This is a genomic window from Streptomyces sp. NPDC018833, from assembly GCF_044390825.1.
Lineage (GTDB): Bacteria > Actinomycetota > Actinomycetes > Streptomycetales > Streptomycetaceae > Streptomyces.
Genome location: NZ_JBIRZM010000028.1, coordinates 1 through 42,448 on the forward strand (window position 1 = coordinate 1; position 42,448 = coordinate 42,448).

Sequence of the window (42,448 nt, forward strand, 5' to 3'; positions counted from 1 at the left end):
ACCCGCGAACCCACGGCCAGAGAGCCTCCGAATCCCCCAGCAGCGCCTACAGTTCAGATTTCGATACCTTCAGAAATCGTGAACTCGCGGGGATTGCACCGGGGCCGGATCGACACGCTCGGTCTGGACGAGAACAACATGCCGGCGCTGATCGAGTACAAGAAGGGTTCCGACAGCGGGGTCCTGTCTCAGGCCGTCTCCTACCTGTCGTGGTTGGAGTCGGCGCATCACGAGTTCGAGGCCCTGGTCAAGGTGAAGTTGGGTGCTAAGGCAGCCGAGTCGATCGACTGGCGAAACCCGCGGATGGTCTGTATCGCGGCCAACTTCTCCCACCATGACCGGGTCGCGGTGCAGCGACTTCGCGAGCGGATCGATCTGGTGCGCTACCGCATCTTCGATGGCGGGCTGCTGAGCCTGTTGCTGATCGAGTCCGCGCCCAGCTCACCGGGTCAGGCTCCGGCTCGGCGGCAGCATCGGGAGCGGGACATTGCAGCTGGTGCCGCCGGCGGGGACGGGCAGCCGTCAGTCCAGGCGATCCTGGGCGCACCCCCGGCTTGCCTGCGAGACCTGTACGCCGAGCTGGACGAGGCCCTCACCGCCTGGGGCGAGGTCGAGGTGGCTCAGCTTCGGCACTGCATCGCCTACCGGCGCATGGTGAACCTCGCCTCGGTAGTCTTCCGCCCGAAGCACGAGGTGATCCTGGTCTACCTCAGAGTCGACCCGGACACGGTCGAGCTGGAGGAGGGCTTCTCCCGCGACATGCGCGGCATCGGCCACCTCGGGACGGGCGACCTGGAGCTGCGGATCGCCTCGGCAGCCGACCTGGAGAAGGCGGGATCGCTGATACGACGGGCGTTCGAGGCGGCCTGACGCAAGAGGAAGACGGCTGCAGTCCGTCAGCCCTGGTCTGTTCGCTTCACGCTCATGCCGCTGGTCCTGCCCAGGACAAAGGTCGTCCAGGGTGAGCTCACTCGACGTCTTCGCTCAACTGGTGCAGTCCAATCGAGAACCCCGACAAGGAGCTCAACCAGCACTCGGGCATCGGCGGCCACGCCTGCGGCCTCGTTCACATCCTTCGCCAACGCCACCCTACGAGGCCCCCAGACGCACCCACCTGCTGCTGACAGAGCATCAGGAGGAGGCGTTCAGCCCGGTGCGCACAAGTCCGTCTCTTCCGCAGCAGGCCGCCGGACACAGGAGCCCCGCAAAGGACCGGAGTGATGAGGAATATGGAGGACTTGTGGCTGTTGTCAGTGCTGACGGTTACTCTGCCGGGGTGTACGAGGAGTTCGAGCTTGAGGACCCCGCGGCGCGCAGGCGCGCCGCAATCGCTGCGGAAAAGGATCGTCTGGCGCGCGACCGTGAGCGGCGCGAGTCCCGAGGCCTCACGGCTGTCAGTGGCTTCCTCCGCCGGAAGTGGGGCTGGCTGGGAGTGGACGGCGACGACGCCGTTACCGCCGTCCACGGCATCCTCGACGAACTCTCCCGCGCCGACGGTCTCGCCGAGGAGCCGCGGGCCGTTCTACGGGCGGCCGCGGCCGGCACCCCCGATCGCGAGGCGCTGCTGCCAGCTGTGCGGGCCGTTCTGGAGAGCGTGACTCCCGAGGAGGTTCTCGCGCATATACGGAGCCTGTGGAAGGCCGAGATTCCCTGGCTGACGGCCGCTGGCGCGGAGCGCTGCCGGGTGATCTGTTCCAGCGCACCAAGTCTCCTGCTCGTCAGCGGCAGGTCGCGGGGCGTGTCTGGTGGCCCCGCCTTCTCGCTCTTCGCTGCTGCAGCTACGCAAGGCGCCGTGCCTGTGCCCACACGCCACCTGCCTGACATCCTGCGCTGGGCACCGATGCCTGCCCTCGACGATCTCGTCGACCACGGTGGCCTATTGCCCGAGGACACCCCTTGGGAACGGCGGGACAAGGACGAGGCCCTGTATCTGCGCGCACGCCTCGTGCCGGAAACAATCTCGTCCGAGGAAGCGGCCACGTTGGAGTGGGCCGACTACCTTCGACGCGAGGCTTTCCTGAACGGCGCGCGTCTCGAACGGCTGGAGCCCGTAGATGTGTGGGACCTGTTGTATGACGTCGTCGCGGACGGGGACGTTACGCGCATCAACGAGTTGGACACTCTCCTACCCCGCACTCAGCAGATCCAGCTCCGGGACATCAGGTCCGGCGCTGTCAACGGCGAGTGGCCTCGTGAAACCGTCGTGGACAGCGGACTGTGGCTGCTGATGGCCAGCCTCTGGCAGCCACAGCAGAGCGTGAATCCACAGCTCAGCTCCTTTCACGCGCTGGTGGCGCTCAACCGGGCGTACGACCTGCTCAAGGCGGGCCGACTGGAGCAAGCGGCCAAGCAGGCGGAGCGGTTCGAGAAGGGCGCGACCGGCAGGCGGGCCGACGCGGGAATCCGCCAGGAAGCGCTCACCATACGGGCCTACGTCGCCGCGGTAGAGGGCAACCTCGACACCGCGGAGACCCACGCACGAACTGCCGTCGGATTCGGAGAGCAGGCCGCCCCCAACGTCGCGCTGGTGCGATCCTGGAAGGCCACGCCGAAGAACCGGCGCGACCGGGCCACTAATCCGTTCATCGAACTCGGCCTGGACCATGGCTCGTTCCGCTGGGAGAAGCACTGCAGAGAACTATTCCGCCAGGCAGAGGGCGATCACGCACTGCAGGCCTGGATCAACGAAGCTGAGGAGCGAATCCGCGCGGCGCAGGGCGGTGACACGGGCTTCTCGGTGTTCTTCCGCATCCCTCTGGAGCCGGAGCGGTATCTGATGCCGGACACGGTTCCCACGACGCTCGTGCCGCCCGTCAAAGGACTGGCTCGCCGCACTCCCTCGCTCAGCGGCGAGCAGTTGGAGCAGATCCGGGCGCGCGCCGCCGTCGAACTTCTCGACGACCTGCGGACCACTCCCCCACGCCTCGACCGCCACGGCCAACGGGCCTGACGCCTCCGTCCTGTCCCTCCTTCTCCCCATAGGTAACCGTCTGCCATGTCTCCCAGAATGCAGCCCGCGCGATCATCCAGCTCCGAAGGCTGGTCGCCTGGCAAGAGGACGTCGTCGAAGAAAGCCGACGCCAGGAAAAAGGTGGCGAAAGCAGATCGTCCCGGCCGAATCTGCCCGGCATGCGGTGGTGTCCAGCCCGGGGCGCAGAAGCGCGCCAAGACACACAGGCCCACCGGCCTGCGTACACGTCAAGGGGCAACACGCGCAGCCGCCGCTCGTGCTGCGGACGGCGAGGAACGCTCAGCAACAGCCGATGCCACGTCGGCACTTGCGCGAGAGCCAGTGGATGCCCCAACCCTGATCAAGGGAATCGTGGAGCGCCTCCCCGCCTCACTCGGTGAGCCCCGCGACGACAGCCCGGCTTCGCCCGCCCAGTTCACCGCCGCCGTGCGGAAGGCGGTGCTGGAGGAGTTCCGGACTCGCGCCGCTTTCGCCGGCCGACTCGCCGAGATCGATGCCTTGCTGTGGACACAGAAGGACCGCGGTGGGCCAGCCGTACACACCGCCATGGCGGACCATCTGAGCGCACTTGGCATCCGCCGCCTCGAAACGCCCGCGAACGCCGATGCGTTCGTCGTCACCGAAGGCGTCGGCGAGGCGTTCGAACTGCTCAGCCCCGCCTACGTCGACGACCTCACGGGCAAGGTCATCCTGGCCGGGCAGCTCCGCCGGATCGTCGCCGATGCCGCACAGAACCACACGGGAGAAGAAGCATGACGGCCACCGGGATCGACTTCGGAACCACGAACTCGGTCGCCGCACAGTGGAATGGCGGCGAGTTCGCCGAGGTCCTCGAGATCGGCAGCCAGGGCCTGGACGCCAACTGGAGACGCCCGGGCTTCGAGCGCCTATACCCATCGGTGGTGGGAACCAGCTCCCTGCGCGCCGGCACGTTGTTCGGCTGGGAGGCCAAGCTCCGCTCCGAGCGCGCCGTCGAGGCGTGCAAGCGCATGCTGCGCGAGGAACCCCTCGTCACCATCGGAGGCGAACGCTTCGCCGCCACCACGGCAGCGGCGGCTGTCTTCCGGTCGATGGCTCTCGCCGCACAGGACGAAGCGGCCACGGACATCGACGAAGCCGTCATCACCGTACCCGCCAACGCTACCGGCGCAGCCCGGTTCCGCACACGGGAAGCGGCGCGTGCCGCCGGAATCACCGTGCGTACTCTGCTCAACGAGCCCACCTCAGCGGCCATCGCCTACGCTCATTACTTGGAAAAAGAGGGTGAGTTCCTGGTCTTCGACTGGGGCGGCGGCACCATGGACGCCACCCTCCTCCTCCACGACGACGGCTTCTTCGACGAGAAGGCCAGCCGCGGCGTCAACCGGCTCGGCGGCCTGGAGATCGACGAACGGCTGCGGCGCATGGTCCTGGACCGGGCACCCGCCCAGCGGCCCTGGACCGATTCGGAGAAACGTCAGTTCCGGCTCGACATCGAGCGCGGCAAGATCCTGCTCTCCCAGCAGGAGTCCGTCAACGTGATCACTCCGGACGGCGTACCGGTCGAGATCGGCCAGCACGAATTCTCGTACGAGATCCAGGACCTGATCACTCGCGCACTGGAGCCCGTGGAAGAGTGCCTGGCGCAGGCGCGCATCGAACCGGACGACCTGTCCGCCGTCCTGATGATCGGAGGCAGCAGCCAGATTCCGGCCGTCCGTGCCGCCGTCGCCGAGGCCCTCGACCGCGAGCTGGTTTCCGTCGACGCGTTCGACCCGATGACCGTCGTCGCCGAGGGCGCGGCCATCTGCGCGGCCGCCATGGCGGGCGAACTGAACAGCATCATCCGCGTCGTCAACACGCACGCGCTCGGAACGGTCACCACAGAGCCGGACGGTAAGAGGCAGTTCAGCACCCTGATCCCGCGCAATCTCCGGCTCCCACAGCAGCGCGTGAAGTCCTACGAGCCGAACAGGGACAACGTTTCCAAACTGACGGTGGAGGTATGGGAAGGAGCCCCCGATCGGCCGGTCGACCACCCGGACAACGTCAAACTGACCGAACTCGAACTGCGCTACACCGAACCCTGCAAGGACAGGAATGAGGGCGTCTTCGACCTCGAGTTCACCTACAGCAAGGAAGGACTGCTGTCGGTCAAGGCAACCTTGCAGCGAACCGGCGAGCCCGTCCTCAACGGCGAGGTCAAGGTGTTCGGTGACGGAGCCGTGGAGCCGGAGGTCAGGAAGGAACTCGAGCGACTCCTCGCCCTCGCCCCTGCAACACGCCCTACGCCGAAACCGACACACCCTCAGCAGCCGTCCTCCCGCCCCGCTCGGTCGGACGGTCCCACCGAACCGCTCGTCGTGGACGGATCCAACCTGGCATGGAACGGAAGGCCACCACGGCACAAGGGCGGACAGCCGAGCTTCGCGGCACTCCAGGCTGCCGTTACCGCACTGCGCTTCAAGCATCCACAGCGCGATATCCACGTCGTCGTGGATGCCTCCCTGAGACACCAAGTCAGCGCGGAGGAACGCCCCCTCGTGGAACAGGCCATCGCGGACGGCCACGTCGTACAGCCTCCGGCCGGCACAGAAGGACGAGGAGACGCACTCGTCATCAGCATCGCCGAGGAAGTGGGTGGAGTCATCGTCTCCAACGACAACTTCGCACCGTTCCAGAAGGACAATCCGTGGCTACTGACCAAGGGGCGGGTAATGGGGGCAACGCAATCGCACGGCATCTGGGTGTTCACCGCGCGCACGCCCAACCCAGCCCCTGGAGCGGTACGCCGCTGACGCAAGAGAGATGTGCCTCGTGGGCGCCGCCACGGGATGATCTTGGCGAAACAGCAGTGCAGCTCGTCCGCGTTGTTCCGGCAGCCGGTCGGCGTCCGGACACCCGACGGACGCAGCGGCGACAACCTTGCGCGGAGTGCCCGCATCCGCAGAATCAAATTGGTGCTGCATCCGGATTTCTGTCGATCAACCGCCAACAGACCGGCGCCGGCTCCCCTTGCCCACGGACCAGGCTTAACGCACTCGGGACCAGTCCGCTCGCCGGTCGCATTCAGTTCAGCGAGCAGGATCTGGCCCAACCAGTCGAAGACCCGGCCCCGTCACCGCTACAGCGATCTCGGGCCGGGGCGGCCCCACAGCGGCTCGAGCGGGTTCCACCGAACATTGCTCAACACATTCGAAGCATGAGCAACGAATATCCCACGAAGAAGCCAAGATGGGGAGAAAGGGTGTCCCGACGAACTGACGTCAAGTTCAGAAGGTGCTTTCTGGAGCAGGCGCGAAGAAGGGCTCTGGCACCAGGGCGGCAATCGAGAAGGGCTCAAACTGCGGATCAGCCACCACGCGGTAGATGAACTCGGGTGTGGACATGTCGACCTGACGCCACTCCCGGTAGCCTCGCCCTCGCGTCACGATGGGCCACTCGTCCGCCTTCCCATTGGCCAGCCAGTAGTACTCGCCTTCGGTCTGGCTGAATCCCCATGGGATGAGCCCACTCTGACCAGGCTGGTAGATCCGGTACGGCGCGTACAGCGAGTCCTCCCCCTCGGTCGGGGCGTCGGCACTGAGACTCTGCCAGGTAGTGGAGAGATCAAAGGCCCCTCCAGGTGCGACAGAAAGAATCTGGAGGAAGTCCGAGAAGAGCCCCTTACCGAAGGTCGCGGCGAGGCGCTTGTAATCCTCGGGCAGGGCCAAACCAAGACGCTCCTCAGTCTCACCCCAGGGCATATCCGCGTGGAGGGGCTCCCAATGGGTGACTTCCACCAGTCGATTGATCCACATACCGAACCTCGCTGAATGACATATACAGAGAAGGAACCAGACGGGGCGGAGTCAGAACGCTACTCCGCCCCGTCCAGTCACACCACTAAGGCGTGTTTGCTATGGGGAAAGTACCCCCGGCGCCCGTATCAGCGCTGTACCACGTAATCGTCAGACTGTCCGGAATGTACGTATTTCCATCCGGGTAGTGCGCCATCGCACTATAGTACACCGTCTCCCCCTTCTCGAGGTGGCTGGCGATTTGATTTTCCACTCGCTTCATTCTCGAGAGGTTTGTTGCCGGGTACAACGGAACAAGGTTCCGAATATCCCTTCCAGTCCCGCCGAAACGATTCGGAAGAAGGTGCCCGCGGTGGAGACCCTGCCCATACAGGCTTTCCCCCTGACGCATCCCCTTAGGAATGAAGAGCGGATTCTGCGTGGGCCACACCGTGTCACTTCCCACGAGTCCAGGACCGCCCTCCCCGATTTCTCCGGTCTCCTTGTCGAAATTGTCGATATTGGCCTGGTTGAGGCACGCCATGACCCCTTGCGCGCGACCCGCGCTGTCCAGCGGCATGTAGAACGCCGCCGTGTTACCGCTGTTCTTGCAGCCGTTCTTGGTCACCGCGCTCGGGTACGAGTCGTAGAAGCTGTACTCGTGGATTCCCTCGGGTTCGGCGAACAATCCATTCTTGTAGCCCGGCTTGCTCTCGTCGTACTCGGTCTTCTTCGGCCCGTTGTCCGAATTCCAGCCGATGACGTTTCCGAAGACCTCAAGTGCGGTCAGCCAACCGCCGGGGCCGACCGTCTTCGTGGCCACCTTGCCGCCACCCGAGAAGACGCTCTTGACGGTGTCCCACCAGTCGTGGCCGTCCAGCTCGACCCTGCTCGTGGGGTTGCCGCCGGTGAAGGCGTAGCGGTTGCCCGTGTACGGGTCCGCGCCGAGGCCCATGTCGGCCAGGGCGCCGTTGTACATGTCCCGGCTGGTGAAGCGGTTCAGGCCCGGGTTGTAGTCACGGAAGCCCATGTCGTACGTGCCGGCCTGGGCGTCCCACCGCTTGGCGTTGAACCGGTAGGGGTTGTACGCCTCCTTGGTCGGGTCGGCCGCGTCGGGCTTGTCGATGCCCGTGAACTCGGTCTTGTCGTCCGAGCCGTAGGCGGTGTAGCCGTAGGTGGCCTTGGTGTCCCCATCCTTGGTGGTCAGGGATTCGACGTCGGTGTGGCTGTTGTAGCCGTAGTAGCCGTCCTCGGTCGTCCCGTCGGTGTTGTGCTTGACCTGGGAGAGGCGCTCGCCCCACGGGCTGTACTGGTACGACGCGGTCAGGACGCCGGCGACCTCCTCGTTCAGGATCTCGCCGGACAGGCCGAGATAGGTGAAGTCGGTGGTCTTGCCGTCGGCGGTCTTGGTGGACGTACGGTCGAGCGGGTCGAAGGTGTACTTCGTGGTCTTCATGGACCCGCCGTCGAGCTTGCCGCTCTCGATGACGTGGTCGAAGCCGTCGTACACGCTCCGCTCGACGACCTGTCCGCCGCTGGTGACGGACTCCTGGCGGCCGAAGGGGTCGTAGTTGTAGCTCGCGGAGACCCCGGACGTCGTCGCGGTCAGCAGCCGGTTCCGGTCGTAGGTGTACGTCGAGGACGTGCCCTTGACCGTCTGGCTGATGACGTTGGCGTTGTCATCGTGGATGTAGGTCTCCGTGCCCGCGCCGTTGCCGGTCTTGACCGACTTGGCGAGCCGGTTGGCCGGGTCGTAGGTGTAGTCCGTGGTGGAGTCGAGGTACGCCGCGTGGTTGTCGGCGTTCATCTTCTTCGCCACGTCCTGCGCCTTGTTGCCGTTGGCGTCGTAGGCGTAGGTGTGCGAGGAGACCAGGGTCCCGTTGGGCTTCTTCTCGGTCTGCGTCTTGAGCGCCGCGTCGAGGTAGTACGCGTAGTCGACCGTGTTGCCGTTGGCCTTGGTCTCCCGCAGCTTCAGACGACGGTCGGTGTACGTGTAGCTGGTGACCTTCGGGTCGGTGTCGGTCGCTGTCTTGCCGACGGAGACCGTCTTGGCCAGTCCGCGCGGGTCGTACGTGTACGCGGCGTACTGGTCGGGGTGGGTGACCGTCTCGGGCTGGCCGTTGGCGTCGTAGGTGAAGGAGGTGGACTTCTTCTCCTGGCCGGCGAGCGCCTCGGTCACCTTCTGGACCTGGTTCAGTCCGGTGTAGGCGATCGTGTAGGCGTCGGTGTTGGCACCGGATGAGGTGTCGTCGACCGACGTCAGATTGCCGTTGACGTCGTAGGCGTAGGTGAAGGTCTTCTTCTCGTTGTCGGTGTCACCCGCGTTGTCACGGACGAGCTTGACTCCGTCAGCGACGACCGGGCCCGCGCTGTTCTGGAACAGCTGGAGCTTGGCGGCGTTGCCCTGGGTGAAGGCGAACGAGCCGAGGCTGACCCAGGTGCCGGCGCCGGTGTTCTGGTTCCTGGTGACGTCGGTGGTGCCGGTGGAGTGCGTGACCGTGTACTTCGCGGTCGTGGCGGCCCCCGTGACCTGCGGGTACTTGACGTAGGCGGTGTAGGTGCCGTCCTTGGGGATGTTCAGGGTCCAGGTGAAGGCGTCCGTACCGGTGCCGGCGGCGTGGACCTGGTGGTCGTATCCCTGCTGTCCGGTCAGGGTGCCCTTGGTCCACGTGCCCGTGGAGGTGGTGTTCTGGACGTCGGAGTTGTCGGCCAGTACGACCGCGCTGCCGACCGGCACGCCGTCGTCCGACTTGGACTTGAGCTTTCCGTCCGGGAAGAAAGACCAGCTCATGGTGCGGTTCGAGGATCCGCCCGCCGACGTCAGCGTCCGGGCCGTCTGCTTGCCGAGCTCGTCGTAGCCGTAGGTGGTGACGATGTCCCACGGGTCGGTGGACGACCGCACCCAGCCGTTGTCGAAGTAGCTGAAGACGGTGTCGTTGCGGACCGTCTGGCCCTCCGACGGAGGCAGAGAGGTCTTGGAGACCCGGCCCACCTCGTCGTAGACCGTCTGGGTGTAGACGTTCGGGTTGTTGTAGCGCGTGTCCGCCGGGTCATAGGGCAGGAACTTCTTGACCGGGCGGTTCAGCGCGTCGTACTCGGTGCGGGCGGTGAAGTCGTCCGCGGCGGCCGTGTCCACACCGCGCGGGGTGATCACCTTGGTGGTGTTGCCGACCTGGTCGTACTCGTACTTGGTCGTCCGGTACGTGATGCCGGGGCTGGTGCCCGTGTACGGGGCCTTGACCTGGGTCTGCTTGCCCCGCTCGTCGTAGGTGACCTCGGTGGTGTTGCCCTCGGCGTCCGTGGAGGAGACGACAAGGGAGTCCTTGTCGTAGGACCGGCTGGTGGTCTTGCCCGCGGCGTCGGTGACCGTCGTGACCCGGTGGTTGAGGTCGTAGGCGGTCTTCGACGTGTAGTCCGTGGTGTCGGCGGTCGCGTTCTTCTTCGGGTCGACGACCGTGGTGATGTTGCCGACGTTGTCGTACTCGTAGGAGACCTTGTCACCGGCGGCGTTGACCGCCGACGTGAGCTGGTAGATCTCGTCGTGGCTGTTCGTGGTGCGGTAGTCGTTCGGGTCCGCCGTGGTCGCGGTGCCCTTCGGCTCGGTGGTCGTCCTGAGGTGGCCGGCCTTGTCGTAGGTGTAGACGGTCTTGCGCTCCGGACCCGTGGGGGTGTCCTTCGGCGCGGTCGCCTCGACGATCTGGTCCGCCGCGTCGTACACCGCCGTGGAGACCGCGCCGTTCGGGGCGGTGGACACGGTGACGTTGTCGTTGGCGTCGTACACCGGCGCCGACGTCGTGATCAGCACGCCCGCGCTCTGGTCCTTGGGCACCGTGTTGACCAGCGGACGGCCGAACGTGTCGTACGTCTGCGTGGTCTTCTTCCCCAGCGCGTCGGCGGTCTCGGTGACCTGGCCCCGCTCGTCGTAGACGAACGTCGTCGCCTTGCCCAGCGCGTCGGTGATGGTCGCCGGGTAGCCCGTCGGGCCGAATCCGCTGTTGGTGGTCGGGTTGCCGTTGGCATCCGTCGCCTTGGTCAGCTCGCCGTAGGCGTCGTACTCGTAAGTGGTGGTGTAGTCGTCCGGAACGGACGTGGTCGCGACGCCCTTCGGGTCCGTCACCTTCTTCAGGTTGCCGAAAGCGTCGTAGCCGAACTGCGAGGTACGACCCTCGGGGGACGTCTTCCTGAACAGGTCGGCGGAGTAGCCGTCCAGACGGGTCTGGTACTCGTACTTCGACGCGTTGGCAGGGTAGACGCCGGGAGCGCAGTCGGAGGACGGCGGCACACCGGCCTTGTTGTTCTCCGCGTCACGCTTCCAGAGCGGGTAGCCCGTCTTCTGGTCGTAGCAGTACGCGGTCTTGGCTCCGTTAGCTTCTTCCAGGTACGTGACGTTGTTGTCCGCGTCCCAGCTCATCTTGCTGGTCTGGGACTTGGCGTTGGTGGTCTGCACCGGGCGGCCGAAGTCGTCCGTCACGTAGTCCGTCGCGTGGTTCTCCGCGTCGGTGGCCTTGGTGTCGGTGAACTTGTCGTTCGTCGCGTTCGGCTTGTAGGCGAAGCCGGTGTTGTTCCGCAGACGGTCGGTGATGGTCTTGGTCCACCAGTGGTACTTCGGGTCGTCCCCGGCCTGCGGCGCGTAGTAGGCCAGATCCGTGGTGTTGCCACGCGGGTCGGTCGCCTTGACCAGCTTGACGTTCTTGTTCCCCTGCGTGGCATCGTAGGTGAACTTGAAGTCCTTCGGCTGTGCCGAGCCCGCACCGTCGGTGAACTGCCCGAGCAGACCCTTGTCGGTGTAGTAGAAGGCGATCCTGCGGCCGGAGATGTCCGTCATGGACTTCACGTGGTCGTAGATCTTGGAGTTGGTCAGGTTGGTACCGCTGACCTTGACGCCCGAGTCGTTGATGTACTCGTAGGTGGCGTCACCCTTCTTGTAGTACTCGACCGTGAGGCTCTGGCGGCCCGCCGGGTCGGTGATGTAGGTGAGGAACTTGGTCGGCTTGTTGTTGGACTTGCGCTCCTCGTACGTGTAGGTCTGCGTGTTGCCGTTCTTGTCGACAGCGGACGTCATGTAGCCGTCGCAGCCGAACAGGAACCGGGTGCCGTCGGGGCGCGTGAGCGTCCACGCGTCGGGGACGGGATCCTTCGTGGGCTTGCAGTCCAGACCGGCCTTCATCGTCACCTTGTAGTGGACACCGGCCGGTGCCTTCCACACGCTGTTGGTGGCGTCCCAGCGGAAGACGTGCGTGGTGCCGTCACCGTCCGGGAGACGGATCTCCGTCGGGTTCGGCTTCGGGTGGAACTCCAGCGGCGCGCCCAGTCGGATGGGACCTGCCGCCTGTCCCGACCAGCCGTGGCCCAGCACGGTGTCCGAGGTGTCGAGCGAGTTGTACGCGAACCGGGCGAACGTGGTCAGCCCTCGGCCCGGGTTGGTGAAGGCGTTGTACTGCCAGACGCTGTTGCCGGAGGCCAGGTTGTTCATGACCGTGGAGCCGGCGCCGGTGTTCTTGCCCGTGTAGGAGTAGAACTTCTCCAGGCCCAGGGTGTTGGAGGTCGGGTCCTCGACCGTCACGTTCTGCTTCAGCGCCGGGATGGCGCCGGTGCCGGCGGACAGCCAGGTACCGTCGGCGACCTTCTTGATGTCCCAGCCGAGCACGTAGTCCAGGCGCTTGTTGCCCTCATCGGAGTTGATGGGGGTCTTGACCTGCGCTTGGATGGTGGCCGACTTGCCCGGGAGCAGTGCCGGGATCGCGGTGGACAGCTGGTTGCCGCCCGTCGTCACGTCCGTGCCGTCCGGGAGCTTCCAGGTGTAGGACAGCTCCCGCTCACCCGCGGCCCATGCCGTCGCCGTCGTGTTGGTGACGGTGAACTCGACCGTGTACTGCGAGTTCGGCGTCATACGGGCCGGAGTCGTCGGGGCGTAGTACGTGTCCTCGGTCGTCGAGTCGACGTAGATGACCTGCATGTACGGGCGCAGCTGCGGGTCGGAGGCCTCGGACGACAGGAACAGGGTGCGTTCCTGCGGGCCGGTGGTGGTCTCGTCCTTCAGCTTGACCAGGACGCCCTTGTTGTTGGCGGGGGTGCGCACCCAGGACTGCATGAGTCCGGTGGCGTCCCACCAGTGGCGGCCGACCTCGTCGGTAATCTGCGGGACGGTGTCGGACACCGTGGCGGAGAAGTCACCGCCCGCGGTGGTCCACGGGGTCGTCGAGTTGGCGTTGTTCCACGTCGCCTGGGTCTCGGTGAAGTCCCGGGTCAGGGAGTGGAGTTCGTAGATCGCACCGTTGGTCGTGCTGGTGGTCTCCGCGCCCCACATGTACATCTTGTTCTCCAGCACCGTGGCGGTGGTGGGGATGGATGTGGTGGGGAACTTCAGCACCGAGCGGGTCTTGCCGTACGTGCCGGAGTTGTTGCCGACGCTCAGCCAGGTCTGCGCCTTGCCGGAGACCAGGCCGTCGTGGTTGACGGTCGGCTGCTGCGAGGAGAGCGTGGTGTCGGTCTGGCCCGCCTGAATGATCTCCATCGTCCGGCCGGCCTTGGGGATGCCCACGATGCGGGTCGGCGACCCGAGGAGCTGCCCGCTCTGGGTCTTGACCGCGAGCTGGTAGTAGTACGACTTCCCGATCTCGCTGGAGCTGGAGTCCGGGGTCGGCACCGCCGTGGTGTCCGTGTACGTCGTCGCGCTCGACGCGATCGGTGCGATCAGCGTCGCGGCGGACGGGGTGAAGACCTGCTGCGTGGAGCGGTGCAGCTGGTACTCCACGATGTCCAGGCCGGTGTCACCACTGCCGTTGGCGTACGCCGGCCACGAGAGCTCCGGGCCGGTGGAGTGGACCACGGTCGGCGAGTTCAGCGACGTGCCGACCGCCCCGTAGGTCACCGTCAGGCGCGGGTACGTGGACGTCTCGCCGCCGTACGTGTTGCCGTCGGCCGCCTCGTAGCGCGGGCCGCCGGTCGGCGCGGTGCCCGACTCGTCCTTGGCCTTGAGCACGAAGCCGTAGTTGGTCGCCGTGCCGGAGACCCACTTCTGGACCGTGTCGGCGACGGGGAAGTCGTGCCACTTGTTGTAGTCCCAGGCGGCCTTGGTGATCTCGGCCGGGTTCACCAGCCGCACCGAGTCGGCCAGCGTACGGGTCGTGGACGAGCCCGTGTCGCCGAGGACGATCTTGCCGGCGTTGCCCTTGGCGAAGCTCAGCTCGGTCGCGTCGAGGGTCTTCCAGACGCCGCCGGTGCCGGTCTGGTTGACCGTGTAGTTCTTGGTGCCGCCGTTGTGGGTGACCGTGTACGGGGCGGCCGTGGCCGCGTCCGCCGCGGCCGGGTAGTGCGCGTCCACCCGGTAGGTGTCGGTCTCCGGGACCCGTGGCTGCCAGGTGTACGACTCGCCCGTGAGTGCGTTCTTGTTGTAGGCGTAGTCGTCGTTGGTCGCGGCCCCGCCGGTCGTGGTGCCGCGCGGCCACTCGCCGACCGCCGCCGTACCGGCATCGCCGTCGTCCAGCTGCACGGTGGTGCCGGACAGTTCGCCCACCAGCGCGCTGGTGTTGGACCAGGTCGCGGGCGTCGCGCCCGACTCGCTCCACGCCCCGGTCGCCCGGTGCGCCTCGAGGGCGACGGTGTTGCCGTTGGTGGTGTGCGCCTGGTCGTAGTACATGCTCAGCCGGGCCGCGTCGACCTTCACACCCGCCGGGATCTCGTTCAGCGGGAACTTGATCAGCGAGCGGGCGATGCCGGTGTCGGTCTTGCCGACCGACAGCTTCCAGGTGTTGTTGAAGTTCACCGACGGCTGGTCCGACAGGACCATCGTGTCCTCGGAGACCGAGGCGATCGGTGTGATGGTGATCGTCGGGTCGATGACGACCGGGTACTGCCGCTCCTTCGCCGCGAGCCACTTGGCATCCGGCGTGACGGTCAGCTTCCAGCCCTTGGCGTCGGTGTCCCGGACCAGCTTCTGGGTGACCTTGGTGCTGTACGTGCCGCCGGTGACCGACTGCGGGTCCTTCTTGGCGTCCGTCATGTACGGAGCCGGGATCACCATCACCGGGGTGCCCGGAGCCTCGCCGAAGAAGGCGATCGAGCCGTCCTTGCGGGTCTTCGGCGTCAGGCCGCCCTCGGTGTCCAGGGTGAAGGTGAACGACACCGGCCGGGCCGGGCGTTCGGCGAGGACGATGTCCTCCTTCACCTGACCGTTGCCGACCCGGTACGACAGGTCCGCGCCGGCGACGGCGTCCTTGTAGACGACCCGGTCGCCCTTCGCCTCCGGCTTGAGCGCCCCGGCGCCGGACAGGCCGAACGTGACCGCCCCGCCGCTCTCCGCCTCGAAACGCAGGAACCTGCCGGCGTCGGAGCCGAACCAGCTCTTGCCGGTGTTCGCGGTGTTGGCGAAGTCGAAGCCCTTGTCCTGCGTGGCGCGCACCGTTGTCTCGACCGGCTTCCAGGACTTCCCGGACCGGTACGACGTCGGAACCGCCGTCAGCTCGGCCTCGATGCGGCCGTCCGACAGCTGCCAGAAACGCGCCTGCGACGTGCGCCGGTCGGTCAGCTCCTTGACCCGCTTCGCCTTCGGAAGCTTCTTGCCCTTCGGCAGCTTCTCCCGGCTCGGTATCTCCAGCTTCCCGCCGACGGGGGGCTTCGTCTCGCCCTCGTCGTCCGAGAACCAGCCCGCGATCGTGTCGAAGACGCCCTTGTCGTCGTCCTTCGACGGCGACGCGGGCGCCGCATACGCCATCTGCGGCAATAGCGAGCCCGCTACCGCCGACACGACGAGACAGGAGATATATCTCCTGTACGGAACTTTCACCTCAATGCCTTTCGGTATCGACGCACCCGCATCGCTGCGCGCGAAATGGGCACGCCGAACGAGCTGGTGCGGAGGTTTCCGCCCAGCTTGGAGCAATGCGCAGTGATCGCACGCAAGAGACGAACCACGAGGTCACGGGCACTGCAGCGGGCTTTCTAGTCACTTTTGTAAGGCCCAGTCAACCCTGAAGACATAAAGGACAATTGATGAGCCGAAGGGGGTGTAGTTCGCCCCATTCTTCCGCTCGCTCGCGCTCGGCCGGTGGCGTGGTGTATAACCACCCGGTTCATCTGCCAGCCAACCGAAAGCCAGGCTCTTTCATGTCGTCCAATGAACTCGCGGAAAACACAGTGCGGGAGGAGAACGAACACGAGAGCACAGGGGGATCGCCCGACCGGCGGGGGCTACTGATCGCCGGCATCGCCCTGCTCGCCTGCCTCGGGCTCGTCGGCTACGGCATCCTCAACACCGACGAGCAGCCGAAGCCGCGCGCCGCGCCGACAGCCGAGGTGACCTACGAGGTCACGGGGACGGGGACCGTCGAGATCTCGTATCTCGCCCGCAGCGAGGCCGGGACGGCCACGGTCGAGAAGGACGTCACGCTTCCGTGGAAGAAGTCGGTTCAGGTGCCCCTCGGCAAGGCCCCCACCGTCGCCATCGTCCTCGACGGGAAGGGCGGGCAGGCGTCCTGCACGCTGGCAATCGGCGGCAAGCACGTCCAGCGCGCCACGGCCATGGGCGAGTTCGGGCGTGCCACGTGCACCGGTGAGCTGCCCGAGGGCGATGGGTAACGCTCGCCGCCTCCGACACCAGTGTGTGGACCAAGGGCCAGGCCGCCACTCTGAACACCAACGGCCGGACCCTTCCCACAGGGTCCGGCCGCCTGGCGTCACGGGGCACGATGTCAGCTGTTGCGAGTGAACTTCCTGGAGCGAGCGACCCGCCCTGTGCCGTGCAGTGCGAGACGGCTCAGCCGATCGCGATCCGCGGGTTCGCCGACGGCTTGACCCAGCCCATGACCCGGTCCATCGTGGCCCGCGGCACAGACACGCAGCCGGCCGTCGCACCGTTGCCGTTGACGTGCAGGAAGATCCCGGCACCGCGGCCGGGTACGGCGGGCCACCGGTTGAAGTTGATGACGAGCGCCTTGGCGTACTGCGTCGGATAGTTGATCAGGTGCTCGCTGCCGCGGTCGCCGGACTCGGTGAGCGGGAAGTCCGCGCCCTCCGCCGTGTGCATCTGGTTGTAGAACTTCGACTCCGGGTCCTCCACCCACCAGTGGCGGTCGTCGACCTTGGTGTACGGCATGGCTGTCCCACTGGACTCGACGCCGAAGCCCTCGGTGATCGTGTACGTACCCGAAGGCGTGGTGTACGTGCTCTGCCTGCGGGTCGCGCCGTCCACGACACCGTTGGAGCCCACGCGTCCGGCGCTCGTGGAGAACTGCGCCTTCCAGCCGGAGGTGCCCTTCTGCCATGCGGTGACGGTGGCGTACGAGCCGCTGGCCTTGACCGTGATGACCTGCGTGGCATTGCCGATGTTCACGGGCACAGGAAAGTCTGGTGCCGCGGCGGGCTGGGACGTCTGCTCTCCGGACCCGCTGCCCATCCCGCCGTCGGCCGTGCCGCCCGCGGGCTTCGTCTTCGGGGTCGCGCTTCCGGACGGCTTGGCGGAGGCGGACGGAGACTTGGACGCGGACGCCGAGACGGAGGGGGAGGCGGAGACAGCGGCAGACGGGCTCGCCGACGCGGAGCTGCCCTTGGCCTTGTGGTCGCCCAGGTCGGCGCGGGGCGCGACGGAAGCCGCGGAGCCGGCGGGTTCCTTCTGGCCGCCGCAGGCCGACACGAGGGTCATCGTCCCGATGACGGCCAGAACGGACACGTACCTACAGGAAGAGCGCAGCACGAAGTGATTCCTCGGTTCGTCGGAACAGCGCGGCACGCACCACCGCGCATCAAGGCGGCCGGTTATACAGGCTCCGCAGCCACCAACACCAGGCGGCGGACATTTCGGACACGGTCGCCGGCCCCTGCCGACCTCGTGCTCCCTGCGGCTGGCTGGGCAGCCTTCGTCACCACCGCCAAGGCGCGTTAGCCGCGGAACGAGTGATCTACCGGAAGACGGGTCTACGAACAGCTCCGACCGCAGCGGTAGGCCCACGCGTGGGGCGACGGCAAGCGCGCAGAATTCGGCACAGTGTGCGGCGTGTCACACGCAGGAGCCGTGGGATCGCCGTGGGATCATCGACGTGGCTCCACAACCACGCTCCACCCAAAACCCCAGGTCAAGGGGGGTACGGGCCCGGCGAGGCGGGCCAGGGGCGCCCGTTTCGCCGCACCAATGAGAGGCGATCGCCACACGCGGAAACACCCCTCCAGGGGCGTTTCCGCAGGTCAGAACGTTTTTCTTGGTGGGGCGGGTGGGACTCGAACCCACGGCCGACGGATTATGAGTGCACCGTGCCCGAACCTATGCCACAGACCACGTCCTGCCTCACGGCAGTTGCAGAGCCGCGGGCGTGGAGCACCAGCGCTATGTCCCATCGATCCGAACCAGCCGGGAGGCGTTGCTCGCCCCCTACTCCTGGGACTTTTCAGGGACTTTCAGCGCTGCCTGAGGGACTTCCGAGGGACTTTTCGCTGCCTAACTCGGCAAGCCCCCGAAAGATCGGAAAGGGCCTCCGACGCAGGTCAGAGGCCCTTTCCGAGGCAAAGCCGCAGGTGGCGGCAGACGAGTCGGGCTGTACGCCGGGTTCTGTGCCCCGGGACCTCGCGGTCGTCGGGGCGACGGCCATCCATCTAGGACCGGCGTTGCCGCCGGCCTCGTGCGGTCTACCCGCGGACTCGGGCGGGCAGCCCTGATGCGTCCGCGCAGGGCCACCGAAGTGGCCCCTCTTGACCTTGCTCCAGGTGGGGTTTACCTAGCCGCCTGAGTCACCTCAGGCGCTGGTGGTCTCTTACACCACCGTTTCACCCTTACCGAGGACCGAGGTCCCCGGCGGTCTGCTTTCTGTGGCACTGTCCCGCGGGTCACCCCGGGTGGGCGTTACCCACCACCCTGCCCTGTGGAGCCCGGACGTTCCTCGGGGAGATCCACAAGAACCTCCACGCGGCCGTCCGCCCGGCTCGTCTGCCGTGTCGACCATGCTACCCGGCGTTTCAGAGGAAGTCGGCGGTCTCCAGGTCGAAGCCGAAGGGGTCGGGGAGGCGAAGGGTCTTGCCGAACGGCGCCAGGGCCCGGCGAACGTACTCGCCGTCCTCCGGTTCGCTGAAGAGCGTCACAGTGGACGTGTCGCGGTCCACGAGCAGGTAGAGCGGGATGCTGCCGCGGGCGTAGCAGCGGCGTTTGATCTCTCGGTCGACGTTCGGGCGGCGTGAGGTGACTTCAAGCACCATCGCGACGCCGTCGCAGGGCATCCAGGAGTCAGCGCCCCGGTACAGGCGCAGCGCCTCCGGTGCAAAGGTCCCATCCGGGATGACGTGGTCTCTCGGGGCACCGGGCACCTTCTTCAGGGTCAGGCCCTTGTTGCCGGAGAACTGCATGTCGGTCCGTGATCGCCGGTAGACCTGCCCGACGATCAATCCGATGTAGTCCTCGTGGTCCCCGTCCGGCGGCGGTGTCACGATGATCTCCCCCTCGATCAGCTCCGCGCGGAAGCCCTCCGGCGTGTCCAGCGCCAGGAAGCCGTCCAGCAGGAACTCCGCCTGCGTGAGTGGTTCGTGCGGCATGGCAGTCATGTCGTCAGACTCGGACATCGAGGCACCCGCCGTCCGTGTGATCGGGGTCGTTCCTCGATCGTGGCACACGATCGCGCTCCTGCGGGCGGACGGCGCTTGACCTTGCCGCGGCGTCAGCCTTTCTACTGACGGCATGCGTATCGGAGAGATCGCCGCACTCGTCGGGGTGACCCCGCGGGCCGTGCGGCACTACCACCACCTCGGACTGCTGCCCGAGCCCGTCCGCCGGGCCAACGGCTACCGGGACTACACCGTCCGCGACGCCGTCCTCCTCGCCCGCATCCGGCGGCTGACCGAGTTGGGGCTCGGGCTCCCCGAGGTGCGCGACGTGCTCGCCGACGACGCCGGGCGGGATCTCGTCGAGGTGCTGGAAGAGCTCGACGATGACCTCGGGCGCAGGAAGCGATCGTGCGTGAGCGGCGCGCGCGGCTGGCCGAACTCCTCGAACAGGCACGGGAGGGGCGGCTGACCGCCGAGGGGCCGGTGTCGCCGCGGCTGGCGGAGCTGTTCGGGGACATGGCGCGCGCGTCGGCCCGGCGGCCCGGGCCGGAGCCCGCGATGGCCGCCAAAGACCGGGAGTTGCTGGCGCTGCTGGACACCGTGACGCCCGACGCCGAGCAGGAGCGGCTGATGGGGGCGATGCGCGGGATGACCGAGGCGCCTGGCGCGATGGAGCGTGTCTACGCCGTGTACGAGCGGCTCGACGCGCTCGTGGACGCGGACCCGGCCGACGCCCGGGTCGAGGAGGCCGCGCAGGAGCTGGCCGCCCTGATCCCCCGGGAAGTGCCGGAGCAGTTCGGCGGTCGGCCCCCGCAGGGCGGTTCCATGGACACCTTCCTGGCGGACTTCTCCCCCGCCCAGGCCGCGGTCGTGAGTCGGGCGCTGAGCCTGGCTGTGGAGCGTGTCCGGTGAACCGGCCGGTGGCGGTGGTCCGCCGGCTCGTGGGTCACGAGCTGCGCCTTATGACCAGCCTGGTGCTGTGGGCCGCGCGGCGTCGCCACGGCGTCGGCCCGGGAGAGCGCCCCTTCGGACACGCCCGGGACCAGGGGGCGCCGATGCACGGCTTCGCGTTCGTGTGCCTCGTGGAGACGCTGGCCGTGTCGTATCTGCTGAAGGACCGGCCGGCGATGCACGCCGTGATGCTTTTCGTGGACGTGTACACGGTCGTGTTCGTGATCGGGCTGCACGCCGCCTCGGTGACCCGGCCCCATGTGCTGTCCGCACAGGCGCTGCGGCTGCGCCAGGCCGGCCATGTGGACCTGCTGATACCGCTGGACCGGATCGCCGCCGTACGGCATGAGCTGCTGTTCACTCACGAGAAGCGGGACGGCGTGCTCGATCTGACGGTGGCCGCGCAGACGTCGGTGACGCTGGAGCTGTCCGAGCCGGTGACATTCACGGGGCTGCTGGGGCGAGAGCGGCCGGTCCGGGTCGTCCGCTGCCACGCCGACGACGCCCTTGCCTTCGCCGGTGCCCTGAGGGAGGCCGTCACACGGGAGGCCGTCACGCGGGAGCGAACAGCACCGTCGCCGCCACCGGGTCGGCCCGGGTGAGCCGTACCCGCATCCGCTCCCCCAGGGGCAGGCCGGCTCCGTCGCTCTCCACCCGGGCCACCACCGCCGGGTCCTGGAGGTGCACGGTACCGATGGCCGGCTCGTCCTCCTTCACGTCGACCACGACCGCTTCGAAGACCTCGCCGACCCGGTCGCGCAGCACGGCCGCCTCCACGATGTCGACACAGCCGCGTTCCGCCGCGCCCGCGAGCCGGGCGCCCTCGGTCATCTCCTTCGGCAGCGCCTGAAGCGCCTCGCTCACCCATTGAGGCGGCTCCTGCCCCGCCACCGCCGCACGGCACAGCTCTCCGGCATAGCGGTCGACGAGGCGCCGCAGGGGCGCGGTGCAGTGCGTGTACTCGTCGGCGACGGCCGCGTGCACGGCGGGCGCGGGCAGTACGCCCCCGGTGAAGACGGTGTACCCGGCGCCTCGCAGCAGCGTCGTGCAGTCCTGCAGGAACGCGGCATGACGGCCGTTGTGCGGGTCGAGCGAGCGCACCAGCTGCGCGTACGAGACGTGGTGCGGCCAGTCGATGTGCAGCGCGGTCGCCGAGCGGCGCAGCCGGGCCACCGCACCGTCCGGGGCGGTGGGCAGCGTGCGCAGGATGCCGGTGCCGTACGCGACCATCAGATCGGCCGCGGCCATGCCGGTCAGCAGGGAGATCTGCGCGTTCCAGCCCTCGGCGGGCAGCGGCGCGCGGTATTCGAGGGCGTACGTCTCCTCTCCCGGCTCGGGCGCCGGCTCCCCTCCCGGCTCCGCGGCGCGGGGCGGCCGGGGGACGACCTCCTGCTCGGGGACGTTGAGGGAGATGCCGCCGCGCTCGACCTCCAGCGCCTCGCGCAGGGTCCCGATCTCCTGGAGAAGGGCGAGAGGGGCCTCGGCCGTTCCCGCGTCGATCCGCTGCTGCACGCCCGCGTAGTCGAACCTGGCCCGGCTGCGCACCAGGGCCCTGCGGACGTCCGTCGTCACGGTGCGCCCCTCGGCGTCCAGGTCGATGCGCCACAGCAGGGCGGGCGTGGTCTGGCCGGGGAGCAGACTGGCCGCGCCCTCCGAGAGCTGCGGCGGGTGCAGTGGGACCTTCCCGTCGGGGAAGTACAGGGTCTGTACCCGGCGGTGGGCCTCGGCGTCCAGCAGCCCGCCGGGCCTGACGAACGCGCCCACGTCCGCGATCGCGTAGTGGACGCGGAAACCGCTGCCCTCGCGCCGGGAGAGGTGCATCGCCTGGTCGAGGTCGACCGACCCGGGCGGGTCGATGGTGAAGAACGGGATGCCGGTCTCGTCGAGCGGCGGCAGCAGGGGTTCCCGCGCGGCCCGGTCCGCCTCGGCCAGTACCTTCGCCGGGAAGTCCGCGGACACTCCGAGCGACGCACGCAGTTCGCGCAGGGCGGTGCGCAGCGGCGGGGCCTCGGCTTCGCCGGTCAGACGGATGGGGCGGCGGGGCATGGACCGAGCCTATGGCGGAGCGGGGGCCGTGGCATTTCGGCGGCCTTTCCGCTTTGTAGGCTGGCGCGGGGGCCGCACCCCCTCCCCCGTACGTCATGAAGGAGATCTGCCGTGCTCGTGCTGTTGCCGCCGTCGGAGGGCAAGGCCGCTTCCGGCCGCGGGGCGCCCCTGAAGCCCGAGTCGCTGTCCCTGCCGGGGCTCGCCGGGGCCCGGGCCGCCGTCCTGGACGAGCTGGTCGAGCTGTGCGCCGCCGACGAGGCGAAGGCGCAGGAGGTCCTGGGGCTGAGCGACGGGCTACGCGGCGAGATCGCGAAGAACGCCGAGCTGCGCACGGCCGGTGCGCGCCCGGCCGGCGAGATCTACACGGGCGTTCTGTACGACGCGCTGGGCCTGGCCACGTTGGACGACTCCGCGCGCAGGCGGGCGCGCCAGTCGCTGCTGGTGTTCTCCGGGCTGTGGGGCGCGGTGCGCGTCGGCGACCGTATCCCCTCCTACCGCTGCTCGATGGGCGTGAAGCTGCCCGGGCTGGGTGCGCTCGGGGCGTACTGGCGCGGCCCGATGGCGTCGGTTCTGCCGGAGGCGGCCGGGGGCGGTCTGGTCCTGGACCTGCGGTCGTCGGCGTATGCGACGGCGTGGCGGCCGAAGGGAGAGGTCGCGGGGCGTACGGCCACGGTGCGGGTGCTGCACGCGCCGACCCGGAAGGTGGTGAGCCACTTCAACAAGGCGACGAAGGGCCGGATCGTGCGGAGTCTGCTGGAGGCGGATACCGCGCCGAAGACGCCGGCGGCGCTGGTGGAGGCACTGCGGGACCTGGGGTACGTGGTGGAGACGCAGGCGACGGGGAAGCTCGACGTGCTGGTGTCGGAGATCCACTGAAGGATGGCGTTGCGTATCGCGCAACGCTCGTTGCGCGATATGCGCCTCGTGGGCAGGATGGCGACATGACCTCCGTGCCGTCCGCCGCTTCCGCGCCCTCCGTCCTCGACCTGGCCCCCGTGCTGCCCGTCGTCGTGGTCGACGACGCGGCGGACGCCGTCCCCCTGGCGCGTGCCCTGGTCGCCGGCGGGCTGCCCGCGATCGAGGTGACGCTGCGTACGCCCGCCGCGCTCGACGCGATCCGGGCCATCGCGGCGGAGGTGCCGGACGCGGTCGTCGGCGCGGGCACGGTGGTCTCGCCGGAGGGCGTGGCCGCGGCGATGGCGGCCGGGGCGCGCTTCCTGGTCAGCCCCGGCTGGACGGACACGCTGCTGGACGCGATGCGCGGCTCTGGGGTGCCGTTCCTGCCCGGCGTCTCGACGGCCTCGGAGGTCGTGGCGCTGCTGGAGTGGGGGGTGCGGGAGATGAAGTTCTTCCCGGCGGAGGCGGCGGGCGGCACCGCATTCCTGAAGTCCCTCGCCGGACCGCTGCCCACGGCCCGCTTCTGCCCGACCGGCGGCGTCTCGCTCGCGTCGGCGCCCGCGTATCTGGCACTGCCGAACGTCGGCTGCGTCGGGGGGACCTGGATGCTGCCCGCCGACGCGCTCCGGGCCGGGGACTGGGGGCAGGTGGAGTCGCTGGCGCGTGAGGCGTCGGGGCTGCGGGGGCGGAGCGCCGGCCGGACGCCGACATCGGGGCTGCCGGGGCGGGACGCCGACCGGACACCGACGTCGGAGCTGCGGGGGCGGGACGCCGGCCGCGCACCGCAGGCCTGACGTCCCCTCCTGCGCCCTACTCCGCGAAGTGGAGCTCGACGTACGGCGCGAGCGCACGGTAACCAAGGCGCGCGTAAAGGCGGTTGGCCGTCGGATCGGCGACATCGGCGAACAGCAGCACCTGCTCGGCGCCCGCGTCCAGGGCCCCCCGGCTAGCGGCGGCGGTCACCGCGCCCGCGTAGCCGTGGCCGCGCAGTGCGGGCGGGGTGTACACGGGCGCGATCCGCGACTGGCCCGCGAGCACCGGCGAGTGCGCGGCCATGGACACGGGCCGTCCGTCCACCTCCCACAGATACAACCCGCCGTCGGCGATGCGGCGCGCCATGTTCGCGGTGTAGTCCGTGTCGGTGCTCGCCCCGGTGTCGGCGGCGAACCCCGTCATCCACACGGCCGCCTGCCCCACGTCCGCCTCGGTCGCCCGCCGGGCGCGGCCTGGGGGCGGCTGCTCGGGCGAGCACAGCTCACCGAGGCGGAACAGCCGCAACCGCACCACCTCGGACCACCGCCCCGGCCCGGCCCACTCGTCGGCGAACGCCTGCGCACCGCCGTCCGGGCCCTTCACGCCACTGGCCACCGCACCGTCGGCGCGCAGCACGACAACGAGTTCGCGAGCCTGGGGCGGGGTGACCGGCCCGAAGAGGGGCGGGTGCGGAGGCGTCTGGGCGAAGGCCGCCGTCACGGGACCGGAGCCGCGGTCCCGCCACCACCCGAAGCGGACCGGCAGGCCGCCGCCGTCCCCGTACGCGTCCGGTCCGTGGCGACGGACGGTCTCGCTGACCGTGAGCAGGGCGGTGTTGCCGACGGGGTCTGCCGCGAGGTGCTCGCCCGCCTCGCGGCGGAACTCCTCGACGTCGTGGGTGAGATGCCAGGTCATGTGGTGATGGTGCTACAGGGCCAAGGCCGCTGCGCGGGATTTTCTTGTGCGGCGACGGACGCGGCCGGGGTCGGGGGCCCGGACCCTGTACCGCCGCGCGGGGCGCGCCCCCTGCCCGCCGTCACGGCTGCCCGGCTGCCCGGCTGTTCCCGGGGTGGAACCGCTTTTCTCGGGGTGGAAGAAGGCTCTTCCCCGGGGCGGAAACGGCCGCCGGGTGGCAACCGGTCCGGGCGAAACCGCAGCGCCGCGGATTCCCGTACCGTCCAATGCACGGTGCTCCACGCGCCCGCCCGCATGCGTCCCCACAGCGCGGCCGGCACCGCCGGACAGGCGGAAACGGCCGCCGTCCGCCCAGCCCTCCCGCCCAGGCGTGTTGAAGGCACCGGGCAGAGGGGAAGAAGCCGCCCGCGGCCATCTGGGCCCGCCACGGGGCCGCCGAGGCAAGCGGGCGATCTGGAAGAGGTGCCGGGCGCGCGGCGGTACGAGAGGCAGAGCGCCGGCCCGACGAGGTCGCTCCGTCAGACCATGGCCCCCCGCAAACTTCGGTCCAGCCGTACGAGTCCTGAGGGCCGACAGCACGCCGGAGTCGCCCGCACGACACTGGCCGCCCCCGGCGCGGCGCGCACGGCGGGGCGGCCGGAGCGGGCCGGGAACCGACCCCACAGCCCTCACTGCCTCCACCACGGCTCTCCGACGCCGACACCGCCGCTCCTGGCCTCGCGGCAACCGCGGTGGCCGGCACGAGCAAGGCAGTCCAGGCCGACGGGCTGCTGCCGCGAGCCGTCGAACACACGCCACCCGCCCGCGGAGAAGTGACCGGCCAGGGCGGCCGAGCGGGCCGGCCAGGGGCAGCCGAGGGGTCCGGGCGGGGGCGGCCGACAGGCGGGTCAGCGCAGGTGGGAGGTGTCGTTCAGGAGGCGGAGTGACGCGTTGCCGTCCGCGTAGTACGCCAGCGCCGAAAGCGACGCCGCCGACAGCTCCATGCGGAACAGGGACTCCGGCGGCGCGCCGAGGGCCAGGCGGGCCAGGGTCTTGATCGGGGTCACGTGCGTGACCAGCAGCACCGTACGGCCCGGGTGGCGGGCGAGCAGCTTGTCCCGCGTCGCCGCCACCCGCCGCGTCACCGTGGCGAAGCTCTCGCCGCCGCCCGTCGGGGCCGCCTTGGGCGAGGCCAGCCACGCGTCCAGGTCGTCGGGGTACCGCTCGCGGACCTCCGCGAACGTCAGCCCCTCCCACGCCCCGAAGTCCGTCTCCCGCAGCCCCTCGTCGACGACCACGTCGAGGCCCAGCCGGGCCGCCACGATCTCCGCCGTCTCGCGGCAGCGGCGCAGCGGAGAGCTGACGACCGTCTGGATCGTGCCGCGCGCCGCCAGTGCGGCGGCTACCGCCTCCGCCTGCCCGCGGCCGACGTCGGACAGCACCGGGTCGCTGCCCCCGCTGCCGGAGAAGCGCTTCTCGGGGGTGAGGGCGGTCTCGCCGTGGCGCAGCAGCACGAACGTGGAGGGTGTGCCGAGGTCCGCCGACACGCCCCAGCCCGTCGCCGGGACAGGGGCGGCGGCCGCCACGGGGGCGGACCGGGTCGTCGTCGGGGCGGCTTCGGGGACCACCGCCGTGAGCACGGGGGCCGTGACCGTACCGCCCGTCGTACCGGCCAGCGCAGCCCGCGCCTTGGCCGCTCCCGCGGCCGCGTCGCCCACCACGCGCGCCGCCTCGGTGTCCCGGCTGATGTCCAGCGCCGCCGTGGAACGCGACGGCTCCCACTGGCGGCCCTTGCGGCCCGCGTCCATCGCTTCGTTGGCGAGCCGGTCCGCGTGCTTGTTCCGCTCCCGCGGGATCCACTCGTACGTCACGCGCGCCGGCGGGAAGACCGCCGCCGCCTCGGCCGCCAGGGGCTTCATGTCCGGGTGCTTGATCTTCCAGCGTCCGGACATCTGCTCGACGACCAGCTTGGAGTCCATACGGACCCGTACGAACGCCTCCGGGTCCAGCTCCCGGGCCGCCTCGAGGCCGGCCACCAGGCCCTTGTACTCGGCGACGTTGTTGGTCGCCACCCCGATGTACGCGGCGGCCTCGGCGAGCGTCTCACCGGTGGCCGGGTCGAGCACGACGGCGCCGTAGCCGGCCGGCCCCGGGTTGCCCCGGGAGCCGCCGTCGGCCTCGACGACGAATTCACGCACTTCCGGCACTACAGCCCCGACTCGGACGTACGGACGAGGATGCGACGGCAGTTCTCACAGCGCAGCACGGTGTCGGGCGCGGCCGCGCGGACCTCGTTGAGCTCGGTGATGTTCAGCTCCAGCTGGCAGCCCTCGCAGCGGCGCTGGAACAGGCGCGCCGCGCCGACGCCACCCTGCTGCACCCGCAGCTTCTCGTACAGCTTCAGCAGGTCGGCAGGCACCGAACCGGCCACCAGCTCGCGCTCCTTGGCGACCGAGGCCGCCTCCTCGTCCAGCTCCGCCTGCGCGGCGTCGCGCCGGGCCGTCGCGGCGTCGGCCTTGCCCTGCACCGACGAGACGCGCTCGGTCAGTTCGGCGACCCGCTCCTGCGCGGACTCGCGGCGCTCCATGACCTCCAGGACGACGTCCTCGAGGTCGCCCTGACGCTTGGCGAGCGAGACGATCTCGTGCTGGAGGTTCTCCAGGTCCTTGGGCGAGGTGACCGCGCCGGAGTCGAGGCGCTGCTGGTCACGGGCGGCGCGCTGTCGCACCTGGTCGACGTCCTGCTCCGCCTTGGTCTGCTCGCGGGCGGTGTCGCTCTCCTCCGTCTGCGCGGCGACGAGCAGGTCGCGCAGCTGCGTGAGGTCCTTGTTCAGCGACTCGATCTCGGCGTGCTCGGGCAGCGACTTGCGCAGGTGGGCGAGCCGCGACAGGCGCATGTCGAGGGCCTGTACGTCGAGGAGTCGGATCTGGTCGGCGGGCTCGGCGTTCAGTTGGGGGCTCCAGAGGAATCGTGGTGGGAGGACCAGGGATCGGTGACCGTCTTCGAGACGTGGACCCGCAGGTCCCAGCCGTTCCGGTCGGAAATCTCGTCGAGCTGCGCCGCGGCCTGCTCGCACCAGGGCCACTCGGTGGCCCAGTGGGCGGCGTCGACGAGCCCGAGCGGCGAGTGCTGCGTGGCCTCCGACGCGGGGTGGTGGCGCAGGTCGGCGGTGAGGAAGGCGTCCACGCCGGCGGCCCGCACCCGGTCGAAGAGGCTGTCGCCGGAACCGCCGCTCACGGCGACGGTGCGCACGAGGGCGCCCGGGTCACCCGCGATGCGAATGCCCTGCGCGGTGGCGGGCAGCCGCTTCGCGGCACGCGCGGCGAAGTCGCGCAGCGTCTCGGGGTGGTCGAGCTCGCAGATGCGCCCGAGGCCGCGGCGCCCGTTCGGGTCGGTGGCATCGGGCACGAGGGGTCCGACGACCCGCAGGTCGAGGGCGCCCGCGAGGGCGTCGGAGACGCCGGGGTCGGCGGTGTCGGCGTTGGTGTGGGCGACGTGCAGCGCGATGTCGTTCTTGATCAACGTGTGCACGACACGGCCCTTGAAGTGGCCGGCGGCGACCGTCGTGGTGCCGCGCAGATAGAGGGGGTGGTGGGTGACGAGCAGGTCGGCACCGAGCCGCACCGCCTCGTCGACGACGTCCTGGACGGGGTCGACGGCGAACAGCACGCGCGTGACCGCGGCGTCCGGCTCACCGCACACCGTGCCGACCGCGTCCCACTCCTCGGCCCGCTCGGGGGGCCAGAGGGCTTCGAGGGCGGTGATGACTTCAGACAGACGGGGCACGGGGGAAAGGCTACCTGCCCGGACCCGAACCACCGCCTGCGCCCGCGGCCCCGCGGTTACGCGACCCCGTCGACCGCCGCGTCCCGTGCTCGTGGGTCCGGGCCCGGTACCGCGCCGACCGCAAGTCCGCACCGTGTCCAGACCGGCCAGGGCATCGAGAACTTGGTCCCAGGTCGGGGCCGTCGGAACGTGGCGCCACGTCGCGGACCCGGCACCACGCCGACCGCCGCGAGTCCCGCGACCAGACCAGCCGAGGCCATCGGAACGTGGCGCCACGTCGAGCACCCAGCACCGCGCCGACCGCGAGCCCGCCCCATGTCCGCCCAGCAGGCCGTCGCCGCCGGGGCCGGCGGGCAGCGCCGCATGGGCCGGTGCCGGGCCCGGCGTCGCCCGCGCCTCGGTGGCGGGCCGGCGGGCGTGTGCCGCAACCGCTGCCGTACGCATGGCTGCCGCGCTTCCCCGGCCGGTGCGGCCAGTGCCTGGTGGCCGGGCGGGCCGGGGACGTGGTCCATCTGCCGGGGGCCGTGCCCGGCACGCGGCGTGCGCTCCGACGCCCCCGTCCGGGTGGACGGGCCCGGGGCCCGTCCACCCGGTCGGGGTGGACGGGCCCCAGGTCGTGGAACTACTTCGCCAGGTAGCCGCGCAGGTCGTCGAGGACCTCGTTCGCCGCCGTCACGCCGAGGCCCAGGTACCAGGTCTCGTCCGGGACGTCCTTCGCCTGACCGGCCTTGACCGCCTTCAGGTTCTTCCACAGCGGGTTGGAGCGGGCCGTGTCCCGCTGGGTCTTGGACGGGTCGCCGTAGACGCCGGTGAAGATCCAGTCAGCGTCCGCCTGGTCCATCTTCTCCGGGCTGATCTCGACCGCCAGGTCCTCGATCTGCTGGTTCGCCGGCCGCGGGACACCCGCGTCGCGCAGGATGGTGCCGATGAAGGACGCCTGCGCGTACAGGCGGATCTTGCCGGGCATGTAGCGCAGCATCGTGACCGTCGGCTTCTTCTCGCCGATGTCCGTACCCAGCTGCTTCGCCTTCTTCTCGTACGCGCCCAGCTGCGCCTTCGCCTCCGCGGTCCGGTCGAGCGCCGCGGCGTTGAGGAGGTAGTTCTCCTTCCAGGTGAAGCCGGGGCGGATGGAGAAGACCGTCGGGGCGATCTTGGACAGCTCGTCGTACTTGTCGGCCGCGCGCAGCTGGCTGCCGAGGATCAGATCCGGCTTGAGACCGGCGATCGCCTCCAGGTTGAGGCTGTTGATCGTGCCGACGCTCTTGGGGCTGCCCGCCGCCTTCTTCAGGTAGCCGGGGATGCCGTCGTCCCCCTCGGTCGGCGCGTAGCCGACGGGCTTGACACCGAGGGAGGCGACGTTGTCGAGCTCGCCGACGTCGAGGACCACGACCCGCTTCGGCGCGGACTTCAGCTCCGTCTTGCCGAGCGCGTGGGTGATGGTGCGCGGGAACTCGCCCGGCTTCGCGTCCGTGCCCATCGCCGCCGTCTGCTGCGCGGCGTCGGAGAAGTCCTCGCCGCCCTGCGCGACGGACTTCTTGCCGCCCGCGTCGGTCTGGCCGCCGCTGTCCTTCGCCTTGTCAGTGCCGCCCGCGTCCGACTCGGCGCCGCAGGCGGCGAGGGACAGGGCGGCGGCGAGAGCGACGGCTGCGGCTGCGCCGCGGCGGCGTAGGGACATGACGACTCCTGGGGAGGGGGACGAACTTAGGTGCGCCTTACCTTAAACACTCCCCCCGTGTAGAGCACAACCACCCCCTCCGCCTCAGGCAAATCCGGGCATGGCCACCCTTATGTGTGAAGTCACGTGTCGCACGGTCTTCGGCAGGTGGTGGGAAACCTAGCGTCGACGACCGGAGGTGACGTATCGATGACTGCCTGTGCCATCGAAACCGCCGCAGAGGTAAGGGCGGTGGCGAGTACGGGGTTCACGATCACCGCGGACGGGACGTACGGGGCCCGGCTCGCCGGAACCGGCGACGCGCTGTTCCCCGAGCGCTGGACGCTCGACGGCCCGGAGCCGTATGCCGTACCGCTGCCGCTGGACCACCCCGAGGAGCGCGACGCCGAGGTGCAGCCGCTGACCGACGGGCGGGTGCTGATCAGCCGCCGGGCCGGGGAGCGGTACGGGTTCTCGCTGTTGTACCCGACGGGGCCGGGAACCGGTGAACTGGCCGTCGGGGCCGTGACCGCCGAGAAGTTGACCCTGCTGCCGCCCTCGCCGGACGGTGCGCACGTCTACGCCCTGACACCGGGCCGCACCTCGACGGGCATCTGGCTGGTGGCCGGCGGGGCGTCCGGTCCCGAGCACATCGCGGAAGTGCCCGGGCACTGCTCAGGCGGTGTGTGGCTGGACCGTGCGGGACGAATGCTCGCCCTCGACCACCGGCAGCCGGGCGGGCCGGTGAAGACGGTGGCGGTCGATCTGGCGCGCGGCGGGGAGGTGAGTCCGCTGCTGCAGATCACCGAGGACAGCGACGACCGGCTGCTGCTGGCGGACGCCGACAGCGGCCTGCTGCTGATCCGTTCGAACGCAACGGGCGCGGACCAGGACCGGCTCGGCTGGGGCGTCCTGGGCAGCCTGCGGCCGGTGCGGTTCCCGCGGAGTCTGCGGCTGCCGGACGCGCTGGTGACGCCGTTCGCCGTGCAGCCGGGGCAGGTGCTGACACCGGAGGCGTGTGCGGTGGCGCTGCGGATCGATGGCGCGGCGGGCAGCTGGGTGGGCGTATGGCGTCCCGCTGGCCGCCGCGTACACCAACTGGCCCCGCCGCGGGGGTGGTTGGCGGGATCGGGTACGTGGAGCCGCGATGGGGTGCTGCACCTTCCGTACGCGACGCGCGAGGTGCCGTGCGGCGTTGCGCACGCGGAGGCGCCGACGGATACGCCGGCGGACCGGGGGGCGGCGGACCGGGGCGCGGCGGACCGGGGCGGATCAGCTCGGGGCGGATCGGCCAAGGGCGCGGCGGCCGGGGGCGGGTCGGCCCAGGGCAGGCGTGCAGAAACCTTCGGCCTGGCGGATGCGAAGACGGCGCGGAGCCCCGACGGGGGCCCGGCCACGGAACCGGCACAAGTGGAACGCGCAGGTGGGCAACCGTGCGAGGCGTCCGGGAGTCCTGTTGTGTGCCAGCCGGTTCCCTTGCAGCAGGCACCTCTCAGCGGCCGTGCGGCCGCTGGTTAGACTCTGCGGCCGGGGCTACTCAGCCGCACCGCCCGTGTGCCGACGGTGACGGGCAAGGGGCGTGCTGCCGGGGCTCTTTGACAGGGCATCAGCGATCGCAACGGGGTGAAGTTCTCACATGTATGAAGTCCGAACCGACACGGCCCAGGAGTGCCCGCAGCCGGCGGACGCGATACGGGCCGGCGCCGGCGGAGCAGGGAGGCACCGGGGCGGGGCGGCCACGGCGGAGGACGGGACGGCGCCGGCGCACGGCCGCCACCGCCGTCCGGTGTCGTCGCACGACACGGCCTGATCACGGGGGCGGGGTCCGGGGGTGCGTGTCCGCTCGCGCGGGCCGCTTCCCCCTACCCCTCCCCTTCCCCCAGCGTCGCTACGCGGCTCCGCCGCGCCGGGGGATCCGCCCCCGGCCACGTACTTCCCCTTGTGCCTCGGCGTGTACGGGGTGATGGGCCGGTGGCGGCTGCCAGTGAGGGCCGCGCCGAAGATGCCGGCTCGGTAGCAGGTGCCGTTGTCGGTCACGATGCGCTCGATTGCTGTGATGCCGTGCGCCGCGAACCAGGCGCGCGCCCGGTCAATGAACGCGAGCGCGGTGTCGGATTCCTCCCTCTCGAGTGCTTCGGTGTGGGCGAGGCGGGAGTAGCCGTCGCTCGCGATGTCACCTCTCCGCAGCTGCATGTGCGACCGGGCGGGTGCGACAGCGCTCGATGGCGCGCGGCGCCTTCCGGGGCGAGCGAGCGTTGCGGTGAGTCATGCGGCCGGGACGTCTTCGGCCGACACGGCGGGTTCAGGGTCGGACAAGTGTGTCCGTTTCGGCAGTAAGAGCGGGGTGGCGAGCAGGAGAACGCCGGAGACGGTGATCGCGGCGATGGGGCTGGTGAGTGTGGCGAGGATGCCCCAGATCACCATGAGGGTGGCCTGTACGAGTTTGCTGCTGACACTCCATGTGCTGAGGACTTGGGCGGCGTGATCCGTGGGAGTCCGTTGCAGGCGTGCTGTGGCGTAGATCGGGTTGAAGACGCCCATGCATGTGATGAGCAGGCCCTCGACGAAGATCACGGTGAGGAGTCCGGGGATGCCGGGATGGATGAACGCGAGACCGAGCGGGAACAGCGATCGCAGCCAGCCGGAGACGGTCATGACCTGGTGCCGGCCGTAACGCTTCACGAGTCGTGCGGAGAGGCGGGCGCCCACGAAGCCGCCGAGTGCCGGGAGACCGAAGGCGAGACCGTATTGCCAGGCCGGGAAGTGGTATTCGTCAAGCAGGAGGACGGCCAGGAGCGGGACGGTGGCCGTGATCAGGCCGCCGACCAGGATCGAGTTGAGGAACAGGCACCGTAGTGCGCGGTCGTGGAGGATGAACCGCCAGCCGCCAAGGAGGTCGGCTCCGCGCGACCCGGTGGCCGGGTCGCGGGGTGCTGCGACGTCGCCTCCGTGGATGCGGAGGACACCGAGCGCGGACAGCAGGTAGCTGAGGGCGTCGGCCATGACAGTGATGACCGGGCCGAGCAGCCCGATGAGCGCGCCGCCGAGGGGCGGGCCGGCCGCGGTCGCCACCCAGCTCGTGCCCTCGAACTTCCCGTTCGCGGCCAGGAGGTGATCGCTGCGGACGAGGTGTTTCAGATACGCGCCGGATGCGGCGGTGAAGGCGATGCCTGCGGTTCCGCAGATGACCGAGACGACCAGCAGCTGGCCGTAGGACAGCAAGCCGAGGAAGTACGCGATCGGAACACTCGCCATCACGAGGAACCGAGCCAGGTCCATCGCGATCATCACCGGACGCTTGGCCCGGTGTTCGACCCACGGCCCGAGCGGGAACGCAACGATCGCCGCGACGGCAAGCCCGGCTGCCTCCAGAAGCGAAATCTCGAATGCCGACGAGTGCAGCACTCGAACCGCGATGAGCGGGAACGCGCCGAAGGCGATCCACGTGCCGTACGTGCTGACAGCGTAGGCCGACCACAGCCAGCCGAAACCGGAGCCCAATTTCACGCGCACATAACTCCTCCACAACAACCGGTGTTTGGGTCCCTGAATCACATCGGCTACACGGGAGCCGGATCAAACAACCGTCCTCTGGCGATCCACAACCATCAGTTGGGCATGCATAGGCTCGACCAATGGATACCGAGGCAGTGCGATCGTTCGTCCGGGCGGCCGAGCTCGGACAGTTGCAACACGCGGCCGACGAGCTGGGCGTGACACAGCAGGCTGTCTCGAAGCGGATCGCCGCCCTGGAGCGCGAGCTGGCGGCCCGCCTGTTCACCCGTACCGCCCGAGGGGTCGAACTGACGCTGGACGGCCAGGCGTTCCTCCCGCACGCACGGAGTATCGTCGCGGGTGTCGATCGCGCCGTCACCGCGGTCAGGCCGGGCTCGCGGGCCCTTCGAATCGACGTTCTCGGCCTACGAAGCGCGCAGGCCGTCGTTCTGCACGACTACTGGCGGTCACACCCCGAAACCGACCTCGACGTGGTGACCCTCAAAGTCAACGACCCTCACGTGGCGGCCGCCGCCGTCCAGGCAGGCGATATTGACGCCTCGTTCCGCACCGTCACCGATCCGGCCACGCTGCCGCGCGAGGTGCAAATGATCCACGCCTTCCACTCCCCGCTGGAACTCCTCGTCGGCCCCAGGCATCCGCTCGCCTCCGCACGAACACTGACGCCACCGCAGCTGCGCAGGCGTCGGATCTGGGTACCGGGTATCGCACCCGGAAGCGAATGGGCAGAGTTCTACGATCAGCTCACCACCGACTTCGACCTCCGCATCGACGCGGCAGGCCCGAACTTCGGTAACGAGGTACTCCTCGACGCCCTCGCGGACTCCGCCGACGTGGCCACCCTCGTCGGCGCGCGCGACCGGTACATCTGGCCGACGAACCACGACCTACGCCGCATCCCGATCGTGAACCCGACGCTCGCCTACCCGCTCTCCCTCATGTTCCCCAGAACGAATCCGCACCCGGGACTTCGGGCGATCATCAATCACTTCGCGAGCCTGACGCCGCTCCCCGAGACGGCCTGGCTGCCGTCCTGGAGCAGGACACCACGCCGCAGCGCCGGCGACATCGCGCACACCTGCGACCAACAGTCGTTTGCACCGGTGCATGACCAACATGACCGACGCTGAACCCGCTCGTCACCGAGTTGACTCAACCTGCCGCCGCCAAAAACGTCACGGCAGGCAACATCTAGTCGCGCTTCAGTGTCAGCACCTCCCGCGACGCGAAGGTCTCGCCCGGTGCCCGCGAGTCGAAGTGGGCGCCCAGCGTCGACTCCAGTTCCCCGAAGGTGAACACATCTCTCGCCGTGTCGAACTTCGCGGCCACCCTCGGGCGCTCCATCACCGCCACCATTCCCCCGTGCACCACCAGAAGCTGGCCGTTGACGGCCGACGCCGACGGGGACGCGAGGTAGCCCACGACAGGCGCCACGTGCTCCGGGGACAGGGGGTCGACCGCGCCCGGGGACGGGTCCGCGGGCAGGTCCGCGAAGACGTCCTGCGTCATCCGCGTCCTCGCCCGCGGGCAGATCGCGTTCGCCGTCACCCCGTACTTCGCCAGCGCCAGCGCCGTCGACGTCGTCAGGCCGACGATCCCGCCCTTGGCCGCCGCGTAGTTGGGCTGGCCGGCCGAGCCCGCGAGGAACGCCTCCGAGGAGGTGTTGACGATCCGCCCGTACACCGGCGCGCCCGTCGCCTTGGCGCGGTCGCGCCAGTGTGCCGCGGCGAAGCGCGTCGTGTTGAAGTGGCCCTTGAGGTGGACGTGAACCACCGCGTCCCATTCGCTCTCGGTCATCGAGAAGATCATGCGGTCGCGCAGGATGCCCGCGTTGTTGACGAGGATGTCGAGTCTGCCGAACTCCGCCGCGGCCAGGTCGATCAGAGCGCGGGCCGTCGCGAAGTCGGCGACGTCACCGAGGTGGGCGATCGCCCGGCCGCCCGCCGCGCGGATCTCGGCGGCGACGGACTCGGCGGGCGCGGCCGACGCCTCGCCGCTGCCTCCCCCATGGCCTTCGGCATGGGAGGTACCCCCATGGCCCGGCTGCCCGTAGTCGTTGACGACGACGGCCGCGCCGAGCCGGGCCAATTCGTGCGCCTCCGCACGGCCGAGGCCGCGGCCGGCGCCGGTGACCACGGCCGTGAGACCCGTGAGCGGGAGTGTCATCGCGGCCCCCTCAGATCTCGATGCAGGTGCGCAGGGCCTCGCCGCTGCGCATCTGCGCCAGGGCGTCGTTGATCCCCGCGAGCGGCACCCGGTGCGTGATCAACGACTGGAGGTCGACCCTGCCCGCCCGCCACAGCGCGATGGCCCGCTCGTAGGAGCGCGGTACGTCACCGCCTCCGTACATGGACGGCAGGATGCGTTTCTCGTCGAAGAACAGCTCGAACATGTTGAGCCGCAGATGGTCGTCCATCGCGCCGGCGCCGACGATGCACAGCGTGCCACCGCGCCGGGTCGTCTCGTACGCGGTCCGTGCCGTCGCCGACCGGCCGACGACCTCGAAGACGTAGTCGAAGCCCTCGCCCGCGGTGATGCGCTGACTGGCGTCGGCGAGTGCCTCGGGCGGTACGGCCTCGGTCGCACCGAACCGCATGGCCGCCTCGCGCCGGGAGGCCACCGGGTCGACGGCGACGATCTGGGCCGCGCCCTGGAGCCGGGCTCCCTGGATGGCGGAGATCCCAACGCCGCCGCAGCCGATGACGGCCACGCACGAACCCGCTTGCACCCGGGCGGTGTTGATGGCGGCGCCGAGCCCGGTCGTGACGCCGCAGCCGATGAGCGCGGCGATGTCGAAGGGCACGTCGTCGGGGATGGGCACGGCGCAGGCCGCGTCCACGACGACCTCCTCGGTGAACGTCCCGGTGCCGGCGAAGCCGAAGACGTCACCGCCGGGGCGGGCGAAGTTGGGCGTGCCGGCGTTCATGAGCCCGGCCAGGCACAGGTGCGGCTGGGCGCGCCGGCAGGCCGGGCAGGTCCCGCAGGCGGGCAGCCAGCACAGCAGGACGCGGTCGCCCTGCGCCAGGCCGGTCACCCCGTCACCCACGTCGATGATCTCGCCGGCTCCTTCGTGGCCGGGGACGAAGGGCGCGGGCTGCGGCAGTACGCCGCTCATCGCCGAGACGTCCGAGTGGCACAGCCCCGTGGCCCGGACCCGGATCCTCACCTTGCCCGGGCCGAAGCCCACCGCCTCGACGTCGTCGAGGACTTCGAGTTTGTCCTGACCGATCTCGTGCAGTACGGCTGCGCGCATGGCGGATCCCTTCAGGAGGTCTCTGGATGCGGGGGTCTACGGCCGGGGGTCTACGGGCCGGGGTCTACGGGCCGGGGTCTACGGCCGAGGGTCTACAGGCCGGGGTCTACGGGGCCGGTGGTCTCCACGAGCGTGTCGGCGAGCACGGGGGCGTCGTCCCGCTCCACCGCCGTCACCGTCGCCTGGACACCGCCCTCGCGCCGCCACATCCGGATCCGCAGGGTCTCGCCGGGGAAGACGACTCCGGCGAAGCGGGTGCCGTACGCGCGGACCCGGGTGACATCGCCGTCCAGGAGCGTGTCGACGACGGCCTTGAGCGTCATGCCGTACGAGCACAGCCCGTGCAGGATGGGCCGCTCGAAACCGGCGAGCTTGGCGAACTCGGGGTCGGCGTGCAGCGGGTTCCAGTCACCGGAGAGCCGGTAGAGCAGCGCCTGGTCCGCGCGGATCTCGCGCTCGACCGTCCGGTCGGGTGCGCGGTCGGGGACGACGAGGCGCTCGGACGGGCCGCGTTCGCCGCCGAATCCGCCTTCGCCGCGGACGAAGATCTGCGCGTCGCTGGTCCACAGCGGCCCGTCGTCATCGGCCGCCTCGGTGCGCAGGACGAGGACCGCGGCCTTGCCCTTGTCGTACACGGCGGCGACGCGTGAGGTGGACCTCGCCGTGCCGCGTACGGGGACGGGGCGGTGCAGGGCGATGCGCTGGCCGCCGTGCAGAACGGCGGCGAGGTCGACGTCGATGCCAGGTGCGGACAGGCCGCCGACGACGCCCATGCCCGCTCCGGCGACGGTCGCGAAGCTCGGCAGGACGTGGAGCTGGGATTCGAGGATGTAGCGCAGCTCGTCGGGGTCGGTGGCGGGAACGCCCGCACCGATACCGAGGTGGTAGAGCTGGATGTCTTTGTGGTCCCACCGGACGGTGGTCGAGCGGGGTTCCGCGGCGAGGGCCCTGGCGGGGTCAATGGGCATGGGGTTGCTGCTCCTCGAGTGATGCGAAGACCTCGGCACGGCCGTCCGCACCGTCGGCCGCACCGAGGTCGCCCGGACGGGGCCCAGACGGTTCTAGAACGCGTTCTAGGCCGACGGGCCTATGTATAACGCAGGCCCTGGGTATTGGGAAGATGCCTGACGATATGTCAGATCGCTGGGATTCACCCGGCCACCCGCAGCGCCCCTCCCGTGCGCCCCCGTGGCGGGCCGGCCACGACAGGCGGGCCGGCCACGACAGGCGGTCCGGGGCGGCCGGACATAGGCTTGACGCCGTGGACGAGATGCCGCGGGATCACCGACCCGCCAAGTCCGTACGCGTGCTCATCGCCGAGGACCGGAGCACGACGCGCGGCGCGCTCGCGCTGCTCCTCGGCATGGAGGACGACATCGAGGTGGTGGCCCAGGTCGGCCGCGGTGACGAGGTCGTGGACGCGGCGCTGACCCGGCGGCCCGACGTGGCGCTGCTCGACAGCGAACTGTCCGGCCTCAGCGGCCTCGACGCGGCGGCGGAGCTGCGCAGGGAAGTGCCGGACTGCCGGGTGCTGATCCTCACGACGTTCGGCCGGCCCGGGCTTCTGCGCGGGGCCCTGGAGGCCGGTGCGGCCGGGCTCCTGGTGAAGGACGGGCCGGTGGAGGACCTGGCGCAGGCGATCCGCCGGGCGCTGACCGGGGAGACGGTGATCGATCCGGTGCTGGCCGCGGCCGCCGAGCAGGGCCGGCCGTGACGGGACGACGTGCCCCCGCGGCCGCCGAGCGGGACCGGGTGTGACCGCGTGACCGACCCCGTGACCGACAGCCGCTGGCCCCGTGACAGCGGAGCATGACCGCAACGGCGCGAGCCCGCGGCGCGCCGCTGGTGTTCGGGCAGACCGTCCCCTCCGGTCCGTCCACCGGAAGGTCCGCCTCTTCGGCGGGGAACCGGCGGTGGCCGACGACACTTGCCCCTTCCACTCGGTGTACCGGGGGGTGAATCCTCCATCCCGCCCGGCCCCGGGGAGGCGTCAGAGCCTCTCCGCCACCGGGCGCGGCAGCCACAGCAGCATCAGGACCGCCGAACCCAGCAGGACCCCGGTGCCGGTGCGGAAGGCCAGCGCGTAGCCGGAGGTGAGTGCCTCGGCCGTGGTCGCGCCGCCGGTGCGGGAGGCCGCGGCGGTGGAGAGGATCGCGAGGCCGAGTGCGCCGCCCATCGTGCGGGAGGTGTTGACCAGTCCGGAGACCAGTCCGGCGTCACCGGGTGCCGCGCCCGAGGTGGCGAGGGAGGCGAGCGGCGTCGAGAGGAGACCGATGCCGGTCATCATCAGCACGCCGGGCAGGGCGATGGTGGTCAGGTAGGAACCGTCGGTCCCCATCGTCGACTGCCAGCCGAAGCCGGTGGCGGCGATCAGCGCACCGATGACCGCGACGTTCCGCGCGCCCGCGCGCACCATCAGGCGCGGGGCGAACTTGGAGCCGATGACGATGCTCAACGAGCTGGGGATCAGGGCGAGTCCGGCCTCCAACGGCGTGTAGCCGAGGACGTTCTGTGCGTAGACGGTCATGAAGAACCACATGGCGAACGACACCGAACCGGTGACCGTCATCGCCACGTTGGCGGCCGAGACGGCGCGCGACCGGAAGACCTTGAGCGGCATCAGCGGTGCGGCCGTCCGCGCCTCCACGGCCACGAAGAGGCCCAGCAGCGCGAGGCCGCCGAGCAGGGGCAGGAGCGTCCCGCTCGCGGCCCACCCCGACTCCTCGGTCTGCACGATGCCGTACGCGACGGCCGCGAGTCCGCCCGTGACCAGGACCGCGCCCGGCAGGTCGAGGCGGCGGCCCTCGCCGACACGGCTCTCGCTCAGCCACACCAGCGCACAGGCCAGGACCAGTACGCCGACCGGCACGTTGATCAGGAGCACCCAGCGCCAGGAGAGCAGGTCGGTGAGGACGCCGCCGACGAGGCCGCCGGCCGCACCGCCCGCCGCCCCGACGGCCGACCAGGTGCCGATGGCCCGCGTGCGGGCGGGGCCGGGCGGGACGGCCGCGGTGACGAGCGTGAGCGTCGCCGGGGCCAGGACGGCCGCGCCGAGGCCCTGCACGCCGCGCGCGGCGAGCAGTTGCCAGCCCTCCTGCGCGAGGCCGCCCACCAGCGAAGCGGCCGTGAACAGGCCGAGCCCGACGAGGAACATCCGCTTGCGGCCGAAGAGGTCGGCCGCCCGGCCGCCGAGGAGCATGAACCCGGCGAAGGCGATCGAGTACGCGTTGAGCACCCACTGCAGCCCGCTCGCGCTCAGAGCGAGGTCGGCGCGCATCGACGGCAGCGCGACGTTGACCACGGAGACGTCGAGAACGACGAGGAACTGTCCGGCGCACGCGGCGAGAATCACCGCCCAGGTGCGTGGTGACCGGGCGGTGGCGGGCGACGGTGCGGCCGTCTGGGTGCGCGAGCGGGGTTGGACCATGGGTGTCATGGTCGCAGGCGGCATGCGGCCCGTACACCGGACAGCGATGGACGTGTCACCTCGCCGTTGGTCCTACGTCCGCGGCAGGAGGGGCATTTGGGCCTTCGATGCGGGGTGGGCCATGCGTGTCATGGTCGCGGCCGTCGATCGACATCGGGGCCTGCGTATGACACGTCTGCCACCCTGGCGGCCGTTCGTGGTGTCCATGGGGTCCCCATGACGCACATCGCATCGACGGTGAGTGGCGGGAAGCGACAGGAGCCCTCTCCGCGCGAGTGCTGGAGAGGGCTCCCCCTGACCGGGGCACCGTCAGGTGAACCGGCAGCGGTGGTGTCAGTCGTGCGAGCCCGCCGAGGCCATGGCGGCCTGGGCCAGGTCACTGAGGTTGCTCAGGTCGAGCTCTTCGGATGTGTCGTCGTAGTCCCTCTTGCAGACGGTGGCGGTGGAGGGCTCGTACGTGTCGTCGCCGGCGAAGGTGGCGGTGTAGCAGGTGTCGCTGTCCTTCTGGCGCGAGAGCTTGCAGGTGGCCCTGCCTCTGCTGTCGGTCGTCTCGGTGCACAGAAGGAGGGAGTCGGTGGTGAAGTCGATGGTCCTGCCTTCGAGGGGCAGACCCTCGGCGGTCAGCTTGGCCTTGAGGGTGAGGCCGTTCCTGCCCCCGCCGCCCAGAGCGTTCAGAGCGTCCTTGCCGTCCTTCCCCTTCTTCTTCTCCAGCCTCAGCGTCAGCCTGGTCGGGGTTCGTTCCTCCGTGGTGACGGTCCCGATCGCCACGCCCTGAGGTGCGTCGCCGACGGGGATGGGGTCCCCGATGACGGTGTTGGTGGCGGTGTCGATCACCGACACGTTGTCCGAGAAGGTGTTGGTGACGTAGGCGCGGGTGCCGTCCGGGGTGATCGCCACGTTCTGAGGTCCGTCGCCGACGGGGATGGTGGTGGTGACGGTGTTGGTGGCGGTGTCGATCACCGACACGTTGTCCGAGCTGGTGTTGGTGACGTAGGCGCGGGTGCCGTCCGGGGTGATCGCCACATCTTCGGGTCCGACGCCGACGGGGATGGTGGTGGTGACGGTGTTGGTGGCGGTGTCGATCACCGACACGTTGCCCGAGATGGCGTTTACGACGTAGGCGCGGGTGCCGTCCGGGGTGATCGCCACACCTTTGGGTCCGTCACCGACGGGGATGGTGGTGGTGACGGTGTTGGTGGCGGTGTCGATCACCGACACGTCGAACGAGTCGAAGTTGGTGACGTAGGCGCGGGTGCCGTCCGGGGTGATCGCCACACCTTCGGGTCCGACGCCGACGGGGATGGTGGTGGTGACGGTGTTGGTGGCGGTGTCGATCACCGACACGTCGAACGAGAGGATGTTGGTGACGTAGGCGCGGGTGCCGTCCGGGGTGATCGCCACACCGCTGGGTCCGTCGCCGACGGGGATGGTGGTGGTGACGGTGTTGGTGGCGGTGTCGATCACCGACACGTTGCTCGAGAAGCTGTTGGTGACGTAGGCGCGGGTGCCGTCCGGGGTGACCGCCACGTCTGTGGGGTTGTTGCCGACGGGGATGGTGGTGGTGACGGTGTTGGTGGCGGTGTCGATCACCGACACGTTGTCCGAGATGGCGTTTGCGACGTAGGCGAAGGTTCCGGTCTGCGCGGTGGCCGGCGTGGCCATGGCGAGCGGGACGGTCAGGCCGGCCAGGACCGCCAGTCCCGCCATCCAGGCGCGCAGCGCCACCCACCATGAACCGCCGCCCCCGCGACTTCGCCCTGCACTTCCTTGCTCCAATGGCCCCCGTACCGCGATACCCGACATCAAGACCTCCTGCAGTGCACCGCACCGACGTGTGTGCGATTGCTCCTAATGAAGCCGGCGATCGATGCCCCTCAGGGCGTCCGCGATCGCCGCAGCGCTGATGATCGCCGCAGCCGACGCTAAGACGTCATCTCATTTGGGGTCTGTTCGGTAGTCTGGCGTCGTGGGGATCGTTGAGCGTTTGGTGCCGGATGAGTTGTGGGAGCTGTTCGAGCGG

General features: G+C 69.7%; 26 protein-coding genes, 1 other RNA gene and 3 pseudogenes. 12 read left to right on the forward strand and 18 right to left on the reverse strand.

The genetic code is table 11. The features are described from left to right. Positions 1–138 precede the first annotated feature (138 nt). The 4 genes from ACH5AF_RS34265 to ACH5AF_RS34280 all read left to right on the forward strand — a co-directional run bounded on the left by ACH5AF_RS34265 (position 139) and on the right by ACH5AF_RS34280 (position 5,748). Positions 139–870: a DUF5655 domain-containing protein gene (locus ACH5AF_RS34265; RefSeq protein WP_398907372.1), complete on the forward strand. Its 732-nt coding sequence runs from the start codon at positions 139–141 to the stop codon at positions 868–870. Between the two features lie 370 nt (positions 871–1,240). Beyond that, positions 1,241–2,950 carry a hypothetical protein gene (locus ACH5AF_RS34270; RefSeq protein WP_398907334.1) on the forward strand — a complete coding sequence of 570 codons (1,710 nt, stop codon included), beginning with the start codon at positions 1,241–1,243 and terminating at the stop codon, positions 2,948–2,950. 342 nt (positions 2,951–3,292) lie between these two features. After that, on the forward strand, positions 3,293–3,727 hold the full coding sequence (locus tag ACH5AF_RS34275) for a hypothetical protein (RefSeq protein WP_398907336.1): 435 nt from the start codon (positions 3,293–3,295) through the stop codon (positions 3,725–3,727). Next, a complete protein-coding gene (locus ACH5AF_RS34280; RefSeq protein ID WP_398907338.1) occupies positions 3,724–5,748 on the forward strand; it encodes an Hsp70 family protein in 2,025 nt (674 codons plus the stop codon). Before ACH5AF_RS34275 ends, ACH5AF_RS34280 begins: the two co-directional genes overlap by 4 nt. Before the next feature lie 474 nt (positions 5,749–6,222). Here the strand turns inward: ACH5AF_RS34280 and ACH5AF_RS34285 are convergent, their stop codons facing one another. Beyond that, complete coding sequence (locus ACH5AF_RS34285) at positions 6,223–6,663, reverse strand: hypothetical protein (protein ID WP_398907340.1); 441 nt, start codon at positions 6,661–6,663, stop codon at positions 6,223–6,225. 172 nt (positions 6,664–6,835) lie between these two features. Then, the gene (locus ACH5AF_RS34290) at positions 6,836–14,518 is read right to left on the reverse strand and encodes a DNRLRE domain-containing protein (RefSeq protein WP_398907373.1); all 7,683 of its coding nucleotides are present in this window, start codon (positions 14,516–14,518) and stop codon (positions 6,836–6,838) included. 1,316 nt (positions 14,519–15,834) lie between these two features. Between ACH5AF_RS34290 and ACH5AF_RS34295 the strand changes: the two genes are divergently transcribed. After that, positions 15,835–16,305 (forward strand): hypothetical protein, encoded by a 471-nt coding sequence (locus tag ACH5AF_RS34295; protein ID WP_398907342.1) that lies wholly within the window; start codon positions 15,835–15,837, stop codon positions 16,303–16,305. A 178-nt stretch (positions 16,306–16,483) separates the two neighbouring features. On the opposite strand, the gene ACH5AF_RS34300 is transcribed toward ACH5AF_RS34295, so the two are convergent. The 3 genes from ACH5AF_RS34300 to ACH5AF_RS34310 form a co-directional block, all read right to left on the reverse strand. Continuing rightward, complete coding sequence (locus ACH5AF_RS34300) at positions 16,484–17,395, reverse strand: L,D-transpeptidase (protein ID WP_398907343.1); 912 nt, start codon at positions 17,393–17,395, stop codon at positions 16,484–16,486. Between the two features lie 846 nt (positions 17,396–18,241). Beyond that, positions 18,242–18,642, reverse strand: an RNA gene (gene rnpB, locus ACH5AF_RS34305) — RNase P RNA component class A. Positions 18,643–18,672: 30 nt separating this feature from the next. Further along, complete coding sequence (locus ACH5AF_RS34310; protein WP_398907345.1) at positions 18,673–19,251, reverse strand: Uma2 family endonuclease; 579 nt, start codon at positions 19,249–19,251, stop codon at positions 18,673–18,675. 133 nt (positions 19,252–19,384) lie between these two features. On the opposite strand from ACH5AF_RS34310, the pseudogene ACH5AF_RS34315 reads away from it, so the two are divergent. Continuing rightward, positions 19,385–20,163 (forward strand): annotated as a pseudogene (locus ACH5AF_RS34315) (MerR family transcriptional regulator). Further along, positions 20,160–20,804, forward strand: a complete 645-nt coding sequence (locus ACH5AF_RS34320) for a hypothetical protein (protein ID WP_398907346.1) — start codon at positions 20,160–20,162, stop codon at positions 20,802–20,804. Before ACH5AF_RS34315 ends, ACH5AF_RS34320 begins: the two are co-directional and overlap by 4 nt. On the opposite strand, the gene ACH5AF_RS34325 is transcribed toward ACH5AF_RS34320, so the two are convergent. After that, a complete protein-coding gene (locus ACH5AF_RS34325; protein ID WP_398907348.1) occupies positions 20,755–22,248 on the reverse strand; it encodes an RNB domain-containing ribonuclease in 1,494 nt (497 codons plus the stop codon). The two genes, ACH5AF_RS34320 and ACH5AF_RS34325, sit on opposite strands and share 50 nt — an antisense overlap. 111 nt (positions 22,249–22,359) lie before the next feature. Here ACH5AF_RS34325 and yaaA point away from each other — a divergent pair, with 111 nt between their 5' ends. Both yaaA and eda read left to right on the forward strand, forming a co-directional pair. Beyond that, on the forward strand, positions 22,360–23,124 hold the full coding sequence (yaaA, locus tag ACH5AF_RS34330; RefSeq protein WP_398907350.1) for a peroxide stress protein YaaA: 765 nt from the start codon (positions 22,360–22,362) through the stop codon (positions 23,122–23,124). A gap of 65 nt (positions 23,125–23,189) precedes the next feature. Next, a complete protein-coding gene (eda, locus tag ACH5AF_RS34335; protein ID WP_398907351.1) occupies positions 23,190–23,939 on the forward strand; it encodes a bifunctional 4-hydroxy-2-oxoglutarate aldolase/2-dehydro-3-deoxy-phosphogluconate aldolase in 750 nt (249 codons plus the stop codon). A 16-nt stretch (positions 23,940–23,955) separates the two neighbouring features. Here the strand turns inward: eda and ACH5AF_RS34340 are convergent, their stop codons facing one another. The 5 genes from ACH5AF_RS34340 to ACH5AF_RS34360 all read right to left on the reverse strand — a co-directional run bounded on the left by ACH5AF_RS34340 (position 23,956) and on the right by ACH5AF_RS34360 (position 30,253). After that, positions 23,956–24,813 carry a GNAT family N-acetyltransferase gene (locus tag ACH5AF_RS34340; RefSeq protein ID WP_398907353.1) on the reverse strand — a complete coding sequence of 286 codons (858 nt, stop codon included), beginning with the start codon at positions 24,811–24,813 and terminating at the stop codon, positions 23,956–23,958. 887 nt (positions 24,814–25,700) lie between these two features. After that, positions 25,701–26,990 (reverse strand): bifunctional RNase H/acid phosphatase, encoded by a 1,290-nt coding sequence (locus ACH5AF_RS34345; RefSeq protein ID WP_398907355.1) that lies wholly within the window; start codon positions 26,988–26,990, stop codon positions 25,701–25,703. 8 nt (positions 26,991–26,998) lie between these two features. Continuing rightward, positions 26,999–27,742: a zinc ribbon domain-containing protein gene (locus tag ACH5AF_RS34350; RefSeq protein ID WP_398907375.1), complete on the reverse strand. Its 744-nt coding sequence runs from the start codon at positions 27,740–27,742 to the stop codon at positions 26,999–27,001. Continuing rightward, the gene (locus ACH5AF_RS34355) at positions 27,739–28,578 is read right to left on the reverse strand and encodes a Nif3-like dinuclear metal center hexameric protein (protein ID WP_398907356.1); all 840 of its coding nucleotides are present in this window, start codon (positions 28,576–28,578) and stop codon (positions 27,739–27,741) included. Before ACH5AF_RS34355 ends, ACH5AF_RS34350 begins: the two co-directional genes overlap by 4 nt. A gap of 622 nt (positions 28,579–29,200) precedes the next feature. Further along, the gene (locus tag ACH5AF_RS34360) at positions 29,201–30,253 is read right to left on the reverse strand and encodes an ABC transporter substrate-binding protein (RefSeq protein ID WP_398907358.1); all 1,053 of its coding nucleotides are present in this window, start codon (positions 30,251–30,253) and stop codon (positions 29,201–29,203) included. A 189-nt stretch (positions 30,254–30,442) separates the two neighbouring features. Between ACH5AF_RS34360 and ACH5AF_RS34365 the strand changes: the two genes are divergently transcribed. Continuing rightward, positions 30,443–31,750: a hypothetical protein gene (locus ACH5AF_RS34365; RefSeq protein WP_398907360.1), complete on the forward strand. Its 1,308-nt coding sequence runs from the start codon at positions 30,443–30,445 to the stop codon at positions 31,748–31,750. 414 nt (positions 31,751–32,164) lie between these two features. Here the strand turns inward: ACH5AF_RS34365 and ACH5AF_RS34370 are convergent. Further along, a pseudogene (locus tag ACH5AF_RS34370) lies at positions 32,165–32,401 on the reverse strand (IS481 family transposase); the annotation flags it as partial. 96 nt (positions 32,402–32,497) lie between these two features. Further along, the gene (locus tag ACH5AF_RS34375) at positions 32,498–33,745 is read right to left on the reverse strand and encodes an MFS transporter (protein WP_398907362.1); all 1,248 of its coding nucleotides are present in this window, start codon (positions 33,743–33,745) and stop codon (positions 32,498–32,500) included. Positions 33,746–33,867: 122 nt separating this feature from the next. Between ACH5AF_RS34375 and ACH5AF_RS34380 the strand changes: the two genes are divergently transcribed. Next, the gene (locus ACH5AF_RS34380; RefSeq protein WP_398907363.1) at positions 33,868–34,878 is read left to right on the forward strand and encodes a LysR family transcriptional regulator; all 1,011 of its coding nucleotides are present in this window, start codon (positions 33,868–33,870) and stop codon (positions 34,876–34,878) included. A gap of 61 nt (positions 34,879–34,939) precedes the next feature. Here the strand turns inward: ACH5AF_RS34380 and ACH5AF_RS34385 are convergent, their stop codons facing one another. The 3 genes from ACH5AF_RS34385 to ACH5AF_RS34395 all read right to left on the reverse strand — a co-directional run bounded on the left by ACH5AF_RS34385 (position 34,940) and on the right by ACH5AF_RS34395 (position 37,969). After that, positions 34,940–35,914, reverse strand: a complete 975-nt coding sequence (locus ACH5AF_RS34385; protein ID WP_398907365.1) for a 3-oxoacyl-ACP reductase — start codon at positions 35,912–35,914, stop codon at positions 34,940–34,942. Positions 35,915–35,924: 10 nt separating this feature from the next. Then, entirely contained in the window at positions 35,925–37,001 is a 1,077-nt protein-coding gene (locus ACH5AF_RS34390) for a Zn-dependent alcohol dehydrogenase (RefSeq protein ID WP_398907366.1), read from the reverse strand. A 92-nt stretch (positions 37,002–37,093) separates the two neighbouring features. Continuing rightward, complete coding sequence (locus ACH5AF_RS34395; protein WP_398907368.1) at positions 37,094–37,969, reverse strand: MaoC/PaaZ C-terminal domain-containing protein; 876 nt, start codon at positions 37,967–37,969, stop codon at positions 37,094–37,096. Between the two features lie 302 nt (positions 37,970–38,271). Here ACH5AF_RS34395 and ACH5AF_RS34400 point away from each other — a divergent pair. Further along, positions 38,272–38,712: pseudogene (locus ACH5AF_RS34400) on the forward strand (response regulator); the annotation flags it as partial. A gap of 279 nt (positions 38,713–38,991) precedes the next feature. Here the strand turns inward: ACH5AF_RS34400 and ACH5AF_RS34405 are convergent. After that, positions 38,992–40,428 (reverse strand): MFS transporter, encoded by a 1,437-nt coding sequence (locus ACH5AF_RS34405; RefSeq protein ID WP_398907370.1) that lies wholly within the window; start codon positions 40,426–40,428, stop codon positions 38,992–38,994. A gap of 333 nt (positions 40,429–40,761) precedes the next feature. Further along, positions 40,762–42,153, reverse strand: a complete 1,392-nt coding sequence (locus tag ACH5AF_RS34410; RefSeq protein ID WP_398907371.1) for a beta-propeller fold lactonase family protein — start codon at positions 42,151–42,153, stop codon at positions 40,762–40,764. Between the last annotated feature and the right edge of the window lie 295 nt (positions 42,154–42,448).

Excerpts from the sequence above, each read along its gene's own strand:
- ACH5AF_RS34265 (WP_398907372.1), top strand. The coding sequence starts at position 139 with ATGCCGGCGCTGATCGAGTACAAGAAGGGTTCCGACAGCGGGGTCCTG.
- ACH5AF_RS34280 (WP_398907338.1), top strand. The coding sequence starts at position 3,724 with ATGACGGCCACCGGGATCGACTTCGGAACCACGAACTCGGTCGCCGCA.
- ACH5AF_RS34290 (WP_398907373.1), bottom strand. The coding sequence starts at position 14,518 with ATGGTCCTGTCGGACCAGCCGTCGGTGAACTTCAACAACACCTGGAAG.
- ACH5AF_RS34295 (WP_398907342.1), top strand. The coding sequence starts at position 15,835 with ATGTCGTCCAATGAACTCGCGGAAAACACAGTGCGGGAGGAGAACGAA.
- ACH5AF_RS34310 (WP_398907345.1), bottom strand. The coding sequence starts at position 19,251 with ATGACTGCCATGCCGCACGAACCACTCACGCAGGCGGAGTTCCTGCTG.
- ACH5AF_RS34325 (WP_398907348.1), bottom strand. The coding sequence starts at position 22,248 with ATGCCCCGCCGCCCCATCCGTCTGACCGGCGAAGCCGAGGCCCCGCCG.
- eda (WP_398907351.1), top strand. The coding sequence starts at position 23,190 with ATGACCTCCGTGCCGTCCGCCGCTTCCGCGCCCTCCGTCCTCGACCTG.
- ACH5AF_RS34340 (WP_398907353.1), bottom strand. The coding sequence starts at position 24,813 with ATGACCTGGCATCTCACCCACGACGTCGAGGAGTTCCGCCGCGAGGCG.
- ACH5AF_RS34360 (WP_398907358.1), bottom strand. The coding sequence starts at position 30,253 with ATGTCCCTACGCCGCCGCGGCGCAGCCGCAGCCGTCGCTCTCGCCGCC.
- ACH5AF_RS34365 (WP_398907360.1), top strand. The coding sequence starts at position 30,443 with ATGACTGCCTGTGCCATCGAAACCGCCGCAGAGGTAAGGGCGGTGGCG.
- ACH5AF_RS34380 (WP_398907363.1), top strand. The coding sequence starts at position 33,868 with ATGGATACCGAGGCAGTGCGATCGTTCGTCCGGGCGGCCGAGCTCGGA.
- ACH5AF_RS34385 (WP_398907365.1), bottom strand. The coding sequence starts at position 35,914 with ATGACACTCCCGCTCACGGGTCTCACGGCCGTGGTCACCGGCGCCGGC.
- ACH5AF_RS34390 (WP_398907366.1), bottom strand. The coding sequence starts at position 37,001 with ATGCGCGCAGCCGTACTGCACGAGATCGGTCAGGACAAACTCGAAGTC.
- ACH5AF_RS34395 (WP_398907368.1), bottom strand. The coding sequence starts at position 37,969 with ATGCCCATTGACCCCGCCAGGGCCCTCGCCGCGGAACCCCGCTCGACC.
- ACH5AF_RS34405 (WP_398907370.1), bottom strand. The coding sequence starts at position 40,428 with ATGGTCCAACCCCGCTCGCGCACCCAGACGGCCGCACCGTCGCCCGCC.